The organism is Escherichia sp. KCJ4928, from assembly GCF_004352695.1.
GTDB lineage: Bacteria > Pseudomonadota > Gammaproteobacteria > Enterobacterales > Enterobacteriaceae > ECMA0423.
This window is the reverse complement of record NZ_SJWV01000013.1, coordinates 1-48,104: the sequence shown is the minus strand read 5'-3', so window position 1 is coordinate 48,104 and position 48,104 is coordinate 1. Positions and strand designations below refer to the sequence as shown.

Sequence of the window (48,104 nt, the reverse complement as noted above, 5' to 3'; positions counted from 1 at the left end):
GTATGTTATGTGGTGTCTGTTAATTATCCTAAAGGGGTATCTTAGGAATTTACTTTATTTTTCATCCCCATCACTCTTGATCGTTATCAATTCCCACGCTGTTTCAGAGCGTTACCTTGCCCTTAAACATTAGCAATGTCGATTTATCAGAGGGCCGACAGGCTCCCACAGGAGAAAACCGATGAGTAAATTCCTGGACCGGTTTCGCTACTTCAAACAGAAGGGTGAAACCTTTGCCGATGGGCATGGCCAGCTTCTCAATACCAACCGTGACTGGGAGGATGGATATCGCCAGCGTTGGCAGCATGACAAAATCGTCCGCTCTACCCACGGGGTAAACTGCACCGGCTCCTGCAGCTGGAAAATCTACGTCAAAAACGGTCTGGTCACCTGGGAAACCCAGCAGACTGACTATCCGCGTACCCGTCCGGATCTGCCAAACCATGAACCTCGCGGCTGCCCGCGCGGTGCCAGCTACTCCTGGTATCTTTACAGTGCCAACCGCCTGAAATACCCGATGATGCGCAAACGCCTGATGAAAATGTGGCGTGAAGCGAAGGCGCTGCATAGCGATCCGGTTGAGGCATGGGCTTCTATCATTGAAGACGCCGATAAAGCGAAAAGCTTTAAGCAGGCGCGTGGACGCGGTGGATTTGTTCGTTCTTCCTGGCAGGAGGTGAACGAACTGATCGCCGCATCTAACGTTTACACCATCAAAAACTACGGCCCGGACCGTGTTGCTGGTTTCTCGCCAATTCCGGCAATGTCGATGGTTTCTTACGCATCGGGTGCACGCTATCTCTCGCTGATTGGCGGTACTTGCTTAAGCTTCTACGACTGGTACTGCGACTTGCCTCCTGCGTCTCCGCAAACCTGGGGCGAGCAAACTGACGTACCGGAATCTGCTGACTGGTACAACTCCAGCTACATCATCGCCTGGGGGTCAAACGTGCCGCAGACGCGTACCCCGGATGCTCACTTCTTTACTGAAGTGCGTTACAAAGGGACCAAAACTGTTGCCGTCACACCAGACTACGCTGAAATCGCCAAACTGTGCGATCTGTGGCTGGCACCGAAACAGGGCACCGATGCGGCAATGGCGCTGGCGATGGGCCACGTAATGCTGCGTGAATTCCACCTCGACAACCCAAGCCAGTATTTCACCGACTATGTGCGTCGCTACACCGACATGCCGATGCTGGTGATGCTGGAAGAACGCGACGGTTACTACGCTGCAGGTCGTATGCTGCGCGCTGCTGATCTGGTTGATGCGCTGGGCCAGGAAAACAATCCGGAATGGAAAACTGTCGCCTTTAATACCAATGGCGAAATGGTTGCGCCGAACGGTTCTATTGGCTTCCGCTGGGGCGAGAAGGGCAAATGGAATCTTGAACAGCGCGACGGCAAAACTGGCGAAGAAACCGAGCTGCAACTGAGCCTGCTGGGTAGCCAGGATGAGATCGCTGAGGTAGGCTTCCCGTACTTTGGTGGCGACGGCACGGAACACTTCAACAAAGTGGAACTGGAAAACGTGCTGCTGCACAAACTGCCGGTGAAACGCCTGCAACTGGCTGATGGCAGCACCGCCCTGGTGACCACCGTTTATGATCTGACGCTGGCAAACTACGGTCTGGAACGTGGCCTGAACGACGTTAACTGTGCAACCAGCTATGACGATGTGAAAGCTTATACCCCGGCCTGGGCCGAGCAGATTACCGGCGTTTCTCGCAGCCAGATTATTCGCATCGCCCGTGAATTTGCCGATAACGCTGATAAAACGCACGGTCGTTCGATGATTATCGTCGGTGCGGGGCTGAACCACTGGTATCACCTCGATATGAACTATCGTGGTCTGATCAACATGCTGATTTTCTGCGGCTGTGTCGGTCAGAGCGGGGGCGGCTGGGCGCACTATGTAGGTCAGGAAAAACTGCGTCCGCAAACCGGCTGGCAGCCGCTGGCGTTTGCCCTTGACTGGCAGCGTCCGGCGCGTCACATGAACAGCACTTCTTATTTCTATAACCACTCCAGCCAGTGGCGTTATGAAACCGTCACGGCGGAAGAGTTGCTGTCACCGATGGCGGACAAATCCCGCTATACCGGACACTTGATCGACTTTAACGTCCGTGCGGAACGCATGGGCTGGCTGCCGTCTGCACCGCAGTTAGGCACTAACCCGCTGACTATCGCTGGCGAAGCGGAAAAAGCCGGGATGAATCCGGTGGACTATACGGTGAAATCCCTGAAAGAGGGTTCCATCCGTTTTGCGGCAGAACAACCAGAAAACGGTAAAAACCACCCGCGCAACCTGTTCATCTGGCGTTCTAACCTGCTCGGTTCTTCCGGTAAAGGTCATGAGTTTATGCTCAAGTACCTGCTGGGGACGGAGCACGGTATCCAGGGTAAAGATCTGGGGCAACAGGGCGGCGTGAAGCCGGAAGAAGTGGACTGGCAGGACAATGGTCTGGAAGGCAAGCTGGATCTGGTGGTTACGCTGGACTTCCGTCTGTCGAGCACCTGTCTCTATTCCGACATCATTTTGCCGACGGCGACCTGGTACGAAAAAGACGACATGAATACTTCGGATATGCATCCGTTTATTCACCCGCTGTCTGCGGCGGTCGATCCGGCCTGGGAAGCGAAAAGCGACTGGGAAATCTACAAAGCCATCGCGAAGAAATTCTCCGAAGTGTGCGTCGGCCATCTGGGTAAAGAAACCGACATCGTCACGCTGCCTATCCAGCACGACTCTGCCGCTGAACTGGCGCAGCCGCTGGATGTGAAAGACTGGAAAAAAGGCGAGTGCGACCTGATCCCTGGTAAAACCGCGCCACACATTATGGTCGTAGAGCGCGATTATCCGGCGACTTACGAACGCTTTACCTCTATCGGCCCGCTGATGGAGAAAATCGGTAATGGCGGTAAAGGGATTGCCTGGAACACCCAGAGCGAGATGGATCTGCTGCGTAAGCTCAACTACACCAAAGCGGAAGGTCCGGCGAAAGGCCAGCCGATGCTGAACACCGCAATTGATGCGGCAGAGATGATCCTGACGCTGGCACCGGAAACCAACGGTCAGGTAGCCGTGAAAGCCTGGGCTGCCCTGAGCGAGTTTACCGGTCGTGACCATACGCATCTGGCGCTGAATAAAGAAGACGAGAAGATTCGCTTCCGCGATATTCAGGCACAGCCGCGCAAAATCATCTCCAGCCCGACCTGGTCTGGCCTTGAAGATGAACACGTTTCTTACAACGCCGGTTACACCAACGTTCACGAGCTGATCCCGTGGCGTACGCTCTCTGGCCGTCAGCAGCTGTATCAGGATCACCAATGGATGCGTGATTTCGGTGAAAGCCTGCTGGTTTATCGTCCGCCGATCGACACCCGTTCGGTGAAAGAAGTGATGGGCCAGAAATCCAATGGCAACCCGGAAAAAGCGCTCAACTTCCTGACGCCGCACCAGAAGTGGGGTATCCACTCCACCTACAGCGACAACCTGCTGATGCTGACTTTAGGTCGCGGTGGTCCGGTGGTCTGGTTGAGTGAAGCCGATGCCAAAGATCTGGGTATCGCCGATAACGACTGGATTGAAGTCTTCAACAGCAACGGTACTCTGACTGCCCGTGCGGTTGTCAGCCAGCGTGTTCCGGCAGGGATGACCATGATGTACCACGCGCAGGAACGTATCGTTAACCTGCCTGGTTCGGAAATTACCCAACAGCGTGGTGGTATCCATAACTCGGTCACCCGTATCACGCCGAAACCGACGCATATGATCGGCGGCTATGCCCATCTGGCATACGGCTTTAACTACTACGGCACCGTAGGTTCTAACCGCGATGAGTTTGTTGTAGTGCGTAAGATGAAGAACATTGACTGGTTAGATGGCGAAGGCAATGACCAGGTACAGGAGAGCGTAAAATGAAAATTCGTTCACAAGTCGGCATGGTGCTGAATCTCGATAAGTGCATCGGCTGTCACACCTGTTCAGTTACCTGTAAAAACGTCTGGACCAGCCGTGAAGGCGTGGAATACGCGTGGTTCAACAACGTGGAAACCAAGCCGGGTCAGGGCTTCCCGACTGACTGGGAAAACCAGGAAAAATACAAAGGCGGCTGGATCCGTAAAATCAACGGCAAACTGCAGCCGCGCATGGGTAACCGTGCCATGTTGCTGGGTAAAATCTTCGCTAACCCGCATCTGCCGGGGATCGACGATTATTACGAGCCGTTCGATTTTGACTATCAGAACCTGCATACCGCGCCGGAAGGCAGCAAATCGCAGCCGATTGCCCGTCCGCGTTCGCTGATTAGCGGGGAACGGATGGCGAAAATCGAAAAAGGGCCGAACTGGGAAGATGACCTGGGTGGTGAGTTTGACAAACTGGCGAAAGACAAGAACTTCGACAACATCCAGAAGGCGATGTATAGCCAGTTCGAAAACACCTTTATGATGTATTTGCCGCGCCTGTGCGAACACTGCCTGAACCCGGCATGTGTGGCGACCTGCCCGAGCGGTGCGATTTACAAGCGTGAAGAAGATGGCATCGTCCTGATCGACCAGGATAAATGCCGTGGCTGGCGTATGTGCATCACCGGATGCCCGTACAAAAAAATCTACTTCAACTGGAAGAGCGGTAAGTCTGAGAAGTGCATCTTCTGCTATCCGCGTATTGAAGCGGGTCAGCCGACCGTGTGCTCAGAAACCTGTGTCGGTCGTATCCGTTATCTTGGCGTGCTGCTGTACGATGCCGACGCGATTGAACGTGCAGCCAGCACCGAGAACGAGAAAGATCTTTACCAGCGTCAGCTGGAGGTGTTCCTCGATCCGAACGATCCGAAAGTCATCGAGCAGGCGATTAAAGACGGTATTCCACTGAGCGTTATTGAAGCCGCACAGCAGTCGCCGGTTTATAAAATGGCAATGGAATGGAAACTGGCGCTGCCGCTGCATCCAGAATATCGCACACTGCCGATGGTCTGGTACGTGCCGCCTCTGTCTCCGATTCAGTCTGCAGCAGACGCGGGTGAGCTGGGTAGCAACGGCATTCTGCCAGACGTCGAAAGCTTGCGTATTCCGGTACAGTATCTGGCGAATCTGCTGACCGCCGGTGATACCAAACCGGTACTGCGCGCACTGAAACGTATGCTGGCGATGCGTCATTACAAACGTGCTGAAACCGTTGACGGTAAAGTTGATACCCGTGCGCTGGAAGAGGTCGGTCTGACCGAAGCCCAGGCACAGGAGATGTACCGTTATCTGGCGATTGCTAACTACGAAGATCGCTTTGTGGTGCCGAGTAGTCATCGTGAACTGGCACGGGAAGCCTTCCCGGAGAAAAATGGCTGCGGCTTTACCTTTGGTGATGGCTGCCACGGTTCAGATACCAAATTCAATCTGTTCAACAGCCGTCGTATCGATGCCATCGATGTGACCAGCAAAACGGAGCCGCATCCATGATCGAACTCGTGATTGTATCGCGTCTCCTTGAATATCCGGATGCTGCCTTATGGCAGCATCAACAAGAGATGTTTGAGGCGATTGCTGCGTCGAAAAATCTGTCGAAAGAAGATGCCCATGCGCTGGGCATTTTCCTGCGCGATTTAACGGCGATGGATCCGCTCGATGCCCAGGCCCAGTACAGCGAACTGTTCGACCGTGGCCGCGCCACGTCACTGTTGCTATTTGAACATGTTCACGGTGAATCCCGTGACCGCGGCCAGGCGATGGTGGACCTGCTGGCGCAGTACGAGCAGCACGGCTTGCAGTTAAACAGCCGCGAATTACCGGACCATCTGCCGCTGTATCTGGAGTACCTGTCGCAGCTGCCGCAAAGCGAAGCCGTGGAAGGTTTGAAAGATATCGCGCCGATTCTGGCATTGCTGAGCGCGCGTCTGCAACAGCGTGAAAGCCGTTATGCCGTGATGTTTGATCTGCTGCTGAAATTGGCCAATACCGCTATCGACAGCGACAAAGTGGCGGAAAAAATTGCCGACGAAGCGCGCGATGATACGCCGCAGGCGCTGGATGCTGTCTGGGAAGAAGAGCAGGTTAAATTCTTTGCTGACAAAGGCTGCGGTGATTCAGCAATCACTGCTCATCAGCGTCGCTTTGCCGGTGCCGTCGCGCCGCAATATCTGAATATCACCACCGGAGGACAGCACTAATGCAATTCCTGAATATGTTCTTCTTTGATATCTACCCGTACATAGCCGGGGCGGTCTTCCTGATTGGTAGCTGGCTGCGTTATGACTACGGGCAGTACACCTGGCGCGCGGCGTCCAGCCAGATGCTGGATCGCAAAGGGATGAACCTGGCGTCGAACCTGTTCCATATCGGTATTCTGGGGATTTTTGTTGGTCACTTCTTCGGTATGCTGACGCCGCACTGGATGTATGAAGCCTGGCTGCCGATTGAAGTGAAACAGAAAATGGCGATGTTTGCTGGTGGTGCCAGCGGCGTGCTGTGTCTGATTGGCGGCGTGCTGTTGCTGAAGCGTCGTCTGTTCAGCCCACGCGTGCGTGCAACCACTACCGGAGCGGATATCCTGATCCTGTCGCTGCTCGTTATCCAGTGCGCGCTGGGCCTGTTGACCATTCCGTTCTCCGCTCAGCATATGGACGGTAGCGAGATGATGAAACTGGTTGGCTGGGCGCAGTCGGTGGTGACCTTCCACGGTGGCGCTTCTCAACACCTCGATGGTGTGGCGTTTATCTTCCGTCTGCACCTGGTGCTGGGGATGACGTTATTCCTGCTGTTCCCGTTCTCGCGTCTGGTACACATCTGGAGCGTACCGGTGGAGTATCTGACACGTAAGTACCAGCTGGTGCGCGCTCGTCACTAAGCGAATTTTAGTTCACATAGACCCTGCTTCGGCGGGGTTTTTTTATGGGCACGGTGCGGGGTGAGTTGTCGGATGCGCTTCGCTTATCCGACCTACAGGGGAGGATATTGTAGGCCCGGTAAACGTGGTGCCATCGGGCAAAATTAGCTCGGAGTAACAGGTTTTGATTATTTAAGGAAGCGATGGTGGTGGGGGAAGGATTACTCAGCGCTGCGCGCTTCGCCCTTCGGGTCGTTGCCTGCGGCAACGCTCTCTCGCTGGCGCTCAAGTCGAACCTTGGTCGAAGCTTCTCATCCTTCCCCGCTTGGGCAGAATATTTAATTGCGGATTCGTTTGAGAGTTTACGGACTTTTGAAAAGTGATGGTGGTGGGGGAAGGATTACTCAACGCTGCGCGCTTCGCCCTTCGGGTCGTTGCCTGCGGCAACGCTCTCTCGCTGGCGCTCGAGTCGAACCTTGGTCGAGGCTTCTCATCCTTCCCCGCATGGGCAGAATATTTAATCGCGGATTCGTTTGAGAGTTCACGGACTTTTGAAAGTGATGGTGGTGGGGGAAGGATTCGAACCTTCGAAGTCGATGACGGCAGATTTACAGTCTGCTCCCTTTGGCCGCTCGGGAACCCCACCAGGGGTAATTCAAATTTTGAGGTAATACTTGAGATGGTGGTGGGGGAAGGATTCGAACCTTCGAAGTCGATGACGGCAGATTTACAGTCTGCTCCCTTTGGCCGCTCGGGAACCCCACCACGGGGTAATGCTTTTTACTGGCCTGCTCCCTTATCGGGAAGCGGGGCGCATCATATCAAATGACGCGCCGCTGTAAAGTGTTACGTTGAGAAAAATGAACTGGTTGCGTAATTTTCATCCGTAACGGATTAAAGGTAACCAGTTATTTTTGCTGGCGATTAAAGAATAATCGTCCGATTACCGTAAACAAAGACGCGCTGTGCCAGTACTTTGTATAGCGCACGACTTAAGACGTTTTTCTCGACGTCACGACCTGCGCGCATCATATCTTCAGCTGTGTAGGTATGATCGACATGAATAACGTCCTGCATGATGATTGGGCCTTCGTCCAGATTGTCATTCACATAGTGAGCGGTTGCGCCAATAATCTTCACACCACGTTCATAGGCCTGGTGATAAGGACGTGCGCCGATAAACGCAGGCAGGAATGAATGGTGAATATTGATGATTTTATTCGGGAAGCGTGCCACAAATTCCGGCGTTAATACCCGCATATACTTCGCCAGCACCACATAGTCAGGTTGATAAGCATCAATGGCGTCCGCCATCTTTTGATCGTGCTCGTTGCGGCTTAACCCTTCATGGCTTACCAGCTCAAACGGAATATCAAAACGCTCAACCAGAGAACGTAAAGTATCGTGGTTACCAATAACTGCCGCGATTTCGACATCCAGGCCGCCGTAATTGGCTTTCATCAACAAATCGCCAAGGCAATGCGCTTCTTTAGTGACCAGAATCACTATCCGGCGACGACCGGCAGGATTCAGCTCACGCACGGAGCCTTCTGGCAATGCGCTATCGAGATCCGCCAGCAGGGTGGAATCATTAAAAATCCCTTCCAGTTCCGTGCGCATAAAAAAGCGCCCGGTACGGTGATCAACAAATTCATTGTTCTGTACGATATTTAACTCGTGCTTGTAGCAAATATTGGTAATACGTGCGATCAGACCTTTTTGGTCCGGACAAATAGTACGCAGAACTTTACGTTGGAGTGAATGCATTGCTGGAAAAACCTTGTTGAGAGTGTTTGCTAAACCGTACCGTCAACCATTATTGGCCGCAGCACTTTTTAAATTTTTTACCTGAACCACAAGGGCAGGGATCGTTGCGACCAAACTGCGGACGTGTACCGTCAATATAGTACCATTGACCGTTTTCTTTCAAAAATCGCGAACGTTCAATTATTGCACCTGTTTTACCACCTTCGGTAAATCGAGCAACAAAACTGACAAATCCGATATTGTCGGCGTCCTGCCAACAATGTTCAAATACGGTCAATCCCAACCATTCAGTATGCGCAAATCCGGCCATCAATTCGGCACGTAACGCCGCTGCTCCACAAGAGGGATGCCAGGTCTTTATTAAATAATCTGCGTCTTGCATCACAAAAGCGCAGTAACGCGAACGCATGAGATGTTCTGGATCAGGTGCAACCTTTTCACCAGACACATAAGGGTGGCAACATAGGCTATACTCGACAGCACTACCACAGGGACAAAGCTGAGACACAAATAATCTCCCTGGAAACAATAACGGCGTATTAACCGCCTGAGTAGCACTATGTTAACCGAGCAGTAGCGATGTGGCTACGATTGCATTCCAGGGGAATCTTGCGGGAATAATGAGAAAGATAAAAATAGGGCTGGCGCTGGGATCTGGCGCGGCGAGAGGTTGGTCGCATATTGGCGTTATTAATGCGCTAAAAAAAGTGGGTATTGAAATTGATATCGTTGCAGGATGTTCAATTGGTTCGCTGGTGGGCGCGGCCTATGCATGCGATCGATTATCTGCGCTGGAAGATTGGGTAACCTCTTTCAGTTATTGGGACGTTTTACGCCTGATGGATCTCTCCTGGCAGCGCGGTGGGTTACTGCGCGGCGAGCGTGTCTTCAATCAATACCGCGAAATAATGCCGGAAACAGAGATCGAAAATTGTTCCCGTCGCTTTGCGGCTGTTGCCACCAATTTAAGTACGGGACGTGAATTATGGTTTACTGAAGGCGATCTCCATCTTGCTATTCGCGCATCATGCAGTATTCCAGGACTCATGGCACCTGTTGCACATAACGGCTACTGGCTGGTTGATGGAGCAGTCGTTAACCCAATTCCTATTTCCCTCACGCGTGCATTGGGGGCTGATATTGTGATAGCGGTTGACCTGCAGCACGATGCTCATTTGATGCAACAAGATTTGCTCTCCTTTAATGTCAGTGAAGAAAATAGCGAGAATGGTGATTCTCTGCCGTGGCATGCGCGTCTGAAAGAAAGGTTAGGCAGCATAACGACACGTCGGGCGGTGACAGCGCCAACGGCAACAGAGATTATGACCACTTCTATCCAGGTGCTGGAGAACCGCCTTAAAAGGAACCGCATGGCAGGTGATCCGCCCGATATTCTGATTCAACCTGTTTGCCCGCAAATATCTACGCTTGATTTCCATCGCGCGCACGCTGCCATTGCGGCCGGACAGCTGGCAGTGGAAAGGAAAATGGACGAACTTTTGCCGTTGGTACGCACCAACATTTGACCAGAATTTTTATCTACACTTAAGTTAATTCTGACAGGCGCAGGTGGCAATAGCATGCCACTATTGAGTAAAGCCAGTCAGGGGAGAGAACATGACGCAGCCATTGGTCGGAAAACAGATTCTCATTGTTGAAGATGAGCAGGTATTTCGCTCGCTTCTGGATTCATGGTTTTCCTCATTGGGAGCGACAACGGTACTGGCGGCTGATGGGGTGGATGCCCTTGAGTTGCTGGGAGGTTTCACTCCAGACCTGATGATATGTGATATCGCGATGCCACGAATGAACGGGCTTAAACTGCTGGAGCATATACGTAACAGAGGCGACCAGACCCCAGTTCTGGTGATATCTGCCACTGAAAATATGGCAGATATTGCCAAAGCGTTACGTCTGGGCGTTGAAGATGTTTTGCTGAAACCAGTTAAAGATCTGAATCGCTTGCGCGAGATGGTTTTTGCCTGTCTCTATCCCAGCATGTTTAATTCGCGCGTTGAGGAAGAGGAAAGGCTTTTTCGCGACTGGGATGCAATGGTTGATAACCCTGCCGCAGCGGCGAAATTATTACAGGAACTACAACCGCCGGTTCAGCAGGTGATTTCCCATTGCCGGGTTAATTATCGTCAATTGGTTGCCGCGGACAAACCCGGCCTGGTGCTTGATATTGCCGCACTTTCGGAAAACGATCTGGCATTTTATTGCCTTGATGTCACCCGAGCTGGACATAATGGCGTACTTGCTGCCTTGTTATTACGCGCATTGTTTAACGGATTATTACAGGAACAGCTTGCACACCAAAATCAACGGTTGCCAGAGTTGGGCGCGTTATTGAAGCAGGTAAACCATTTACTTCGTCAGGCCAACCTGCCGGGGCAGTTTCCGCTATTAGTTGGCTATTATCATCGCGAACTGAAAAATCTCATTCTGGTTTCTGCGGGTCTGAATGCGACGTTAAATACCGGCGAACACCAGGTGCAAATCAGTAATGGTGTTCCGTTAGGCACTTTAGGTAACGCTTATTTGAATCAATTGAGCCAGCGATGCGATGCCTGGCAATGCCAAATATGGGGAACCGGTGGTCGACTGCGCTTGATGTTGTCTGCAGAATGAGCAAACGATAACGCGGGCTAAATTTGCATTACCTGCTAATGTCGGCTGGTGGTACTATCGTCGCCATTCGTATAAGTAATTGTCTTAATTATGCTAACTCGCCTCCTTTTCAGAACTTAGCCCCTTCGGGGTGCTGATATACTGGGATGCGATACAGAAATATGAACACGTTCAAAACACGAACAGTCCAGGAGAATTTAAATGGCTGCCATTAATACGAAAGTCAAAAAAGCCGTTATCCCCGTTGCGGGATTAGGAACCAGGATGTTGCCGGCGACGAAAGCCATCCCGAAAGAGATGCTGCCACTTGTCGATAAGCCATTAATTCAATACGTCGTGAATGAATGTATTGCGGCTGGCATTACTGAAATTGTGCTGGTTACACACTCATCTAAAAACTCTATTGAAAACCACTTTGATACCAGTTTTGAACTGGAAGCAATGCTGGAAAAACGTGTAAAACGTCAACTGCTTGATGAAGTGCAGTCTATTTGTCCACCGCACGTGACTATTATGCAAGTTCGTCAGGGTCTGGCGAAAGGCCTGGGACACGCGGTATTGTGTGCTCACCCGGTAGTGGGTGATGAACCGGTAGCTGTTATTTTGCCTGATGTTATTCTGGATGAATATGAATCCGATTTGTCACAGGATAACCTGGCAGAGATGATCCGCCGCTTTGATGAAACGGGTCATAGCCAGATCATGGTTGAACCGGTTGCTGATGTGACCGCATATGGCGTTGTGGATTGCAAAGGCGTTGAATTAGCGCCTGGTGAAAGCGTACCGATGGTTGGTGTGGTAGAAAAACCGAAAGCGGATGTTGCGCCGTCTAATCTCGCTATTGTGGGTCGTTACGTACTTAGCGCGGATATTTGGCCGTTGCTGGCAAAAACCCCTCCGGGAGCTGGTGATGAAATTCAGCTCACCGACGCAATTGATATGCTGATCGAAAAAGAAACGGTGGAAGCCTATCATATGAAAGGGAAGAGCCATGACTGCGGTAATAAATTAGGTTACATGCAGGCCTTCGTTGAATACGGTATTCGTCATAACACCCTTGGCACGGAATTTAAAGCCTGGCTTGAAGAAGAGATGGGCATTAAGAAGTAACATCCGTATCGGTGTTATCCACGAAACGGCGTTGAGCAATCGACGCCGTTTTTTTATAGCTTATTCTTATTAAATTGTCTTAAACCGGACAATAAAAAATCCCGCCGCTGGCGGGATTTTAAGCAAGTGCAATCTACAAAAGATTATTGCTTGATCAGGAAATCGTCGAGGGATTTACCTTGCTCATCCATTGCTTTTTTGATTACAGCTGGAGTACGGCCTTGGCCAGTCCAGGTTTTAGTTTCGCCGTTTTCGTCAACGTAGCTATATTTTGCCGGACGCTGAGCACGTTTAGCTTTGGTGCCAGATTTAACGGCAGCAAGGCTATTCAGCAGTTCGTTCGGGTCAATACCGTCAGCGATCAGCATTTCGCGATATTGCTGCAGTTTACGAGTGCGCTCTTCAACTTCAGCAGCAGCCGCGCTTTCTTCTTCGCGACGTTCGTTAACAACAACTTCTAATTTTTCCAGCATTTCTTCCAGCGTTTCAAGTGTACATTCTCTTGCCTGCGCACGAAGAGTACGGATGTTGTTCAGAATTTTAAGTGCTTCGCTCATTGTAGTAATCTCAAACTTATATTGGGGTGGTTTGTTGAGGTAATAATAGAGCCTTAAATTCAGTTGTGCAATAGCCAGGAATGTAAGGAATTCAAAATTGTTCTTTATTTTGTGCCGCCAATAAATATCTTTTCATAAAATTAGCCAGAAAAGACGCGGCATATAGCCCTATTTACACCGATGATTTCGCAGCACGTGAGGTTAAAACTTCCTGATTCATGTCACATTTTATGGGGAGATTATCGTAGGCTGACGACCTTTCAGTCTTCTGTATTAGTTGTGTTTACGAGAATTCCCTATTAAGCGAATGATGAAAAGTAGAACAGTCGCAATAAGAGCATGGACTTAGTATTGCACTATCTCCTGGAGGTCAACAGAGGGCTATTACTTGCGCAACAGGTTAAAGATTGTGAATAGTTACCAGCAGTCATTTACCCGCTTATAACAAGCGAGGCAGTTGTAATGATAGCTCAGAAGGATTATGCAAGGCTTCGTAAGGGAGAACGCATATACCCACTTCTGTGCATACTGTTGAGCTGAAAAACTGACGAATTATGATAAACTCCAGCCAACTTTATTTCATATCATTGAGGGCCTGTGGCTGATGGCACAGCTATATTTCTACTATTCCGCAATGAATGCGGGTAAGTCTACAGCATTGTTGCAATCTTCATACAATTACCAGGAACGCGGCATGCGCACTGTCGTATATACGGCAGAAATTGATGATCGCTTTGGTGCCGGGAAAGTCAGTTCGCGTATAGGTTTGTCATCGCCTGCAAAATTATTTAACCAAAATTCATCATTATTTGATGAGATTCGTGCGGAACATGAACAGCAGGCAATTCATTGCGTACTGGTTGATGAATGCCAGTTTTTAACCAGACAACAAGTATATGAATTATCGGAGGTTGTCGATCAACTCGATATACCCGTACTTTGTTATGGTTTACGTACCGATTTTCGAGGTGAATTATTTATTGGCAGCCAATACTTACTGGCATGGTCCGACAAACTGGTTGAATTAAAAACCATCTGTTTTTGTGGCCGTAAAGCAAGCATGGTGCTGCGTCTTGATCAAGCAGGCAGACCTTATAACGAAGGTGAGCAGGTGGTAATTGGTGGTAATGAACGATACGTTTCTGTATGCCGTAAACACTATAAAGAGGCGTTACAAGTCGGCTCATTAACGGCTATTCAGGAAAGGCATCGCCACGATTAATAAGAATTTCTTTACTGACAGGGTGAGCAGGGCACTTTTATCCTGTCAGTTCGTTTTACGCACTTCTTCCGGGCTATATACCCTTCTCGGCAGTTTTTTAACGCCGCTATACGCCTCACAGGGCTCTTAAGCACCGACGTTGACTTGTGACCTGTAAAGTACAATATCCCTGTGTTTAGGCGTTATACATCGTCGCAAATATGATGAAGGCTAATGCTGTCGGTTTATGGAAAAGTTGCTTTGGGTAAACAAAAAAACGGCCCCAGAAGGGGCCGTTTATATTGCCAGACAGCGCTACTGATTAAGCGGATTTTTTCGCTTTTTTCTCAGCTTTAGCCGGAGCGGCTTCTTTTTTCGCTGCAGTTTCACCTTCTACATAATCACGACCGTAGTAGGTATCCAGCAGGATCTGTTTCAGCTCGGAGATCAGCGGGTAACGCGGGTTAGCGCCGGTGCACTGGTCATCGAACGCATCTTCAGACAGTTTATCCACGTTCGCCAGGAAGTCTGCTTCCTGAACGCCAGCTTCACGGATAGATTTCGGAATACCCAGTTCAGCTTTCAGCGTTTCCAGCCATGCCAGCAGTTTCTCGATCTTAGCAGCAGTACGGTCGCCCGGTGCGCTCAGACCCAGGTGGTCGGCAATTTCAGCATAACGACGGCGAGCCTGCGGACGGTCATACTGGCTGAATGCAGTCTGCTTGGTCGGGTTGTCGTTCGCATTGTAGCGAATAACGTTACAAATCAGCAGGGCGTTTGCCAGACCGTGCGGAATATGGAACTGGGAACCCAGTTTGTGCGCCATTGAGTGACATACACCCAGGAAGGCGTTCGCAAACGCGATACCCGCGATAGTCGCTGCACTGTGAACACGTTCACGCGCTACCGGATTTTTAGACCCTTCGTGGTAGGACGCTGGCAGATATTCTTTCAGCAGTTTCAGTGCCTGCAGAGCCTGACCATCAGAGAACTCAGATGCCAGTACAGAAACATAAGCTTCCATGGCGTGAGTTACTGCGTCCAGACCACCGAAAGCACACAGGGACTTCGGCATGTCCATAACCAGGTTGGCGTCGACAATCGCCATATCCGGAGTCAGCGCATAGTCTGCCAGCGGATATTTCTGACCAGTAGCGTCGTCAGTTACAACCGCAAACGGAGTGACTTCAGAACCTGTACCAGAAGTGGTGGTGACAGCGATCATTTTCGCTTTCACGCCCATTTTCGGGAACTTGTAGATACGTTTACGGATATCCATAAAGCGCAGCGCCAGCTCTTCGAAGTGAGTTTCCGGATGTTCGTACATAACCCACATGATCTTCGCGGCGTCCATCGGGGAACCACCACCCAGCGCGATAATCACGTCTGGTTTGAAGGAGTTTGCCAGTTCTGCACCTTTACGAACGATGCTCAGGGTCGGGTCCGCTTCTACTTCGAAGAAGACTTCAGTTTCAACGCCTGCTGCTTTCAGTACGGAAGTGATCTGATCAGCATAACCATTGTTGAACAGGAAGCGGTCAGTCACGATGAGCGCACGTTTGTGGCCATCAGTAATCACTTCATCCAGCGCGATTGGCAGGGAGCCACGGCGGAAGTAGATAGATTTCGGAAGTTTGTGCCACAACATGTTTTCAGCTCGCTTAGCAACGGTTTTCTTGTTGATCAGGTGTTTCGGACCAACGTTTTCAGAGATGGAGTTACCACCCCAAGAACCACAACCCAGAGTCAGGGAAGGTGCGAGTTTGAAGTTATACAGGTCACCGATACCACCCTGAGACGCTGGGGTGTTAATCAGGATACGAGCCGTTTTCATTTTCTGACCGAAGTAAGAAACGCGAGCCGGTTGGTTATCCTGGTCAGTGTACAGGCAAGAGGTATGACCGATACCGCCCATAGCAACCAGTTTCTCTGCTTTTTCTACCGCGTCTTCGAAATCTTTAGCGCGGTACATTGCCAGAGTCGGGGACAGTTTTTCATGTGCGAACGGTTCGCTTTCATCAACAACGGTCACTTCACCGATCAGAATCTTGGTGTTTTCTGGTACAGAGAAGCCTGCCAGTTCAGCAATTTTATAGGCTGGCTGACCAACGATAGCCGCGTTCAGCGCACCGTTTTTCAGGATAACATCCTGAACAGCTTTCAGCTCTTTACCCTGCAACAGATAGCCGCCGTGGGTTGCAAAACGTTCACGTACAGCGTCATAAACAGAGTCAACAACAACAACAGACTGTTCAGAAGCACAGATTACGCCGTTGTCGAAGGTTTTGGACATCAGTACAGATGCAACTGCACGTTTAATATCAGCAGTTTCATCGATAACAACTGGAGTGTTGCCCGCGCCTACACCGATAGCTGGTTTACCGGAGCTGTATGCGGCTTTAACCATGCCCGGACCACCAGTCGCGAGGATCAGGTTGATGTCTGGGTGGTGCATCAGTGCGTTAGACAGTTCAACAGAAGGTTGATCGATCCAGCCGATCAGATCTTTCGGAGCACCGGCAGCGATAGCAGCCTGCAGAACGATATCAGCCGCTTTGTTGGTGGCATCTTTTGCACGCGGGTGCGGGGAGAAGATAATGGCGTTACGGGTCTTCAGACTGATCAGCGATTTGAAGATAGCAGTTGAAGTCGGGTTAGTGGTCGGAACGATACCGCAAATAATACCGATTGGTTCAGCGATAGTGATGGTACCAAAAGTGTCGTCTTCAGACAGAACACCACAGGTTTTTTCATCTTTATAGGCGTTGTAGATATATTCAGAAGCAAAGTGGTTTTTGATCACTTTATCTTCGACGATACCCATGCCGGATTCGGCAACGGCCATTTTCGCGAGTGGGATTCGAGCATCTGCAGCAGCCAGAGCGGCGGCGCGGAAGATTTTGTCTACTTGCTCTTGAGTGAAACTGGCATATTCACGCTGGGCTTTTTTTACACGCTCTACGAGTGCGTTAAGTTCAGCGACATTAGTAACAGCCATAATGCTCTCCTGATAATGTTAAACTTTTTTAGTAAATCATCTGCTCGAATACGAGAGTATAGTCAGTGCGGTGATGATTTGCTTAACCTATGAAAATCAAAAGCTTACTCGCGCTCACACTCACTGTGATTTACTAAAAGAGTTTAAACATTAGAGTTATTATCTCTAATGCGTCACTTCCAGGTGGCGTAAGCAAGATTACTCACTTCTGGGTACTGATTACGTGATCCAAATCAAATTTTTGCAAAGCTGACACCTTTCAGCATCGCTTTTCGCCATTATAGCTAACAGTTAATAAATTGTAGTATGATTTGGTGGCTACATTAGCATGTTTTGCACAACTAGATAACAATAACGAATGATAGCAATTTTAAGTAGTTAGGAGGTGAAAAATGCTGTCAAAAGGCGTATTGTCAGCGCGTCTTTTCAACCTTATTTATGGCTAACATTATCCGGCTTTTGCTTCGGAGCTAACCGTGATTCAGACCTTTTTTGATTTTCCCGTTTACTTCAAATTTTTCATCGGGTTATTTGCGCTGGTCAACCCGGTAGGGATTATTCCCGTCTTTATCAGCATGACCAGTTATCAGACAGCGGCAGCGCGAAACAAAACTAACCTTACAGCCAACCTGTCTGTGGCCATTATCTTGTGGATCTCGCTTTTTCTCGGCGACACGATTCTGCAACTTTTTGGTATATCAATTGATTCGTTCCGTATCGCCGGGGGCATCCTGGTGGTGACGATAGCGATGTCGATGATCAGCGGCAAGCTTGGCGAGGATAAACAGAACAAGCAAGAAAAATCAGAAACCGCGGTACGTGAAAGCATTGGTGTGGTGCCATTGGCGTTGCCGTTGATGGCGGGGCCAGGGGCGATCAGTTCTACCATCGTCTGGGGTACGCGTTATCACAGCATTAGCTATCTGTTTGGTTTCTTTGTGGCTATTGCATTGTTCGCTTTATGTTGCTGGGGATTGTTCCGCATGGCACCGTGGCTGGTACGGGTTTTACGCCAGACCGGCATCAACGTGATTACGCGTATTATGGGGCTATTGCTGATGGCATTGGGGATTGAATTTATCGTTACTGGTATTAAGGGGATTTTCCCCGGCCTGCTTAATTAATTCCTTTCAAATGAAACGGAGCTGCCATGCTCCGTTTACTTCGTCATTATTTTTACTTTGTTCCCGCGCAGTTATCAAAAGCAAAAGGAATAGGTAAAATATTCTTCTCAAATTACAGTTAGTTATAAGGATTTCCTTAACTGCTTCTCCTCACCATCATGTTATTTTCGCCACATCATAATCCTGGGCTTGCTGAAGAATAATTGAAATGATATTAGTAATTCCACTGCCTTTGGTAGAGGAAAGTGCTAAATAATAATCAATTGTTAAATTATTGTGCATTTCACTACTGGAACTGTAATCAGAAAAGATAGACATGCTTAGCCAATCTCTATTTGATTGAATTGAAATATGTTTGTTAAGGCATGGATGCAAGCTATAGATTCTGATACGGTCAATAAAAGAGAATTGCTTAACAATTTTGCAAAATGTATTGGCGAGTAAGAACCGCATTTGGTACTTTCCGGGCAACCGCCAGACGATTCTTTATTGGTAATGAGAATAATTAACAATTAAAGAGCGTCGCGAAAGAATAATGTGTCTCGACAGGGGAGACACAGTACGAATCGACATAAGGTGATCGTCTGAATCACCAGAATAAATAAAGTCGGTGATAGTAATACGTAACGATAAAGTAACCTGACAGCAGAAAGTCTCCGAGCCTGTGCAGGGTCCCAATCCGGGATTACACATGCTGGTTAATACCAGTAATTATAATGAGGGAGTCCAAAAAACAATGACCAACATCACCAAGAGAAGTTTAGTAGCAGCTGGCGTTCTGGCTGCGCTAATGGCAGGGAATGTCGCGCTGGCAGCTGATGTACCCGCAGGCGTCACACTGGCGGAAAAACAAACACTGGTACGTAACAATGGTTCAGAAGTTCAGTCATTAGATCCGCACAAAATTGAAGGTGTTCCGGAGTCTAATATCAGCCGAGACCTGTTTGAAGGCTTACTGGTCAGCGATCTTGACGGTCATCCAGCACCTGGCGTCGCTGAATCCTGGGATAATAAAGACGCGAAAGTCTGGACCTTCCATTTGCGTAAAGATGCGAAATGGTCTGATGGCACGCCAGTCACAGCACAAGACTTTGTGTATAGCTGGCAACGTTCTGTTGATCCGAACACTGCTTCTCCGTATGCCAGTTATCTGCAATATGGGCATATCGCCGGTATTGATGAAATTCTTGAAGGGAAAAAACCGATTACCGATCTCGGCGTGAAAGCTATTGATGATCACACATTAGAAGTCACCTTAAGTGAACCCGTTCCGTACTTCTATAAATTACTTGTTCACCCATCAACTTCACCGGTGCCAAAAGCCGCTATCGAGAAATTCGGCGAAAAATGGACCCAGCCTGGTAATATCGTCACCAACGGTGCCTATACCTTAAAAGATTGGGTCGTAAACGAACGAATCGTTCTTGAACGCAGCCCGACCTACTGGAACAACGCGAAAACCGTTATTAACCAGGTAACCTATTTGCCTATTGCTTCTGAAGTTACCGATGTCAACCGTTACCGTAGTGGTGAAATCGACATGACTTATAACAACATGCCGATCGAATTGTTCCAGAAGCTGAAAAAAGAGATCCCGGACGAAGTTCACGTTGATCCATACCTGTGCACTTACTATTACGAAATTAACAACCAGAAACCGCCATTCAACGATGTGCGTGTGCGTACCGCACTGAAACTAGGTATGGACCGCGATATCATTGTTAATAAAGTGAAAGCGCAGGGCGACATGCCCGCCTATGGTTACACTCCACCGTATACTGATGGCGCAAAATTGACTCAGCCGGAATGGTTTGGCTGGAGCCAGGAAAAACGTAACGAAGAAGCGAAAAAACTGCTGGCTGAAGCGGGTTATACCGCAGACAAACCGTTGACCATCAACCTGTTGTATAACACCTCCGATCTGCATAAAAAGCTGGCGATTGCTGCCTCTTCATTGTGGAAGAAAAACATTGGTGTAAACGTCAAACTGGTTAACCAGGAGTGGAAAACGTTCCTCGACACCCGTCACCAGGGTACTTTTGATGTGGCCCGTGCAGGCTGGTGTGCTGACTACAACGAACCAACTTCCTTCCTGAACACCATGCTTTCGAACAGCTCGATGAATACCGCGCATTATAAGAGCCCGGCCTTTGACAGCATTATGGCGGAAACGCTGAAAGTGACTGATGAGGCGCAGCGCACAGCTCTGTACACTAAAGCAGAACAACAGCTGGATAAGGATTCGGCCATTGTTCCTGTTTATTACTACGTGAATGCGCGTCTGGTGAAACCGTGGGTTGGTGGCTATACCGGCAAAGATCCGCTGGATAATACCTACACCCGGAATATGTACATTGTGAAGCACTAATGGCAATACGTGGGGCAGGAGTGTCCTGCTCCACGGTGTCTGATTTTTATCGCATTACAGAAGGCACAGGCCAGAAGGTAGGGCAATGTTAAAATTTATTCTACGTCGCTGTCTGGAAGCGATTCCGACGCTATTTATTCTTATTACTATTTCGTTCTTTATGATGCGCCTCGCGCCGGGAAGCCCTTTTACCGGCGAACGTACTTTACCGCCTGAAGTGATGGCCAATATCGAAGCGAAATATCATCTTAATGATCCGATCATGACACAGTATTTCAGCTACCTGAAACAACTGGCGCACGGTGATTTCGGTCCATCGTTTAAATATAAAGATTATTCGGTCAATGACCTGGTTGCATCCAGTTTTCCCGTTTCTGCCAAACTGGGAGCCGCAGCATTTTTCCTTGCGGTAATACTGGGTGTTAGTGCTGGCGTTATTGCCGCATTAAAACAAAACACCAAATGGGACTATACCGTGATGGGGCTGGCAATGACCGGGGTTGTTATCCCCAGTTTTGTGGTTGCGCCATTATTAGTCATGATATTTGCGATCATTTTGCATTGGCTGCCGGGCGGTGGCTGGAATGGTGGGGCTCTTAAATTCATGATATTGCCGATGGTGGCGTTGTCACTCGCTTATATCGCCAGTATTGCGCGTATTACCCGTGGCTCTATGATTGAAGTATTACACTCCAACTTTATTCGTACTGCCCGGGCGAAAGGGTTACCTATGCGGCGGATCATTTTACGCCACGCATTAAAACCTGCTCTGTTACCCGTGCTCTCCTATATGGGCCCCGCATTTGTCGGCATTATTACCGGTTCTATGGTCATCGAAACCATTTATGGTTTGCCGGGGATTGGGCAACTGTTCGTTAATGGCGCATTGAACCGTGACTATTCCTTAGTGTTAAGCCTGACCATCCTGGTTGGTGCTTTAACCATTTTGTTTAATGCCATTGTCGATGTGCTATATGCGGTTATCGACCCGAAAATCCGTTACTGATACTGGAGCTCGCGATGATGTTAAGTAAGAAAAACAGCGAGACGCTGGAAAATTTCAGTGAAAAGCTGGAGGTCGAAGGGCGCAGCTTGTGGCAGGACGCACGTCGACGTTTTATTCATAACCGTGCGGCGGTTGCCAGTCTGATAGTGCTGGTGCTGATCGCGTTATTTGTAATCCTGGCACCGATGCTTTCCCAGTTTGCCTATGACGATACTGACTGGGCGATGATGTCCAGCGCCCCGGATATGGAGTCCGGTCACTACTTTGGTACTGACTCATCCGGTCGCGACCTGCTTGTGCGCGTTGCGATTGGCGGGCGTATCTCACTCATGGTCGGTGTTGCTGCGGCACTGGTGGCTGTGGTCGTCGGGACACTTTATGGTTCGCTTTCCGGTTATCTGGGCGGTAAAGTGGATTCGGTAATGATGCGTCTGCTGGAAATCCTCAACTCCTTCCCATTCATGTTCTTCGTCATTTTGCTGGTGACCTTTTTCGGTCAAAACATCCTGCTGATTTTCGTGGCGATAGGCATGGTTTCCTGGCTGGATATGGCTCGTATTGTGCGTGGGCAAACCCTGAGTCTGAAGCGCAAAGAGTTTATTGAGGCGGCACAAGTTGGCGGTGTATCGACATCGGGCATTGTTATTCGCCACATTGTGCCGAATGTACTCGGTGTGGTGGTGGTCTACGCATCACTTCTGGTGCCCAGCATGATCCTCTTTGAATCTTTCCTTAGCTTCCTGGGGTTGGGTACGCAAGAGCCGTTAAGCAGCTGGGGTGCATTGCTGAGTGATGGCGCGAACTCGATGGAAGTCTCTCCATGGTTATTGTTGTTCCCAGCGGGATTCCTCGTGGTGACGCTGTTTTGTTTCAACTTTATCGGCGATGGCTTGCGTGATGCCCTCGACCCGAAAGATCGTTAAGGAGTGCAGCCATGAGCGTAATTGAAACTGCAACTGTGCCGCTCGCACAACAACAGGCTGACGCACTGCTGAACGTGAAAGATTTGCGTGTCACCTTTAGTACCCCGGACGGCGACGTCACGGCGGTCAATGATTTGAATTTTTCCCTACGTGCCGGAGAAACGCTGGGTATTGTAGGTGAGTCTGGTTCGGGTAAATCGCAAACTGCATTTGCGTTGATGGGCCTGTTGGCTGCCAACGGACGTATTGGCGGATCGGCAACCTTCAATGGGCGTGAAATCCTCAATTTGCCAGAGCATGAACTCAATAAACTGCGCGCTGAACAAATCTCAATGATTTTTCAGGACCCAATGACTTCGTTGAATCCCTATATGCGCGTCGGTGAGCAGTTAATGGAAGTGCTGATGCTGCATAAGAACATGAGCAAAGCTGAGGCGTTTGAAGAGTCGGTGCGGATGCTCGATGCGGTAAAAATGCCGGAAGCGCGTAAACGCATGAAAATGTACCCGCACGAATTTTCTGGCGGCATGCGTCAGCGAGTCATGATTGCGATGGCATTGCTATGTCGACCTAAGCTACTGATTGCGGATGAACCCACTACTGCGCTGGACGTCACCGTACAGGCGCAGATCATGACGCTATTAAATGAACTGAAGCGGGAATTTAATACCGCCATCATTATGATCACCCACGATCTTGGCGTGGTGGCGGGGATCTGTGACAAAGTGCTGGTAATGTACGCCGGGCGCACGATGGAATATGGTAATGCGCGCGATGTCTTTTATCAACCCGTTCATCCTTATTCTATCGGTTTGCTCAACGCGGTGCCGCGTCTTGATGCGGAAGGTGAAACAATGTTGACCATCCCGGGTAATCCGCCAAACTTGCTGCGATTACCGAAAGGTTGCCCGTTCCAGCCACGTTGTCCACATGCGATGGAAATTTGTAGTAGCGCACCGCCGCTGGAAGAGTTTACGCCTGGCCGTCTGCGTGCTTGCTTTAAACCGGTGGAGGAACTGTTATGAATGCTGTAACTGAAGGAAGAAAAGTCCTCCTTGAAATCGCCGATCTTAAAGTGCACTTTGAAATCAAAGATGGCAAACAGTGGTTCTGGCAACCGCCGAAAACGCTCAAAGCCGTCGATGGTGTCACTCTTCGCCTGTATGAAGGGGAAACATTAGGTGTGGTAGGGGAATCGGGATGCGGTAAGTCCACCTTTGCTCGCGCCATCATCGGTTTGGTCAAGGCGACCGACGGTCATGTTGCCTGGTTAGGTAAAGAGTTGCTGGGCATGAAGCCCGATGAATGGCGTGCCGTTCGCAGTGATATTCAGATGATTTTCCAGGATCCGTTGGCATCGCTAAACCCGCGTATGACCATCGGCGAGATCATCGCTGAACCACTGCGTACTTATCATCCGAAAATGTCACGCCAGGAAGTTCGCGAGCGCGTGAAGGCGATGATGCTGAAAGTCGGGTTATTGCCTAACCTGATTAACCGCTATCCGCATGAGTTCTCCGGTGGGCAGTGCCAGCGTATCGGGATTGCTCGTGCTCTTATTCTTGAACCGAAGCTGATTATCTGCGATGAGCCGGTTTCGGCGCTGGACGTGTCAATTCAGGCGCAGGTGGTCAACCTGCTCCAGCAGCTGCAACGTGAGATGGGATTGTCATTAATTTTTATCGCTCATGACCTGGCCGTGGTAAAACACATTTCCGATCGTGTGTTGGTGATGTATCTCGGCCATGCGGTAGAACTGGGGACCTATGATGAGGTCTACCACAATCCACTACATCCTTACACCAGGGCATTGATGTCGGCAGTCCCCATACCTGATCCGGATCTGGAGAAGAACAAAACCATCCAGTTACTGGAAGGGGAATTACCGTCGCCGATCAACCCGCCTTCCGGTTGTGTTTTCCGTACCCGTTGCCCGATTGCCGGTCCGGAGTGCGCCAAAACACGTCCTGTTCTGGAGGGGAGTTTCAGACACGCCGTTTCTTGCCTGAAAGTCGATCCGCTTTAAACACAATAAGGGCTGACAGTTGTCAGCCCTTTTTCACGCCGAAAGCGATTATTTATTCCCGCCAGATGATATGGCAAAGTTTGTGATCTTTTTCGCGGCATAACAGAATGCGGGCGAAAACATCGTTGATTTCACCATCTTCACTGTCCGCCAGACCAATCACCACTTCGGCAAAAAAGTCTGGGTTCAAATCGAAATCAACATGTTCCTGCCAGTCTTCCGCCGGATCGAATAACTCCGCGCCGCCGCGCTCTTCAAACTGAAGATTGAACAGCAGAACATCAGCTGGATCGAGATTGTCGGCAGCCAGTTCGAGAAAAATATCGTAGGCCTGCTCAAGCGTTTCATCTTCAGTCAGGCGATTGTTTAGATCCATATCCATAGTCACTACCTGTTTAACCTCTGTTGGCGACGTTTTACAGCAACGGACTGAAGAAGTAAAACAGTCGCTCGGCGACACGTTGCCATAATGGACGTTTTAGCCATAAACGGGCATCGAGCAGACGTGAACGCGAAATATAATCGTCCTGAACGGCGGCAAGGTCTGCACCAAAACCTTTATCGTCGATTGCCAGGGTAATCTCGAAATTCAGCCACAGACTACGCATATCAAGGTTAACGGTGCCAACCAGACTTAGTTCGCCATCGACCAGCACGCTCTTGGTATGCAGTAACCCGCCTTCAAACTGATAAATTTTAACCCCAGCAGCAAGAAGTTCCGTAAAGAATGCGCGACTGGCCCAGCCGACCAGCATCGAGTCATTTTTTCGCGGAAGGATAATACTGACATCCACCCCGCGCTGCGCCGCCGTGCAAATCGCATGAAGTAAATCATCGCTTGGCACAAAGTAGGGCGTGGTCATGATCAAATATTCACGCGCCGAATAAGCCGCAGTCAATAATGCCTGGTGAATGAGATCTTCCGGAAAGCCGGGGCCAGAAGCAATTGTGTGAATGGTGTGACCGCTGGCCTGTTCAAACGGCATAATATTGACATCTGGTGGTGGCGGCAGAATACGTTTTCCGGTTTCAATCTCCCAGTCGCAGGAATAAATAATCCCCATCGCGGTGGCGATGGGGCCTTCCATACGCGCCATCAGATCAATCCATTGCCCTACGCCCGCATCTTGTTTGAAGTAGCGAGGATCGACCATATTCATGCTGCCGGTGTACGCGATGTAATTATCGATCATGATCATCTTGCGATGTTGGCGCAGGTCCATACGGCGTAAAAACACACGCATCAGATTGACCTTTAAGGCTTCGACCACTTCAATACCGGCATTACGCATTAGCTCGGGCCACGGGCTGCGGAAAAAAGCCACACTCCCGGCGGAGTCGAGCATCAATCGGCAATGAATGCCGCGTCGCGCAGCGGCCATTAATGATTCAGCCACCTGGTCCGCCATGCCGCCGGGCTGCCAGATATAAAACACCATCTCAATATTATGGCGCGCGAGCTGGATGTCGCGGATTAACGCCTGCATCACATCATCTGACTCGGTCATCAGTTGTAGCTGATTCCCTTTGACCCCAGCGATCCCCTGACGACGCTCGCAAAGCTTGAATAATGGCGCAGCGACACTGCTATTTTCTTCGGCGAAGATATGCTTACAGGCTTTAAGGTCGTTAAGCCATTTTGCGGTGGAAGGCCACATCGCTCTGGCGCGCTCAGCGCGGCGTTTGCCTAAATGGAGCTCGCCAACGGCAAGATAGGCAATAATTCCGACTAACGGCAGAATGTAAATAATCAACAGCCAGGCCATCGCGGAGGGAACTGCGCGTCGTTTCATTAGAATGCGTAAAGTTACGCCTGCAATGAGCAACCAGTATCCCAGAATGGCCAACCAACTCACCAACGTATAAACGGTTGTCATAGATTAGAAATCCTTTTGAAAGCGCATTGTTATGAGTTTACGCATATGGATTCATCTGGCAAATAAAAACGCGGGAAAAGCACTGGTCAGCGTCGGGGGTGGGGGTATAATGACCATTCTGTTATTGCATAGAGTAGTTAACATGAAGCGGAGTAGAACGGAAGTGGGGCGCTGGCGCATGCAGCGTCAGGCTAGCCGACGTAAATCGCGTTGGCTTGAGGGGCAATCGCGCCGAAATATGCGTATCCACAGCATCAGGAAGTGCATTCTAAACAAACAGCGTAACTCGTTATTGTTTGCGATCTACAATATCTAAATGTACTGGGCACCATTGCGGTGCCCAATAAGTTTACTCTTCCGTCTTTAAACTCTATTTTTGCGCCGATTCTTTACTGTCAGCTTTCGTTTCTTGTTCATCGTTATCGCTGAAAATACCATGACCTGAGTTCAACAACATTGAAACGAGCATATCATTATTAATCTCTTCACCATTTAAAACTCGCGCCAGAATTTCGCTGCCAAACAGTTGCGGTGAGAGAATGATATCCGGATGTACCATCTTAATCTTATTCAGGTTTTTGCTATCACTGACGGCGAGAACTGTTTTGACATCACTGCTCATATCTTTTGCCGAGAGTACAACAAACGCGTTATCTGCATCGTTATCACTCAGCGCCAGAATGGCCCGACAACGATCGATTCCCGCTTTCTTTAATACTGAACTGTCATTACTGTCACCGGGGATAACATCAGCGTTATCGCCTAAGCGTTGCTCAAGTTGCTTGATATCATCTTCAGGCAAGTTGCTGATAACCGTTACGTTTTGTCCGCGTTGATTCAGTTGCAGGATCGTATTGATGGCGAGAATCGAATGTCCGCAAACAATAAAATGATCTTTACGATGCATTGTATGATTGTTTCCTTTTACAAGTTTGTTGAATCCCCCGCGGATAAGCGGACCAAAAATTGAGGTCATAGATGTGGCAAAAACGGTAATGCCGGAAATAATGACCGAAATAGTGAACAATCGTGCTGATTCAGAAACAGGGACAATATCGCCATAGCCGACGGTTGACATGGTTTCTATCGAAAAATAGAACGCGGTCATCAAACTTTCTATTCGCGGATTAAAACCTTCGCTTAAATAAAGCGCACCGTAGGTTGAGTAAAACAGTAATGTCGTGAAACTAATAAATGCAAAAATTGTCCCGGCTGCGGCGCTACTGTGGGAGAAGTCTTTGCGCAGTATCAGCAAAAACACCAGCGTAAAAATGCAAAATCCAATACTAAATTTCAGCCAGGGATAAAAATGCAGGGTGTAAATTAGCGCTATCAACAACAAAATGATACTGATTGCCCATGCGAGCTTTGCCCGGAACAGTAAGCCAATGGAGTTCAGGACAAGAAAGACGCCGAGCATAAATAGTGGGGCGTTTGCCAGCAAGGAGAGATCCAACTCTGAAAATGCTTTGATATGGAAAATATCAAGCAAATTGACCGACATACCATAGATTGTTTTAAAAATAAGCAATCCATTTAAAAAGACGGCCAGCGCGAGAATGTCGTGCCGTAGGGTCACCCATAAATTTGTTGCTGTTTGTTTGAATGTAGCCCAGTGACTCACTGATACCTCTGTAACCACAATTTTGTTTAATAATCTTAGCGTGCACATTTTCTGAACATACATGCAGCGCGTGAATGTGTTAAACAATAGTAGATGACTTTATCGGCAGTAATCAAAGGTTTTGAGCGAGCAACTCTGCGTCAGGAAAGGGCATTTTCCTGAATATGTTCACATCATATAAAGAAATACAGATAAAGTTATTATCTGCTTGTGGTGGTGAATGCACTGACCGGCTATAAGGAAAGGCCAAACAAGAACACGGTTGCAAAAACCGTGTCCTTAAATATTGAATCTCTATTCAGAACACTTTCTTAAATGGTTTCACTGAAACGTGTTCATAGACTCCTGCCGCTACGTACGGGTCAGCATCGGCCCAGGCCTGAGCTGCTTCCAGCGATTCAAATTCAGCAATAACGGTTGAGCCAGTAAATCCCGCAGCCCCTGGATCGTTACTGTCTACCGCTGGCATTGGACCAGCTGTCAACAAACGACCTTCATCATGCAGTAACTGTAAACGTGCTAAATGTGCCGGACGAACGGAAAGGCGTTTTTCGAGGCTATCAGCTTTGTCTTGAGCGTAAATAACATACAACACGGGCACAACTCCTTGTTCGGGAAAGTTGTAAAGTACGTTATTTGAAAGGGCGAAGATCTGCAACGGAAAGATGATGTCTTTGTTAAGACCATGCATAAATTAAGGTCAATTACGCCAAAAATGACATTTTCACTGATCCTGATCGTCTTGCCTTATTGAATATGATTGCTATTTGCATTTAAAATCGAGACCTGGTTTTTCTACTGAAATGATTATGACTTCAATGACCCTTGATTTACCTCGCCGCTTCCCCTGGCCGACGTTACTTTCGGTCTGCATTCATGGTGCTGTTGTGGCGGGTCTGCTCTATACCTCGGTACATCAGGTTATTGAACTACCTGCGCCTGCGCAGCCAATTTCTGTCACGATGGTTGCGCCTGCTGATCTCGAACCGCCACAAGCCGTTCAGCCGCCACCGGAGCCGGTGGTAGAGCCAGAACCGGAACCTGAGCCGATCCCCGAACCACCAAAAGAAGCACCGGCGGTCATTGAAAAGCCGAAGCCGAAACCTAAGCCAAAACCGAAGCCGGTGAAAAAGGTACAGGAGCAGCCAAAACGCGATGTCAAACCCGTAGAGTCGCGTCCGGCATCACCGTTTGAAAATACGGCACCCGCACGCCTGACATCAAGTACGGCAACGGCTGCAACCAGCAAGCCGGTTACCAGTGTGGCTTCAGGACCACGCGCATTAAGCCGTAATCAGCCGCAGTATCCGGCACGAGCACAGGCATTGCGCATTGAAGGGCAGGTTAAAGTTAAATTTGACGTCACGCCGGATGGTCGCGTGGATAACGTACAAATCCTCTCAGCCAAGCCTGCGAACATGTTTGAGCGTGAGGTGAAAAATGCGATGCGCAGATGGCGTTATGAGCCGGGTAAGCCAGGCAGTGGGATTGTGGTGAATATCCTGTTTAAAATTAACGGCACCACCGAAATTCAGTAAGCAGAAAGTCAAAAGCCTCCGACCGGAGGCTTTTGACTATTACTCAACAGGTAAGGCGCGAGGTTTTCCTTCAGGATCAACCGCGACATACTTAAATAATGCTTCTGTCGCTTTATAGCGTTGCCCGATTGGTTCAGACGCTACTTTTTTCACCCACACTTCAATATTAATGCTGACCGATGTCGTCCCTTTCTGGACACAGCGTGCATAGCAGCACACCACATCGCCGACCGCAACCGGCCGTAAGAAAGTCATTCCTTCAACCCGCACAGTCACTACGCGACCGTGGGCAATTTCTTTTGCCAGAATAGCGCCGCCAATATCCATTTGTGACATTAACCAACCACCAAAGATGTCACCATTGGCATTGGTATCGGCGGGCATGGCTAAAGTACGTAAAACAAGATCGCCCTGAGGGACGTTATGTGTTGTAGACATGGTAAAACCGACTTAAAAGGAAAATCACAGGCGCGATGCTACTATGATTTTCCTGAGGAGAACAGAGGAGATACAGCGCCAGCCCCGAAGGACTGGCAGTCTGGTTAGGATTTATCTTCCTGCGGCATGTGGCGGTAGATATAGATACCGCTTAACAATGTGAAGATTAAGGTAAGGGCGGTCAGGCCAAAGACTTTAAAGTTGACCCAAATATTTTGCGGCAGCCAGAATGCGATGTAGATGTTTGCCAGACCGCAAAGGATAAAGAAAACAGCCCAGGCCAGATTTAGCTTCGACCATACCGGTTGCGGCAGCGTGAGTTCTTTACCCAGCATCCGCTGAATTAGCGGCTTTTTCATCACCCATTGGCTGACTAACAGGGCTCCCGCAAACAGAGCATAAATGACTGTAACCTTCCATTTAATAAACTCATCATTGTGGAAGAACAGCGTCAAGCCACCGAAGACGACCACCAGAACAAAAGTGATCAGGGCCATCTTCTCAACCTTACGAAAGCGAATCCAGCTATAGATAAGCACAATCGCCGTGGCGACGATCAGCGCCGCAGTAGCCGCATAGATGTCATAAATCTTGTAAAACGCGAAAAAGACAACCAGCGGTAAAAAATCAAGAAACTGCTTCATTTTACGATTCCGTAATCAAATGCTTAAGGTTATTGGCGAATCAACATATACAGGCGGAACAGATAGATGAGCAATATGGCAGAAATCAGGTTGCTCAAGGTGTTCGCCAGTACGGCACCAATTTCCGGGGTTAATGCGGCAAAAGAAGAGGCAAAAAGCAGCAACAGTGTTTTTGCCAGCAACCAGCTCAGTACTGCGGGTGCCACCAGACGCATATTCGCCCAAGTCAGCCGCATACTGCTACGCATCGAGGCAAAAATGCCCATTTTGTCCTGTACCAGCATCACCGGTGCCAGGGCCAGTAAAATGGCCATGATAATTCCCGGAACGACCACCAGCATGATGCCAATCTGTACTAAAAGGGTAGTCAGAAAAATCAGAATAAATAACTTGGGCAATATCGGCGCACTGGCACCAATAGCTCGCAGCGCACTGACTCTCTGACCCGCAGACACCAGCTGGATAATTAATATTACGCCTCCGGCGAGAATGGCGTTACCGATTAATCCTGAAAAAGTGGACGCCGCTGAAGCCTGCAGCAAAATTTGTTGCTGTTCCGGTGACATATTCTGAACCAGGTCGAACAACCCACTACTGCCGCTAACGGGCACGCCGTCATTGAGCTGCGCAAGCTGTGCATCACTGGGTGAGAAAACATGCCCTAACACCACTGTGATAAACGCACATAGCAACGATACCAACAGAATGGTCATAAATTGATTACGGAAGAAATTTCCGGTGTCACGGTATACGGACTGCGCCGTGATAGACATGCACTCTCCTTGAGTTTTATGCAGGTGTTAATTAGCGGGCAATTGTACCCTGGTTAAGCCTCGGGTGGCAGCATCAGGTCTTGTATGGAAAAGCATATCTTTGTAAAGCGGAGGTAATTGCTGGCCTTCAGGCGTGGGCAAACCGCGGCAAGTGGCGATCGAGTTAATATTTGCGTAGAGAAAATATTTAAAAATTGATTTAAATCACATTAACCAGGATTCTCAATGCAACTTCTAAATTAATCCAGATCAATAAATGGTGAATTATCATATGTAATGTGATCTATGTAGGATCATTTGTTACTCCAATGTAGGTATATTCGTCACGTTTTTATAACCATAACGACGGAGCGGATATGAAAAAGTTAACAGTGGCGGCTTTGGCAGTAACAACTCTTCTTTCTGGCAGTGCCTTTGCGCATGAAGCAGGCGAATTTTTTATGCGTGCAGGTTCTGCAACCGTACGTCCAACAGAAGGTGCTGGTGGTACGTTAGGAAGTCTGGGTGGATTCAGCGTGACCAATAACACTCAACTGGGCTTGACGTTTACTTATATGGCGACCGACAACATTGGTGTGGAATTACTGGCAGCGACGCCGTTCCGCCATAAAATCGGCACCCGGGCGACCGGCGATATTGCAACCGTTCACCATCTGCCGCCAACACTGATGGCGCAGTGGTATTTTGGTGATGCCAGCAGCAAATTCCGTCCTTACGTTGGGGCCGGTATTAACTACACCACCTTCTTTGATAATGGATTTAACGATCATGGCAAAGAGGCGGGGCTTTCCGATCTCAGTCTGAAAGATTCCTGGGGAGCTGCCGGGCAGGTGGGGGTTGATTATCTGATTAACCGTGACTGGTTGGTTAACATGTCAGTGTGGTACATGGATATCGATACCACGGCTAAGTATAAATCTGGTGTTACTACCGTGAAAGACTCGGTACGACTGGATCCGTGGGTGTTTATGTTCTCTGCCGGATATCGCTTTTAATTTTCTCTGCAAAATCTCTGCAAAACTCCTCTGCAAAACTGGTCATCAAATGACCAGTTTTTTCCACTCTTTACCGCGTACATCGTTGTAAATATCGGTCATTTTTTGATTCGAATGACCCAGCAAAATTTGGGTATCAATTCCCTGCTCCCTGAACAATCGCTCTGATAAAGATCTCTGCTCATGGAAAGAGGGTGGAGTGCCATTAGCGCGCCAGTTGTAATCCACAGAATCCCGGGCTTTTTTAAATGCAACTGTCAACGTTGCTGGCTTAACCATCCCGCCGCGCTTAGCTGTCCCTTTAGCATGATGGTGGTGCAATAACCACGGACTAAGAACGCAATCGCGACAGGATGACACTACATCATCCAGGGTGAGATTTAATTTATCGCAACGCAGAGCCAGAGGGATGGCAATCCGGGTTCCTGTTTTTTGCTGTTCGACATGAAGATAACCATCCCTGATATCCGAAAATTTCATTTTGCAAATATCTGAAAGGCGCTGGCCTGTCATCAGCGCCAGCAGCATACCACGTTGTAAAAAGTAACCATCCTTTTCCGCTGCATTATAAATCATCATCCACTCATCAAAGGTCAGTCGTTGCCGTGATATCCGTACCTGTGGTTTTTTTGCCGATTCTGCAGGGTTAAAGCCTGGCGAGACATCGCCCGTTTGCTGGGCCTCCCGGAAAACATCAATCAGTACTTTCCTGAAAATTTGTCCCATTCTGTTATGTCCTTTTGCCTTGTAATCTTCCAGCACCGATACCACATCTTTTACGGTTATGGCATCTAAAGGTCTGGTACCAAAACGTTCATCAAATACCCTGAGAGGGGATGCTTTCTGTTTCAGTGTGTTGAGTTTGATCTCTCCGTTTTCATATCTTTCCTGTTGAATTTTTCGGTAACTATTCAGAAAAACAGAAACGGTTGATGAACCACCGGTATCACGAATAATTTTCTCCTGCAGAGTGAGCATTTGTTCCATTTGTTGCCTGGCAAGACGGCTGTTCGCTTCTGCTGCAATAGCTTCTGCCTGTTTCTGGTCAATACTGCCGAGCCCGTGATTTTTTCCTGTTATGGGATGCCTGTAACGCCAGTAAACTTTGTTATTTCTTTTGTCAAAATACGGAGATAATCCCGGAACTTCAGTTTTATATTTTCGTGGGCGCGCCATCTTCCAGTATCCTCTTCAAAGCAGGGTGATCTGTGGCGATCACTTCCGGCTTGTTTACCATTCCGACAAAGCGAGCTCGAGGATCCACTCGCCAGTGTCTTCCAACTTTTTTGGGGAGAGGAAATATCATTCCGGCTTTAGCGTATTTACTTAACGTGCCCGGAGTCGGGACCGGGTCACTGAATTCCTCTTTTGCCCACTCAGTGAGAAGAATAAGTCTTGCCATGAGAGTTGTTCGCTAATCATGGTCGCCGCCACTATAGCTTGCGGGCGACGACCGGGGTTGAACATTAAAAATCAGCCTGACTCGGGATCAGTTTTTGCCAGATGGCTGAAACGTATTTTGCCTGGTAACGCGCATCGTGCAGCGCGTTATGGCGTTCACCTTCGAATGGAATAGTCGTTCTTGCGTCGAAATCCATCACCAGTCCCAGAGCAACCATCGTTCTTACATCGCGATCATTGGTGTAACGCCACGGGCAGGGGATCCCCTGCCGTTCATATGAACGGCGTAAAATCACGTTGTCGAAAGTTGCACCGTTACCCCAGACCTGAACAAAAAATTCACCGGAGTTTTCGTCGATAAATTCCCGGAATTGCAGCAGTGCATCATCCAACGGGATTTCATCGGTCAGAATGGCGGATTGTGCTTCGCGTGACTGTTTCAGCCACCACTTAATGGTGCCCCGATCGATGACCCCGCCTGCGGTTTCCAGATCGATAGTTTTGCTGAATTCTGGCCCCATCTTTCCGGTTGCCGGATCAAAAAAATTACCGGCTATAGCGTTTATTGGCGCATCAGGATTTTTTCCCATTGTTTCAAGGTCAATCATCAGATGGTGCCACAACCTGCTGGTGGATGTGATTTTATGATGACCGTTCACTTTAATTAAGGGATTTGCTGTCTCGCCAGTTTTATTATCGCTGGCGTGATACTGATCGCTGACAGTGTTCTCCTTGTGCAGATGTTCAGTGCCTTCCATTTCCTCCGGATCATTTTCCTGAGCTTCAGCCTGATTCTCTTCATCGAATGTTTCCTGGTAGGTTGCGTTCCCCATCACCGCACCACAGTCAGGACAGTTGCCGCCACCGGTCTGACCGCATGCGGTGCAAACTTTTTCCGGTTCTTGTTGCACTTCTGGTTCAGGCAGTTTCGTTTCTGGCTCGTTTTGTAACGCATTTGGACTGTTTTGTTCCGCTTTCTGGTCGTTTTGTTCCGATTCGGGCTGGTTCTGGTTCACAGAATCGCGGGTTTCAATCCCCTTAACCCATTTCGGATCATTCGGGTCGCTAATCCCTTCAACAAATTCACCACGTGATGCAGCAAGCAATTTATCGGTGTCAGGCTGGCTGATATTGGCTGCCTGCATAATTTTGTTTACTTCGTCAGCGGTAACTTTTACCGGCTCTGGTTGTTCTGAATCTTCTGCGGTATCTGTATTTTGCTGTAAGCCCGTATATGTGCCATTTTTTCGGGCAAAATATTCTTCTTTTGAGATTTCGGTACCACCGGCAGCCAGCGCCTTGTCCAGGCCAGAAAGTTTGTTTGCCCTGCCGTATTTTTCCCCGTCCTTATCGGTAAAGACGAAATAAAACGGTCCTTCACGCTCTACAGATGGTTCAGCTTCCACCAGGATTTCATTTTTTTGAGAATTGGATTCCGCCGTCTCCACTGGATCAGTTTGTGCTGCTGACGACAGGATAGCATCAGCAGAGCTCTGGTCTGTTTCTTCATGTTCAAACACGCCCTTTGTCGTCAGGTATTCGCTGATGTATTTGTTCAGTGCAACGGGATCTTTGTGAATGTCGATCGGGCGCTCACGAACAAGGCCAAAAATAGTCTGACGGTCATAGCGAAGCGCATCAGTCTGTTTGCGCATTGATGCAGAGATACGCTTCCAGTCTTCGCGATCCTTGTCGATAACCTCATTTTTAGCCCAGCGATGGATGGTACCGTCAATGTTTCCGGCATCAATATCACCAGGCCAGAGAGCGTAAGCCAGCTCTTCATCCAGGGTTTTCCATGTCTGCTTGTATTCGCGACGAATGGCAGTAGTGACAGGGTTGATTTTTGCTGCTGAGTTTTCAGTGTGCTGTTGGTTGACTCTGGCGCGGGCCAGCTCAACAACAGAAGTATGTTTCCCGGTTTCTTTTCGTTCTGCTTCGCGACGTTTTTTCCAGGTGCGCATCTCTGCCTGAATTTCTGGCCATTTGGCACCAGGCTTACATTTATGCTTAACCCACCCGATGGCATACAGCTTAAGCTCCGGATACATGGCGTTAACTTCTGGCATTTTCATCAAAGCTTCCACGATATGTCCGTCGAAGGTTGCCATGTCTTCCTGCAACAATTCCTGTGCGCTAATCACCATATCAACGGTGATGTTTTCACATGTATCGAACTTAACCATGACAGCGTTCTGTACTTCAGGGGCCAGCTTGTCAAAAGTGACGTTCATCGGATCTGATTCAGGTTCGACCGGGACAAAGGAAGCAGACGCCTCATCCCAGCGGTTTTCCAGCATATATTCAGCATCCCAGGAGTCGAGGGCTGGGCGGGGTGTACCGGGTTTATCCTCACAGACAAGAAATTTATAAGCGCAGTCCTGAGCAGCCGGATAATGTTCAAGGAATTGCCAGTGAAATTTTGCGCGGGCGCGACGTTCATCACCGGCTTCAATGGCTGTGGCCACAGCAACAGCGCCCTCGTTTTTTATTGCCTGTTCGTCAGGAATGGCGGCGCAAATAAATATTTTACTCATTGTGTTTAAACCTCATTACAGATTTCAGGGTGAACGAATCCCTGCCATTGCTGGCATTTTTAATCCGTTGGTATGGCGTTAATATGGCTGGCGGGTTATCCAGCCGGTATTTCGTTATTCAGGTACAGCGATACTTTGTTTAACGGGAGACATTCACCGGAAATTTTTTGCTCGTCTCTTGCCTGATGGCAGGATTCTTTACTGGCATAAATTCCGGTAATCACTTTCTGTGGCTCACCTGTTATCAGAAAAACCGTCATCATCAGTGTAAACGCTGAACTCACTGCTGCCCTCCGAAAATGCCAAGTTCAAGAAGGGCAATTCTGGAGAGTATGGAATTATCATTGAGAAGATAAGGCTCATATTTTCTCATCCTGATGGCGTCCTCAGTAAACTCCCGGTTACTGAGCAGAATACCAATATTAAAACACCCTTCAGACGTATTAACTTTTGGTAGTGACGTTTCCATTATCGCGTCCTCAACAATGAATTTTGTGATGTGGTGCCTGGTGCCTCCAGGTGACGTTAACCAGTTAACAATTAACGCCGGATTGTTAGTTGATGTCTGTTACGCCAGTAAAAGACCGCTTGTTTTAACTGTTCCGCGTGCGCTTAGCCGCATTCACCGCATCACAAAATACACTTTAAAAATGGCGGATATCCATTTCCGCCGAATCACCAGAAAAGTGATAACAGAGGTTGTTGTGGCGGTGTTGTCACTCAGGCGTATGGTCAACCTGACAACCCGGTGCATTTTCTGGAGTAATGGAGGAAGCCCCAGCCATACTTACCGCCGCGCCATTTCGCGGATTGCCACAACCGGAAGCGCACGATCGAATTAAATTTAACGACGACCTGTACAGAGAGACTAACTTCGCCGTGCGCTTTCGTGTTATGACCTGACTTTTCAGGGATATGTTCTTTCAGTAAACTGTCAGTGCCGGATTCTTATCCGTGTCCGGCGCACGACCACACGTGACAGCGTGTTGGTCTCCATTTTTAACCCAGAACCTCTATGGAGGATAAAATGCACTCTAAATCAAATCGATATTATGTTCATGTGCAGTTATTTGAAGCAACAATGGAACAGGAGAAAAAGTTCGAGACTCTGATGCCAAATTTTAAATACTCCAGGATGATTAATGAAGGTGACGTTGAATATAAATTGTTGCCAGGGGCATACGTTATTCAGTCAACGCTCAATTCGAATCAAATACTTGAACAAACCTTTTCTGTTGCTAATTCAGTTGGTGTTAATGCTCACATTTTTGTTTGCCCTTATGATGAAAGTGCAACCCTTTTGCCTAGTGCTGATTTTGGCACTTACTAACTAAATTTAATTTATGTTCAAGTTCGGCTATTTGCATACGTAGTGCTTTAACCATTGTTTCATGATAAATCTCACTCACTCCACCTGGGTGTGGGGTGAATTTAGGTGAATAATCTTTGTTTTCAGAACTCAGCTTCTCTTCGTACAGCTTGATAAAGGCATTACGCACATTATGGGATATATTGTCGATGGTTTCTTTTTCTACGGTACTCAGGTCAAGAGTCGCCAGTTGAGAACGAACTATATTCGCTGCCATATCCTGGAATGGTACTGGTAAATCTTTAAATTCCATCGTCAACCTCATCAGTCAGTGTTTCTGGCTAACCAGCGATGCGCGCCAGCTTCAGTTTTAAACGTTTTGCTTCTGGTATACGTCATCGCGGTAAACGTGCCGTCCTGGTTAGGGAACACACCGCATACCAGAGATTCGTTGTTGCCAAGATTGAGTGTATCCATGTTGACCTCATTTGCCCTTAACGCCGGGTAGCGGAACTGTTTGCTGAGAACACCGTGCGGTGTCTTGATGGATTGTAACTTAGTTTTCTCATGGCGCTTGGTCAAGTGTTTTTGATGAGAAAACTCAATATTTAATGCAAAACAAAGCCAATACATTGAAATGTAAGGCTTTAAATTTTGTGAAGGGGGTTATTGATGTTTGTTACGTTTGCGAGCTTCTAGTAGCTCGGTGAATAGGCGATTAAAATTCTCAACGCGGGCACGGAGTTCGCTGATCTGTGCTTGCTGCTCTGATTTTGGAAGTGCGCGATACAATCGCAACATCTCCGACTCATCTTCCGATAAGTCTAAGGCGCTGTTGAGTGCAACTGGTGGATCTGGTGTTTTATCCTCGTCACCAAACAGTATCCAAGTTGGTGAACATTGCAATACCTCAGCCAGGCGATGCAAATTTTGCCCGCGCGGGGCTGTATGGTCGCTTTCCCATAGTGAAATTGATGAGCCAGATACACCAGCAGCTTTGCTTAAATCGTTTTGACTTAAACCAACCTGTTTGCGTCTTTCTCTAATTCGTTGACCTAAAGTTTTCTCGTTCATATTTAGATATCTTAATAACCCTTGACTTGAGATTCCTTGAGTGGTTACTATTGAGAAAACTCAAGCCTGGAGGGGTGATGTTTAAATCAGACGTAATTAATTTTTATGGGACGAAAGCCAAAGTAGCGAAAGCTGCTGGTGTTGATCCATCTGCTGTTTCTCAATGGGGGAAACTGGTCCCTGAAGGTCGCGCGATGCGCCTGCAAGAGGCATCCGGCGGGGAGCTTCAGTATGACCCCAAAGTTTATGACGAATATCGTAAGACGAAGCGGGCGGGGCGGTTGAACAATGAAAATCACCCTTGAGCAGGCACGCGATGCCCTGGATGCCTGGATAAGCCGACCAGGAATGACGCAGGAGCAGGCGACGATATTAATTACTGAAGCCTTCTGGGCTCTACAGGAACGCCCGAACATCGATGTTCAGCGTGTCACGCTTGATGATGGCGGGGTTGATCAGCGTGCGCTTGGCGTTAACCGGGTGAAGATATTCGAACGCTGGAAGGCTATCGACACCAGGGATAAGCGTGAAAAATTCACGGCGCTGATTCCGGCAATTATGGAGGCTATCCGGATTAGTGATTTCAGGTTGTACCGCGAAATTACTGACGGAAAAAGCATTACGTACATGATTGCCGGGTTAAACAAAGAATATGGCGATGTGGTGGAGTCCGGGCTGCTTTTTGCAGATCCAGCTGTTGTGGAACGTGAGACAGACGAGCTTATAGAAAAAGCAATCGCTTTCAAGCGTGCCTATCGTCACCAGTACCAACAAAAAGCCGGATGGAATTATGAGCCTTCTTTTTGCTGAACGCCCGCTGGTTATAAACACACAGCTGGCGATGAAGATTGGTTTAAACGAAGCCATTGTGTTGCAGCAACTGCATTACTGGTTGAGGGATACCAGTTCCGGCATGGAATGTGATGGCGTTCGCTGGATTTACAACACAACGGAACAATGGCTGGAACAGTTTCCGTTCTGGTCAGAGTCAACGTTAAAGCGTGCGTTTGCAAGTCTGAAAGCGCTGGGGCTTTTGCGTAGCGAAAAGCTCAATAAATCGAAGCGTGATATGACTAATTTTTACACAATTAACTACGATAGCGCGCTTTTAGATGATGGCAAAGTGAACGAATCCATCGGGTCAAAATGCGCCACTCCATCAGGTCAAAATGACACGATGGAAGAGGTCAAAATGAAACGTTCCATTGGTTCAAAACGGCCCAATGTCATCAGGTCAAAATGGCCCGATGATCCTACAGAGAATACAACAGAGAATACAACAGAGAATAAAAAACTCTCTTGTCCGGACGCTTCGCAACCGGACGAGTTGACGGCTGAACAGGCGTTTTTAACCCGCCATCCTGATGCAGTTGTGTTCAGCGTGAAAAAACGCCAGTGGGGAACCCGGGAGGATTTGACATGTGCGCAGTGGATCTGGGGGCGGGTTGTAAACCTGTACGAACAGGCTGCCAGTGACGATGGTGAGATCACGCGACCGAAAGAGCCCAACTGGACGGCGTGGGCCAATGACGTGCGCACAATGCGGATGCTGGATGGAAGAAGTCACAGACAAATTTGCGAAATGTTCAGCCGGGCACAACGGGATCCGTTCTGGATAAAAAACATCAAGAGCCCGGAAAAACTCCGTGAGAAATGGGATGAACTGGTTATTCGACTGTGGCGTGGTCCCGCGCAGCGTTGCGTGAATCATATTTCTGAACCGGATACCGAAATTCCGCCGGGTTTCAGGGGGTAGCGCATCATGAAAAACATTACGTCAGGTGGTGTTCTGGCAAGAGTCAGCAGATTTGTGCCGCAGGATGCAATCCCTCCGTACCGTACGGTGACGGAGTGGCGGGAATGGCAGCTTGCTGAAGGGTGTAAGCGAAGCGAGGAGGTTAATCGTCTGAATCATCAGACGCGGGTTGAAAAAATCATTAACCGCTCCGGTATCCAGCCGCTTCACCGGAAGTGTACGTTCGGTAACTACCGGGTGCAGAACGATGGTCAGCGCCATGCCCTGAGTCAGGCGAAATCCATTGCGGCAGAGCTGGAAGGCGGCTGTACGAATTTTGTTTTCAGTGGCAGGCCTGGCACAGGAAAAAACCACCTGGCGGCGGCTATTGGCAACCACCTTCTGGCGAAAGGTCGCAGTGTGATTGTGATAACAGTGGCGGATGTGATGCTGGCGTTACATGGCAGCTACGACAACAAAAACTCGGGCGAAAAATTTTTGCAGGGATTGTGTGGCGTTGACCTGCTGGTACTGGATGAAATTGGCATGCAACGGGATACGCGTAATGAGCAGGTCACGCTGAATCAGATTGTTGACCGCAGAACGGCATCGTTACTCAGTGTGGGGATGCTGACAAATCTTAACCATGCAGCGATGAATACACTTCTCGGCGAGCGGGTGATGGACCGCATGTCCATGAACGGTGGTCGCTGGGTGACGTTTAACTGGGAGAGCTGGCGTCCGAACGTCAGCCAGCACAGGAACTGAGAAGTAATTTTTATCCGGAGGAAGTTTTAATGGAAACCGTATTGCATGCACTGAAAACGATGGGTAAAGCCAATTCTGTTGAACTGGCGGCGCGGCTTGATATCAGCCGTGAAGAAGTTCTCAACGAACTGTGGGAACTCAAAAAAAATGGCGTTGTTGATAAAACGGGTCACACCTGGTTTCTGGCTGGTGAAGGTGAATCCGGGGTAACCGAAGAACAGCCAGCACAGTCTGAAGTACCGGATGTGCTGACCGGGGAGGTCGAACAAAAAGTTACCGCGGACATGATGATTGAGTTTATCTGTCAGGATGGGGCTAAAACGTGTGAGGAACTGGCGGATAAGTTCGGTGTTAGCATTCGCAAGGTTGCTTCCACGTTGGCGGTCGTAACAGCAACGGGGCGCCTGGCACGCGTAAATCAGAACGGTAAATTTCGTTACTGCATACCGGGCGCTGATTTACCGGCAGAGCCGGAAGCTGCATCCGTAGCGGAAACCGATGGTAAAGCCTTTCCTCAGCCAGCATGTGTTGCGTTACCAGTCCGGGAAGCGGAAACACAGGAAGAAATAAAAACGGAAAGTGTGGCGGTCACAGTGCAGTCACAGCCGTCGTTCACCAGAAAGCATCCGGATGGGCTGATTTTACCATCGCTGCATGTGGCTAACCGCGAGCTGCGCCGGGCAAAAGGTCAGGTTCAGAAGTGGGAGCGAGTCTGCGCCGCGCTGCGGGAGCTGAACAAGTGCCGGGATATTCTCCGGGATATTACCGCCACCAGAGAACAGCAGCGGTGAGTGGGTGGAAGACGTGGTGCCGGGCTGAAATTCTGATACTCCGGCAGTGCGCGGGAACGATGACTGTCGAAAGTATCGGCAGTCTGATTGGTCGTAGCGAGGCAGCGGTCAGAGCGAAAGCCCGGGATAAGGGAATAAGCCTGATGCTGCAGGGTGATTTTCGCCTGTCAGCCAAATTACCGTATAAAGCGATGGACTGCCTGAAGCGAAACGGACTGATTGGCGCTGAGGATAGTTTACGATGACCTGGCCTGAGGCATTCGTAACGGCAGGAGTTGCAATGGCGGTAGCGCTGGTGGTTTATTCGATTTGCCGCTGGGGTTGACGTAATTACTAATCCGGGGCTATATTCACCGCACGGTCGAGTTGACCGTCGGGATTGAGACCCCGGATATTCAACCGCGACAGACACACGCCGCGGGCGTGTTTTTTATTGTCGTATGCGCACGCACATCTGAATTATGGTGAGGCGTATGGGGCAGCCGAAAGGCTGGCCGGTTGGTTGATCCGGTAGTCTCAACCCTGTACGTCTCGCCACCTGATGATTGAGACCTGAAGGTGGTGATAGTTAAATTCATCAACCAGAGGGCGTTATCATGACGACTCAAGTTACTGTCAAAAACCTTTCCCCTGTCACTTATAACCAGATTCCTGTAATCACAACTGAGTTACTCGCCCGCCTTTACGGAGCAGAAGCAATCCGTATACAGCAGAATCACCATGAAAATAAATCTCGATTTATTGAGGGAAAACACTTCTTTAAAGCTGTTGGTGATGAGCTCAAAAATTTGCGACTAGTTTTAAACGAGTCGCAAAATGAGGTGAAAATTTCTCCCAAAACCCGCACTCTCATCCTCTGGACAGAACGCGGAGCAGCCCGTCATGCAAAAATGCTCGAAACCGATCAGGCGTGGGAAGTATTCGAAAAACTCGAAGACAGTTACTTCAACCAGTACGAGAAAGAGCGGGCTATGGGAAAAATGAATATCGATTTTCACCTGGCGATCCGTGACGATAAAACCGCCTTCATCCGAAGTTATGCGCCTGGCCAGCTGGTGACGGTTGAAGAAGCCCTGGCTTTGCTTAAATCGCGCGGATGGCTGGTAATGCCACGAGATGAACTGGCCGGAAAATTAATGGAGCTTTAACCGATTGAGTTAACCTTGATATGGGAATTCCCATATCGGGAGAACATTACCATCGGGGATAAAATGATTTGCGGGGAAAGAAGAGTTAAGTAGAATTGCTGCGGGTGCTTGAGGCTGTCTGCCTCGGGCATGCCGCCGTAAGGCAGACAGAGAAAAGCCCCAGTTAACATTACGCGTCTTGCAGGACGCTTAACATTAATCTGAGGCCAATTTCATGCTTTGCACATGTAGGTTAGCCTCTTACGTGCCGAAAGGCAAGGAGAAGCAGGCTATGAAGCAGCAAAAGGCGATGTTAATCGCCCTGATTGTCATCTGTTTAACCGTCATAGTGACGGCACTGGTAACGAGGAAAGACCTCTGCGAGGTACGAATCCGAACCGGCCAGACGGAGGTCGCTGTCTTCACAGCTTACGAACCTGAGGAGTAAGAGACCTGGCGAGGGAGAAATCCCTCGCCACCTCTGATGTGTCAGGCATCCTCAACGCACCCGCACTTAACCTGCTTCGGCGGGTTTTGTTGTATTAGAATATCAGGATATTACCTGGATCCCGTTTTTCTCGACAACTGAAAGAAGCCGAAGAGCTGCACCTCCCGGGCGTTTCACTCCTCGTTCCCAGTCTGATATCAGGTTTTTACTGACGTTGAGGTATCTGGCAAAAACAGGTTGAGACAGATGCTCTCGTTCTCGCAGTGCACGGATCCTTTCTGGAGACATTACCGGCGCAGGCTGAAGACAAGTTTCATCGAATTCGCGCATAGTTTGATTTGTGATTGCACCGATATCATGGAGTGACTCCATCATTTCATGTACAGATGCAAGTGCATCACTGCGGTAATTTTTACTCATTGGGTACCTCCGTGAACTGGCCTTGTTGAATCAATTGTGCCAGCTGTTCATCAGTAAGATTGAGGACATGGGGAGCGGCTTTTCGAAAAGCATTTTCCTCTATAGCAGTGATATTCTCTCGTTCATTCTTTGCGTATGCGTAGATGAAAAAGGCTTTTTCTGCAACGCGGTAAAAAATTATTGTCCGGTAACCGCCTGATTTTCCGCCACCACTTCGGGCTAATCTTTGTTTAATGACACCACTACCCAAATTTGCGGATATGATCCCCCTTATCGGCCTGCTCCACGATTTTGCGCAGCGATTTATCGGAAATCCGATGTTTTCGGGCGAAACGTTCAAACCAGGCGTTTTTGAAAATTCGCATACCTGCCTCTGCATTTGATATAACACATAGTGTTACACCATGTGGACTATGGAGGCAATCTTTATTTGAGAATGCTTGCTGATTTATCGGTGTTCAAAAAACAGACGTAATTCAGATTGTATAAACGGCAGACAGAAAAAGTCATTGTTCTTGCGCATAAAATCCTCAGATTTACTGAGTGAAATGCGTCTCTTTTCATGGTTATAGTCCGAGAGAAGCGATAATGCATTTCATTTCCTTTACGTCAGGAGGTGTTGTGAAAATCCCAGCCAGTTTGATCCCGGGGTTTTATGAGAGCACGCGCCCGGTTGTTGTTTACAGAAACAGTGATGGTTCTTTTCAATGTGGTTTTGTTATGCGAAGTAATGAGGTTGTTGTAAGCCTTTCTCTTCTTTCTGAGGTAAGAGAGTTGGCAGGATTACCTGTTGATGATATTCAGAAGCAGCTATAAAATCAGGCTGACTTGAACCGTCGCTGAGAAACACCGTGCCACCGGAGATCCCGATGGCGCACGATAGCAGATTGCACAATTCTGCCGCCCTTGCCAGTAGGCAAGGGCGGTGTTCGCACGTATTTAAAACCGACTGGTTCCAGCATCCCCCATGCACTGAAGAACAGGCCGAATGGCTGATCCTGTGTTACCGCAGGCGCGGATATGAGTTTGAGAAAGCCCTCCGCTTCGATCGTCGTCACTGGATAATCTCCGTCAGGCTCCCTTATTCCGAATGCCCACCGCGTCCGTCCCGCACATTCCAGCAGCGCATCTGGAGGTAACGTGCGGGTATTACTTCGACCTGTTCTGGTACCGGAACTCGGTCTGGTTATCGTTAAGCCAGGCCGTGAATCAATGTCAGTATTCCATAACGGCAGAATATTGGTGGAGCCGGAACCGAAAAACATGCGCGGTCTGCCGTCCGGAGTCGTTCCTGCCGTTCGCCAGCCGCTGGCAGAGGATAAAACATTACTGCCATTTTTCAGCGATGAGCGGGTTATTCGTGCAGCAGGTGGTGCAGGTGCACTGTCTGACTGGTTATTACGTCACGTGAAATCCTGCCAGTGGCCACACGGCGATTATCATCACAGCGAAACCGTCATTCACCGTTATGGTACCGGCGCGATGGTGTTGTGCTGGCACTGTGACAACCAGCTGCGCGACCAGACATCAGAATCACTCGATCAACTTGCTCAGCAGAATCTGGTTGCCTGGATGATTGATGTCATCCGTCACGCAATAAGCGGTACGCAGGAGAGGGAGTTATCGCTGGCCGAATTATCCTGGTGGGCGGCCTGCAATCAGGTGGTGGATGCACTACCTGAGGCAGTAGCGCGTCGTTCGCTGGGATTACCAGCGGAAAAAATCCGCTCCGTATACCGTGAGAGTGACATCGTACCGGGAGAACAGACAGCCATCAGCATACTGAAGCAGCGCACAAAAAATATTGCGCTGCCACTTCACGTCCACCAGCAACAAAATCCACCACAGAAAAAAACGGTTGTCAGTATCGCCGTTGATCCGGAGTCTCCTGAATTGTTCATGAGGCGGCCTAAACGTCGCCGTTGGGTTAATGAGAAATACACGCGCTGGGTAAAGACACAGCCGTGTGCGTGTTGTGGTAAGCCAGCTGACGATCCGCATCACCTGATTGGTCATGGTCAGGGGGGAATGGGGACAAAGGCCCACGATATTTTCACGCTACCGTTGTGCCGGGAGCACCACAACGAACTTCATGCAGACCCGCTGAAGTTTGAGAAAAAGTACGGCTCTCAGATTGAGTTAATTTTTCGTTTTCTTGATCACGCCTTTGCGACTGGCGTGCTCGGGTAAAAGAGGTGACTGATGCTCATAGATTTGGTTTTACCTTACCCGCCGACGGTGAACACTTACTGGCGACGCCGTGGCAGCACATATTTTGTATCAAAAGCCGGGGAGCGTTATCGCCGGGCAGTGGCGCTTATTGTTCGCCAGCAGCGACTGAAATTAAGCCTGTCCGGACGGCTGGCAATAAAAATTATTGCAGAGCCACCGGATAAGCGCCGCCGTGACCTGGACAATATTCTGAAAGCACCGCTGGATGCGCTGACGCACGCGGGGTTGTTAATGGACGATGAGCAGTTTGATGAAATCAATATTGTACGTGGCAAGCCAGTATCTGGTGGACGGCTGGAGATAAGAATTACAGAGGTGGGTGTGCATGAATAACCAGTATTTACAGTTTGTTCGTGAGCAACTCATGATTGCCACTGCGGATCTTAGTGGGTCGACAAAAGGCCAGCTGGAAGCCTGGCAGGAAAATGCCCTGTTCGATACAGGGCGTTACAGACGCAAAAAAATTCGTTACCGCGATGAGGTAACCGGAAAAATGATCACGCGGGATAATCCCCCGATCCCGGGTAAACAATCACTGGCGAAAGGCTCATCAATTGCCCTGGTCAGTCCGGTTGAGTTTTCGACATCATCATGGCGACGCGCCGTTCTGTCTCTTGAAGAACATCATAAAGCCTGGCTGCTGTGGTGTTACAGCGGTAGCATTTGCTGGGAGCATCAGATCGCGATAACGCAGTGGGCGTGGACTGAATTTAATGCTCAATCCGGTACCAGAAAAATTGCAGGAAAAACTCTGGTGCGCCTGAAGACGTTGATCTGGTTGGCGGCGCAGGCGGTAAAAGCTGAGCTTTTTGGTGGGGAAGGTTACGAATACCAGGAACTGGCGTTACTGGTGGGAGTAACAACCAAAAACTGGTCCAAGACATTTACTGGTCACTGGGTTGCAATGAAACACATTTTTCATCGGCTGGATAGTGAAGCTTTATTGTTGGTGGAGGGAACACGTTCAAAACAAAAGGCGGCATTTTCATAGCAAAGTATTGCAAAAGTAGATAAAAAGGCATATGTTTCGTGTAAATCTGATATTTTGCCGTTATTATACGTGATGACAAAGCCACTAAAACCCGTGACCGAGCGGGTTTTTTACCCCCCAAAAAATGGCATAGACATTAAACGTGATGACGATTGTGCCAATACTTTCTCCATCAATGACGCCCCTTGACTGCATGGAATCCAATTTGTTATGTAATGTGTGTTGATATTTTTGAGTTGTTAATGGTGTTACTATGGATGACAGTGCTCTGCTCAGAAACTCTTCACTTTTTGTTGCTTATATGGGCTGTCTCGGATGGGGGAGCGCTTATTTCTATGGATGGGGTACTTCATTTTACTATGGCTTTCCATGGTGGGTTGTCGGGGCTGGTGTCGATGATGTAGCACGAAGTTTGTTTTATGCTGTGACAGTTATCGTTATATTCCTTATTGGATGGGGAGTTGGTATTGTTTTCTTTTTGGGCATAAAACAAAAGCGCAATATACAAAATTTGAGTTTTATCCGGCTTTTTCTCGCGATATTGCTGCTTTTTATTCCACCTGTTCTGGAGTTTTCTGTAATTCATCAGCATGTTGAGCCAGATGTACTGATTTTCTGCGTTCTTGCTGCCTTTGCAATCACGCTTTTTGTCAGGTCTGGAAGAAGACTTGTTTCAGTCAAATGTTTTTCGGAAATGTCTGTTATTCGCCATCACCGAATTGAGTTCATGATGGCTGGGTTTATGATTTATTTCTGGGCATTCTCTCTTATTGCCGGTTGGTACAAACCACAGTTTAAGAGGGAATATCAGGCGGTCCACTATGAGAATGTATGGTATTACATTATTG

The 48,104-nt window shown here is 48.8% G+C and carries 56 protein-coding genes, 2 tRNA genes, 2 other RNA genes and 2 pseudogenes; 34 read left to right on the top strand and 28 right to left on the bottom strand.

Annotation, left to right across the window (positions count from 1 at the left end; translation table 11 throughout):
• Positions 1 to 181: 181 nt before the first annotated feature.
• From E0D98_RS03955 to narI, 4 genes are read left to right on the top strand one after another with little or no spacing between them, the layout of a single operon-like run.
• Positions 182 to 3,925 (top strand): nitrate reductase subunit alpha, encoded by a 3,744-nt coding sequence (locus E0D98_RS03955; RefSeq protein WP_096855842.1) that lies wholly within the window; start codon positions 182 to 184, stop codon positions 3,923 to 3,925.
• Positions 3,922 to 5,460 carry a nitrate reductase subunit beta gene (narH, locus tag E0D98_RS03950; protein ID WP_000702645.1) on the top strand — a complete coding sequence of 513 codons (1,539 nt, stop codon included), beginning with the start codon at positions 3,922 to 3,924 and terminating at the stop codon, positions 5,458 to 5,460. Before E0D98_RS03955 ends, narH begins: the two co-directional genes overlap by 4 nt.
• Entirely contained in the window at positions 5,457 to 6,167 is a 711-nt protein-coding gene (gene narJ / locus E0D98_RS03945; protein WP_000571699.1) for a nitrate reductase molybdenum cofactor assembly chaperone, read from the top strand. Before narH ends, narJ begins: the two co-directional genes overlap by 4 nt.
• Complete coding sequence (gene narI, locus E0D98_RS03940) at positions 6,167 to 6,844, top strand: respiratory nitrate reductase subunit gamma (protein ID WP_001160110.1); 678 nt, start codon at positions 6,167 to 6,169, stop codon at positions 6,842 to 6,844. The genes narJ and narI overlap by 1 nt, the downstream gene beginning before the upstream one ends.
• A 183-nt stretch (positions 6,845 to 7,027) precedes the next feature.
• Here narI and E0D98_RS03935 read toward each other — a convergent pair.
• From E0D98_RS03935 to E0D98_RS03910, 6 genes are all read right to left on the bottom strand, one after another.
• Positions 7,028 to 7,159, bottom strand: a non-coding RNA gene (locus E0D98_RS03935) — RtT sRNA.
• Positions 7,160 to 7,206: 47 nt separating this feature from the next.
• Positions 7,207 to 7,338, bottom strand: a non-coding RNA gene (locus E0D98_RS03930) — RtT sRNA.
• A 46-nt stretch (positions 7,339 to 7,384) separates the two neighbouring features.
• Positions 7,385 to 7,469, bottom strand: a tRNA-Tyr gene (locus E0D98_RS03925).
• A gap of 34 nt (positions 7,470 to 7,503) precedes the next feature.
• Positions 7,504 to 7,588 (bottom strand) — tRNA-Tyr (locus E0D98_RS03920).
• Positions 7,589 to 7,747: 159 nt separating this feature from the next.
• Positions 7,748 to 8,590 (bottom strand): formyltetrahydrofolate deformylase, encoded by an 843-nt coding sequence (gene purU, locus E0D98_RS03915; RefSeq protein WP_000555849.1) that lies wholly within the window; start codon positions 8,588 to 8,590, stop codon positions 7,748 to 7,750.
• Positions 8,591 to 8,639: 49 nt separating this feature from the next.
• The gene (locus tag E0D98_RS03910; RefSeq protein WP_001307143.1) at positions 8,640 to 9,098 is read right to left on the bottom strand and encodes a YchJ family protein; all 459 of its coding nucleotides are present in this window, start codon (positions 9,096 to 9,098) and stop codon (positions 8,640 to 8,642) included.
• Positions 9,099 to 9,210: 112 nt separating this feature from the next.
• On the opposite strand from E0D98_RS03910, the gene rssA reads away from it, so the two are divergent.
• The 3 genes from rssA (at position 9,211) to galU (ending at position 12,331) form a co-directional block, all read left to right on the top strand.
• Positions 9,211 to 10,116, top strand: coding sequence for a patatin-like phospholipase RssA (gene rssA / locus E0D98_RS03905; RefSeq protein WP_001295622.1), 906 nt, complete (start codon positions 9,211 to 9,213; stop codon positions 10,114 to 10,116).
• A gap of 91 nt (positions 10,117 to 10,207) precedes the next feature.
• Positions 10,208 to 11,221, top strand: coding sequence for a two-component system response regulator RssB (gene rssB, locus E0D98_RS03900; protein WP_000193447.1), 1,014 nt, complete (start codon positions 10,208 to 10,210; stop codon positions 11,219 to 11,221).
• 201 nt (positions 11,222 to 11,422) lie between these two features.
• Complete coding sequence (gene galU / locus E0D98_RS03895; RefSeq protein WP_000718995.1) at positions 11,423 to 12,331, top strand: UTP--glucose-1-phosphate uridylyltransferase GalU; 909 nt, start codon at positions 11,423 to 11,425, stop codon at positions 12,329 to 12,331.
• Positions 12,332 to 12,474: 143 nt separating this feature from the next.
• On the opposite strand, the gene hns is transcribed toward galU, so the two are convergent.
• Positions 12,475 to 12,888, bottom strand: a complete 414-nt coding sequence (gene hns / locus E0D98_RS03890; protein ID WP_001287378.1) for a histone-like nucleoid-structuring protein H-NS — start codon at positions 12,886 to 12,888, stop codon at positions 12,475 to 12,477.
• Between the two features lie 604 nt (positions 12,889 to 13,492).
• On the opposite strand from hns, the gene tdk reads away from it, so the two are divergent.
• Complete coding sequence (gene tdk / locus E0D98_RS03885; protein ID WP_000068079.1) at positions 13,493 to 14,110, top strand: thymidine kinase; 618 nt, start codon at positions 13,493 to 13,495, stop codon at positions 14,108 to 14,110.
• 301 nt (positions 14,111 to 14,411) lie between these two features.
• Here tdk and adhE read toward each other — a convergent pair whose 3' ends face one another.
• Positions 14,412 to 17,087: a bifunctional acetaldehyde-CoA/alcohol dehydrogenase gene (adhE, locus tag E0D98_RS03880; protein WP_000301651.1), complete on the bottom strand. Its 2,676-nt coding sequence runs from the start codon at positions 17,085 to 17,087 to the stop codon at positions 14,412 to 14,414.
• 392 nt (positions 17,088 to 17,479) lie between these two features.
• Between adhE and ychE (E0D98_RS27805) the strand changes: the two genes are divergently transcribed.
• Entirely contained in the window at positions 17,480 to 17,533 is a 54-nt protein-coding gene (gene ychE / locus E0D98_RS27805) for a protein YchT (protein WP_211180492.1), read from the top strand.
• A gap of 30 nt (positions 17,534 to 17,563) precedes the next feature.
• Complete coding sequence (ychE, locus tag E0D98_RS03875; protein ID WP_000616554.1) at positions 17,564 to 18,211, top strand: NAAT family transporter YchE; 648 nt, start codon at positions 17,564 to 17,566, stop codon at positions 18,209 to 18,211.
• Positions 18,212 to 18,367: 156 nt separating this feature from the next.
• Here the strand turns inward: ychE (E0D98_RS03875) and E0D98_RS27365 are convergent, their stop codons facing one another.
• Entirely contained in the window at positions 18,368 to 18,664 is a 297-nt protein-coding gene (locus tag E0D98_RS27365; RefSeq protein ID WP_001211510.1) for a hypothetical protein, read from the bottom strand.
• Between the two features lie 283 nt (positions 18,665 to 18,947).
• On the opposite strand from E0D98_RS27365, the gene oppA reads away from it, so the two are divergent.
• The 5 genes from oppA (at position 18,948) to oppF (ending at position 24,534) form a co-directional block, all read left to right on the top strand.
• Complete coding sequence (gene oppA / locus E0D98_RS03870; RefSeq protein ID WP_001297114.1) at positions 18,948 to 20,579, top strand: oligopeptide ABC transporter substrate-binding protein OppA; 1,632 nt, start codon at positions 18,948 to 18,950, stop codon at positions 20,577 to 20,579.
• A gap of 85 nt (positions 20,580 to 20,664) precedes the next feature.
• Entirely contained in the window at positions 20,665 to 21,585 is a 921-nt protein-coding gene (gene oppB / locus E0D98_RS03865) for an oligopeptide ABC transporter permease OppB (protein ID WP_000911112.1), read from the top strand.
• A gap of 14 nt (positions 21,586 to 21,599) precedes the next feature.
• A complete protein-coding gene (gene oppC, locus E0D98_RS03860; RefSeq protein WP_000979648.1) occupies positions 21,600 to 22,508 on the top strand; it encodes an oligopeptide ABC transporter permease OppC in 909 nt (302 codons plus the stop codon).
• Positions 22,509 to 22,519: 11 nt separating this feature from the next.
• Positions 22,520 to 23,533: a murein tripeptide/oligopeptide ABC transporter ATP-binding protein OppD gene (gene oppD / locus E0D98_RS03855; RefSeq protein WP_000110945.1), complete on the top strand. Its 1,014-nt coding sequence runs from the start codon at positions 22,520 to 22,522 to the stop codon at positions 23,531 to 23,533.
• Positions 23,530 to 24,534, top strand: a complete 1,005-nt coding sequence (oppF, locus tag E0D98_RS03850) for a murein tripeptide/oligopeptide ABC transporter ATP-binding protein OppF (RefSeq protein ID WP_000994905.1) — start codon at positions 23,530 to 23,532, stop codon at positions 24,532 to 24,534. The genes oppD and oppF overlap by 4 nt, the downstream gene beginning before the upstream one ends.
• 52 nt (positions 24,535 to 24,586) lie before the next feature.
• On the opposite strand, the gene E0D98_RS03845 is transcribed toward oppF, so the two are convergent.
• Entirely contained in the window at positions 24,587 to 24,916 is a 330-nt protein-coding gene (locus E0D98_RS03845) for an HI1450 family dsDNA-mimic protein (RefSeq protein WP_000366959.1), read from the bottom strand.
• Positions 24,917 to 24,950: 34 nt separating this feature from the next.
• Positions 24,951 to 26,411: a cardiolipin synthase gene (cls, locus tag E0D98_RS03840; protein ID WP_000214516.1), complete on the bottom strand. Its 1,461-nt coding sequence runs from the start codon at positions 26,409 to 26,411 to the stop codon at positions 24,951 to 24,953.
• Positions 26,412 to 26,553: 142 nt separating this feature from the next.
• On the opposite strand from cls, the gene E0D98_RS03835 reads away from it, so the two are divergent.
• Positions 26,554 to 26,727, top strand: coding sequence for a YciY family protein (locus E0D98_RS03835; RefSeq protein WP_001309467.1), 174 nt, complete (start codon positions 26,554 to 26,556; stop codon positions 26,725 to 26,727).
• Positions 26,728 to 26,781: 54 nt separating this feature from the next.
• On the opposite strand, the gene kch is transcribed toward E0D98_RS03835, so the two are convergent.
• The gene (gene kch, locus E0D98_RS03830) at positions 26,782 to 28,035 is read right to left on the bottom strand and encodes a voltage-gated potassium channel protein (RefSeq protein ID WP_000020078.1); all 1,254 of its coding nucleotides are present in this window, start codon (positions 28,033 to 28,035) and stop codon (positions 26,782 to 26,784) included.
• 298 nt (positions 28,036 to 28,333) lie between these two features.
• Positions 28,334 to 28,630 (bottom strand): YciI family protein, encoded by a 297-nt coding sequence (locus tag E0D98_RS03825; protein ID WP_000967595.1) that lies wholly within the window; start codon positions 28,628 to 28,630, stop codon positions 28,334 to 28,336.
• 223 nt (positions 28,631 to 28,853) lie between these two features.
• Between E0D98_RS03825 and tonB the strand changes: the two genes are divergently transcribed.
• The gene (gene tonB, locus E0D98_RS03820) at positions 28,854 to 29,573 is read left to right on the top strand and encodes a TonB system transport protein TonB (RefSeq protein ID WP_000171273.1); all 720 of its coding nucleotides are present in this window, start codon (positions 28,854 to 28,856) and stop codon (positions 29,571 to 29,573) included.
• Between the two features lie 39 nt (positions 29,574 to 29,612).
• On the opposite strand, the gene yciA is transcribed toward tonB, so the two are convergent.
• The 4 genes and pseudogenes from yciA to E0D98_RS03800 all read right to left on the bottom strand — a co-directional run.
• Positions 29,613 to 30,011, bottom strand: coding sequence for an acyl-CoA thioester hydrolase YciA (gene yciA / locus E0D98_RS03815; protein WP_000108160.1), 399 nt, complete (start codon positions 30,009 to 30,011; stop codon positions 29,613 to 29,615).
• A 104-nt stretch (positions 30,012 to 30,115) separates the two neighbouring features.
• Positions 30,116 to 30,655, bottom strand: coding sequence for a septation protein A (locus E0D98_RS03810; protein ID WP_000808655.1), 540 nt, complete (start codon positions 30,653 to 30,655; stop codon positions 30,116 to 30,118).
• Positions 30,656 to 30,684: 29 nt separating this feature from the next.
• Positions 30,685 to 31,428, bottom strand: a complete 744-nt coding sequence (locus E0D98_RS03805; protein ID WP_000028540.1) for a YciC family protein — start codon at positions 31,426 to 31,428, stop codon at positions 30,685 to 30,687.
• 27 nt (positions 31,429 to 31,455) lie between these two features.
• A pseudogene (locus tag E0D98_RS03800) lies at positions 31,456 to 31,545 on the bottom strand (YkgJ family cysteine cluster protein); the annotation flags it as partial.
• 239 nt (positions 31,546 to 31,784) lie between these two features.
• On the opposite strand from E0D98_RS03800, the gene ompW reads away from it, so the two are divergent.
• On the top strand, positions 31,785 to 32,423 hold the full coding sequence (gene ompW / locus E0D98_RS03795) for an outer membrane protein OmpW (protein WP_000737224.1): 639 nt from the start codon (positions 31,785 to 31,787) through the stop codon (positions 32,421 to 32,423).
• A 45-nt stretch (positions 32,424 to 32,468) separates the two neighbouring features.
• On the opposite strand, the gene E0D98_RS03790 is transcribed toward ompW, so the two are convergent.
• The 5 genes from E0D98_RS03790 to dicB all read right to left on the bottom strand — a co-directional run bounded on the left by E0D98_RS03790 (position 32,469) and on the right by dicB (position 36,830).
• Positions 32,469 to 33,599 (bottom strand): phage integrase Arm DNA-binding domain-containing protein, encoded by a 1,131-nt coding sequence (locus E0D98_RS03790; RefSeq protein WP_000113694.1) that lies wholly within the window; start codon positions 33,597 to 33,599, stop codon positions 32,469 to 32,471.
• Positions 33,577 to 33,825, bottom strand: coding sequence for an excisionase (locus E0D98_RS03785; RefSeq protein WP_000113183.1), 249 nt, complete (start codon positions 33,823 to 33,825; stop codon positions 33,577 to 33,579). The genes E0D98_RS03790 and E0D98_RS03785 overlap by 23 nt, the downstream gene beginning before the upstream one ends.
• Before the next feature lie 64 nt (positions 33,826 to 33,889).
• A complete protein-coding gene (locus E0D98_RS03780) occupies positions 33,890 to 36,361 on the bottom strand; it encodes an exonuclease (protein ID WP_050877200.1) in 2,472 nt (823 codons plus the stop codon).
• Positions 36,362 to 36,456: 95 nt separating this feature from the next.
• Positions 36,457 to 36,645, bottom strand: a complete 189-nt coding sequence (locus E0D98_RS03775; RefSeq protein WP_000092839.1) for a DUF1482 family protein — start codon at positions 36,643 to 36,645, stop codon at positions 36,457 to 36,459.
• A complete protein-coding gene (gene dicB, locus E0D98_RS03770) occupies positions 36,642 to 36,830 on the bottom strand; it encodes a cell division inhibition protein DicB (RefSeq protein ID WP_131890513.1) in 189 nt (62 codons plus the stop codon). The genes E0D98_RS03775 and dicB overlap by 4 nt, the downstream gene beginning before the upstream one ends.
• A 296-nt stretch (positions 36,831 to 37,126) precedes the next feature.
• On the opposite strand from dicB, the gene E0D98_RS27510 reads away from it, so the two are divergent.
• Both E0D98_RS27510 and E0D98_RS03760 read left to right on the top strand, forming a co-directional pair.
• Positions 37,127 to 37,264, top strand: coding sequence for a hypothetical protein (locus tag E0D98_RS27510; protein WP_169195797.1), 138 nt, complete (start codon positions 37,127 to 37,129; stop codon positions 37,262 to 37,264).
• A gap of 124 nt (positions 37,265 to 37,388) precedes the next feature.
• The gene (locus E0D98_RS03760; RefSeq protein WP_131890510.1) at positions 37,389 to 37,691 is read left to right on the top strand and encodes a hypothetical protein; all 303 of its coding nucleotides are present in this window, start codon (positions 37,389 to 37,391) and stop codon (positions 37,689 to 37,691) included.
• On the opposite strand, the gene E0D98_RS03755 is transcribed toward E0D98_RS03760, so the two are convergent.
• From E0D98_RS03755 to E0D98_RS03745, 3 genes are all read right to left on the bottom strand, one after another.
• A complete protein-coding gene (locus tag E0D98_RS03755) occupies positions 37,666 to 37,983 on the bottom strand; it encodes a hypothetical protein (RefSeq protein ID WP_131890507.1) in 318 nt (105 codons plus the stop codon). The two genes, E0D98_RS03760 and E0D98_RS03755, sit on opposite strands and share 26 nt — an antisense overlap.
• Positions 37,984 to 37,994: 11 nt before the next feature.
• The gene (locus tag E0D98_RS03750; protein ID WP_000380317.1) at positions 37,995 to 38,147 is read right to left on the bottom strand and encodes a DUF1391 family protein; all 153 of its coding nucleotides are present in this window, start codon (positions 38,145 to 38,147) and stop codon (positions 37,995 to 37,997) included.
• A gap of 189 nt (positions 38,148 to 38,336) precedes the next feature.
• Entirely contained in the window at positions 38,337 to 38,744 is a 408-nt protein-coding gene (locus E0D98_RS03745) for a helix-turn-helix domain-containing protein (protein ID WP_001003380.1), read from the bottom strand.
• 77 nt (positions 38,745 to 38,821) lie between these two features.
• On the opposite strand from E0D98_RS03745, the gene E0D98_RS03740 reads away from it, so the two are divergent.
• The 8 genes and pseudogenes from E0D98_RS03740 to hokD all read left to right on the top strand — a co-directional run bounded on the left by E0D98_RS03740 (position 38,822) and on the right by hokD (position 43,613).
• The gene (locus E0D98_RS03740; protein WP_000476991.1) at positions 38,822 to 39,049 is read left to right on the top strand and encodes a Cro/CI family transcriptional regulator; all 228 of its coding nucleotides are present in this window, start codon (positions 38,822 to 38,824) and stop codon (positions 39,047 to 39,049) included.
• Positions 39,033 to 39,554: a toxin YdaT family protein gene (locus tag E0D98_RS03735; protein ID WP_000705131.1), complete on the top strand. Its 522-nt coding sequence runs from the start codon at positions 39,033 to 39,035 to the stop codon at positions 39,552 to 39,554. Before E0D98_RS03740 ends, E0D98_RS03735 begins: the two co-directional genes overlap by 17 nt.
• A complete protein-coding gene (locus E0D98_RS03730) occupies positions 39,535 to 40,500 on the top strand; it encodes a hypothetical protein (protein WP_000054520.1) in 966 nt (321 codons plus the stop codon). The genes E0D98_RS03735 and E0D98_RS03730 overlap by 20 nt, the downstream gene beginning before the upstream one ends.
• A 6-nt stretch (positions 40,501 to 40,506) precedes the next feature.
• Positions 40,507 to 41,247, top strand: a complete 741-nt coding sequence (locus E0D98_RS03725; protein WP_050877166.1) for an ATP-binding protein — start codon at positions 40,507 to 40,509, stop codon at positions 41,245 to 41,247.
• 29 nt (positions 41,248 to 41,276) lie between these two features.
• Positions 41,277 to 42,038, top strand: a complete 762-nt coding sequence (locus E0D98_RS03720) for a DUF1627 domain-containing protein (protein ID WP_000450895.1) — start codon at positions 41,277 to 41,279, stop codon at positions 42,036 to 42,038.
• Positions 42,035 to 42,214: pseudogene (locus E0D98_RS27800) on the top strand (DNA-binding protein); the annotation flags it as partial. The gene E0D98_RS03720 and the pseudogene E0D98_RS27800, both read left to right, overlap by 4 nt.
• Positions 42,215 to 42,634: 420 nt before the next feature.
• A complete protein-coding gene (locus tag E0D98_RS03705; protein ID WP_050868072.1) occupies positions 42,635 to 43,186 on the top strand; it encodes an ORF6N domain-containing protein in 552 nt (183 codons plus the stop codon).
• Between the two features lie 271 nt (positions 43,187 to 43,457).
• On the top strand, positions 43,458 to 43,613 hold the full coding sequence (gene hokD, locus E0D98_RS03700) for a type I toxin-antitoxin system toxin HokD (protein ID WP_000813254.1): 156 nt from the start codon (positions 43,458 to 43,460) through the stop codon (positions 43,611 to 43,613).
• A gap of 102 nt (positions 43,614 to 43,715) precedes the next feature.
• Here hokD and E0D98_RS03695 read toward each other — a convergent pair whose 3' ends face one another.
• From E0D98_RS03695 to E0D98_RS28395, 3 genes are read right to left on the bottom strand one after another with little or no spacing between them, the layout of a single operon-like run.
• Entirely contained in the window at positions 43,716 to 44,033 is a 318-nt protein-coding gene (locus tag E0D98_RS03695) for a DNA-binding transcriptional regulator (RefSeq protein WP_050868074.1), read from the bottom strand.
• Positions 44,026 to 44,283 carry a type II toxin-antitoxin system RelE/ParE family toxin gene (locus E0D98_RS03690; protein WP_024173694.1) on the bottom strand — a complete coding sequence of 86 codons (258 nt, stop codon included), beginning with the start codon at positions 44,281 to 44,283 and terminating at the stop codon, positions 44,026 to 44,028. Before E0D98_RS03690 ends, E0D98_RS03695 begins: the two co-directional genes overlap by 8 nt.
• Entirely contained in the window at positions 44,276 to 44,398 is a 123-nt protein-coding gene (locus E0D98_RS28395; RefSeq protein ID WP_001365959.1) for a type II toxin-antitoxin system RelE/ParE family toxin, read from the bottom strand. Before E0D98_RS28395 ends, E0D98_RS03690 begins: the two co-directional genes overlap by 8 nt.
• A gap of 256 nt (positions 44,399 to 44,654) precedes the next feature.
• On the opposite strand from E0D98_RS28395, the gene E0D98_RS03685 reads away from it, so the two are divergent.
• From E0D98_RS03685 to E0D98_RS03660, 6 genes are all read left to right on the top strand, one after another.
• The gene (locus E0D98_RS03685) at positions 44,655 to 44,849 is read left to right on the top strand and encodes a hypothetical protein (protein WP_000701093.1); all 195 of its coding nucleotides are present in this window, start codon (positions 44,655 to 44,657) and stop codon (positions 44,847 to 44,849) included.
• Between the two features lie 53 nt (positions 44,850 to 44,902).
• Entirely contained in the window at positions 44,903 to 45,172 is a 270-nt protein-coding gene (locus E0D98_RS03680; RefSeq protein WP_064758325.1) for a hypothetical protein, read from the top strand.
• Between the two features lies 1 nt (position 45,173).
• Positions 45,174 to 46,223, top strand: a complete 1,050-nt coding sequence (locus E0D98_RS03675; protein ID WP_131890504.1) for a DUF968 domain-containing protein — start codon at positions 45,174 to 45,176, stop codon at positions 46,221 to 46,223.
• A gap of 12 nt (positions 46,224 to 46,235) precedes the next feature.
• Complete coding sequence (locus tag E0D98_RS03670) at positions 46,236 to 46,598, top strand: RusA family crossover junction endodeoxyribonuclease (RefSeq protein WP_000904136.1); 363 nt, start codon at positions 46,236 to 46,238, stop codon at positions 46,596 to 46,598.
• Entirely contained in the window at positions 46,591 to 47,256 is a 666-nt protein-coding gene (locus E0D98_RS03665; protein ID WP_050868118.1) for a bacteriophage antitermination protein Q, read from the top strand. Before E0D98_RS03670 ends, E0D98_RS03665 begins: the two co-directional genes overlap by 8 nt.
• Positions 47,257 to 47,509: 253 nt before the next feature.
• Positions 47,510 to 48,104: hypothetical protein (locus tag E0D98_RS03660; protein WP_131890501.1), on the top strand; the 595-nt coding region annotated here is incomplete at its 3' end.

What these genes read in the sequence shown, in the direction of transcription:
- E0D98_RS27365 (WP_001211510.1), bottom strand. Translation starts at nt 18,664, where the DNA reads ATGCGGTTCTTACTCGCCAATACATTTTGCAAAATTGTTAAGCAATTC.
- tdk (WP_000068079.1), top strand. Translation starts at nt 13,493, where the DNA reads ATGGCACAGCTATATTTCTACTATTCCGCAATGAATGCGGGTAAGTCT.
- narH (WP_000702645.1), top strand. Translation starts at nt 3,922, where the DNA reads ATGAAAATTCGTTCACAAGTCGGCATGGTGCTGAATCTCGATAAGTGC.
- rssA (WP_001295622.1), top strand. Translation starts at nt 9,211, where the DNA reads ATGAGAAAGATAAAAATAGGGCTGGCGCTGGGATCTGGCGCGGCGAGA.
- E0D98_RS03670 (WP_000904136.1), top strand. Translation starts at nt 46,236, where the DNA reads ATGCTCATAGATTTGGTTTTACCTTACCCGCCGACGGTGAACACTTAC.
- adhE (WP_000301651.1), bottom strand. Translation starts at nt 17,087, where the DNA reads ATGGCTGTTACTAATGTCGCTGAACTTAACGCACTCGTAGAGCGTGTA.
- oppF (WP_000994905.1), top strand. Translation starts at nt 23,530, where the DNA reads ATGAATGCTGTAACTGAAGGAAGAAAAGTCCTCCTTGAAATCGCCGAT.
- yciA (WP_000108160.1), bottom strand. Translation starts at nt 30,011, where the DNA reads ATGTCTACAACACATAACGTCCCTCAGGGCGATCTTGTTTTACGTACT.
- rssB (WP_000193447.1), top strand. Translation starts at nt 10,208, where the DNA reads ATGACGCAGCCATTGGTCGGAAAACAGATTCTCATTGTTGAAGATGAG.
- E0D98_RS03695 (WP_050868074.1), bottom strand. Translation starts at nt 44,033, where the DNA reads ATGAGTAAAAATTACCGCAGTGATGCACTTGCATCTGTACATGAAATG.
- E0D98_RS03725 (WP_050877166.1), top strand. Translation starts at nt 40,507, where the DNA reads ATGAAAAACATTACGTCAGGTGGTGTTCTGGCAAGAGTCAGCAGATTT.
- E0D98_RS03720 (WP_000450895.1), top strand. Translation starts at nt 41,277, where the DNA reads ATGGAAACCGTATTGCATGCACTGAAAACGATGGGTAAAGCCAATTCT.
- E0D98_RS27510 (WP_169195797.1), top strand. Translation starts at nt 37,127, where the DNA reads ATGGAGGAAGCCCCAGCCATACTTACCGCCGCGCCATTTCGCGGATTG.
- galU (WP_000718995.1), top strand. Translation starts at nt 11,423, where the DNA reads ATGGCTGCCATTAATACGAAAGTCAAAAAAGCCGTTATCCCCGTTGCG.
- E0D98_RS03810 (WP_000808655.1), bottom strand. Translation starts at nt 30,655, where the DNA reads ATGAAGCAGTTTCTTGATTTTTTACCGCTGGTTGTCTTTTTCGCGTTT.
- hns (WP_001287378.1), bottom strand. Translation starts at nt 12,888, where the DNA reads ATGAGCGAAGCACTTAAAATTCTGAACAACATCCGTACTCTTCGTGCG.
- tonB (WP_000171273.1), top strand. Translation starts at nt 28,854, where the DNA reads ATGACCCTTGATTTACCTCGCCGCTTCCCCTGGCCGACGTTACTTTCG.
- E0D98_RS03730 (WP_000054520.1), top strand. Translation starts at nt 39,535, where the DNA reads ATGAGCCTTCTTTTTGCTGAACGCCCGCTGGTTATAAACACACAGCTG.
- purU (WP_000555849.1), bottom strand. Translation starts at nt 8,590, where the DNA reads ATGCATTCACTCCAACGTAAAGTTCTGCGTACTATTTGTCCGGACCAA.
- E0D98_RS03845 (WP_000366959.1), bottom strand. Translation starts at nt 24,916, where the DNA reads ATGGATATGGATCTAAACAATCGCCTGACTGAAGATGAAACGCTTGAG.
- E0D98_RS03750 (WP_000380317.1), bottom strand. Translation starts at nt 38,147, where the DNA reads ATGGATACACTCAATCTTGGCAACAACGAATCTCTGGTATGCGGTGTG.
- E0D98_RS03955 (WP_096855842.1), top strand. Translation starts at nt 182, where the DNA reads ATGAGTAAATTCCTGGACCGGTTTCGCTACTTCAAACAGAAGGGTGAA.
- E0D98_RS03835 (WP_001309467.1), top strand. Translation starts at nt 26,554, where the DNA reads ATGAAGCGGAGTAGAACGGAAGTGGGGCGCTGGCGCATGCAGCGTCAG.
- E0D98_RS03805 (WP_000028540.1), bottom strand. Translation starts at nt 31,428, where the DNA reads ATGTCTATCACGGCGCAGTCCGTATACCGTGACACCGGAAATTTCTTC.
- narJ (WP_000571699.1), top strand. Translation starts at nt 5,457, where the DNA reads ATGATCGAACTCGTGATTGTATCGCGTCTCCTTGAATATCCGGATGCT.
- narI (WP_001160110.1), top strand. Translation starts at nt 6,167, where the DNA reads ATGCAATTCCTGAATATGTTCTTCTTTGATATCTACCCGTACATAGCC.
- oppD (WP_000110945.1), top strand. Translation starts at nt 22,520, where the DNA reads ATGAGCGTAATTGAAACTGCAACTGTGCCGCTCGCACAACAACAGGCT.
- E0D98_RS03705 (WP_050868072.1), top strand. Translation starts at nt 42,635, where the DNA reads ATGACGACTCAAGTTACTGTCAAAAACCTTTCCCCTGTCACTTATAAC.
- ompW (WP_000737224.1), top strand. Translation starts at nt 31,785, where the DNA reads ATGAAAAAGTTAACAGTGGCGGCTTTGGCAGTAACAACTCTTCTTTCT.
- oppB (WP_000911112.1), top strand. Translation starts at nt 20,665, where the DNA reads ATGTTAAAATTTATTCTACGTCGCTGTCTGGAAGCGATTCCGACGCTA.
- E0D98_RS03745 (WP_001003380.1), bottom strand. Translation starts at nt 38,744, where the DNA reads ATGAACGAGAAAACTTTAGGTCAACGAATTAGAGAAAGACGCAAACAG.
- oppA (WP_001297114.1), top strand. Translation starts at nt 18,948, where the DNA reads ATGACCAACATCACCAAGAGAAGTTTAGTAGCAGCTGGCGTTCTGGCT.
- E0D98_RS03760 (WP_131890510.1), top strand. Translation starts at nt 37,389, where the DNA reads ATGCACTCTAAATCAAATCGATATTATGTTCATGTGCAGTTATTTGAA.
- cls (WP_000214516.1), bottom strand. Translation starts at nt 26,411, where the DNA reads ATGACAACCGTTTATACGTTGGTGAGTTGGTTGGCCATTCTGGGATAC.
- oppC (WP_000979648.1), top strand. Translation starts at nt 21,600, where the DNA reads ATGATGTTAAGTAAGAAAAACAGCGAGACGCTGGAAAATTTCAGTGAA.
- E0D98_RS03680 (WP_064758325.1), top strand. Translation starts at nt 44,903, where the DNA reads ATGGCGCACGATAGCAGATTGCACAATTCTGCCGCCCTTGCCAGTAGG.
- E0D98_RS03780 (WP_050877200.1), bottom strand. Translation starts at nt 36,361, where the DNA reads ATGAGTAAAATATTTATTTGCGCCGCCATTCCTGACGAACAGGCAATA.
- E0D98_RS03735 (WP_000705131.1), top strand. Translation starts at nt 39,033, where the DNA reads ATGAAAATCACCCTTGAGCAGGCACGCGATGCCCTGGATGCCTGGATA.
- E0D98_RS03740 (WP_000476991.1), top strand. Translation starts at nt 38,822, where the DNA reads ATGTTTAAATCAGACGTAATTAATTTTTATGGGACGAAAGCCAAAGTA.
- E0D98_RS03785 (WP_000113183.1), bottom strand. Translation starts at nt 33,825, where the DNA reads ATGGCAAGACTTATTCTTCTCACTGAGTGGGCAAAAGAGGAATTCAGT.
- E0D98_RS03755 (WP_131890507.1), bottom strand. Translation starts at nt 37,983, where the DNA reads ATGGAATTTAAAGATTTACCAGTACCATTCCAGGATATGGCAGCGAAT.
- dicB (WP_131890513.1), bottom strand. Translation starts at nt 36,830, where the DNA reads ATGGAAACGTCACTACCAAAAGTTAATACGTCTGAAGGGTGTTTTAAT.
- E0D98_RS03665 (WP_050868118.1), top strand. Translation starts at nt 46,591, where the DNA reads ATGAATAACCAGTATTTACAGTTTGTTCGTGAGCAACTCATGATTGCC.
- hokD (WP_000813254.1), top strand. Translation starts at nt 43,458, where the DNA reads ATGAAGCAGCAAAAGGCGATGTTAATCGCCCTGATTGTCATCTGTTTA.
- E0D98_RS28395 (WP_001365959.1), bottom strand. Translation starts at nt 44,398, where the DNA reads ATGCGAATTTTCAAAAACGCCTGGTTTGAACGTTTCGCCCGAAAACAT.
- E0D98_RS03790 (WP_000113694.1), bottom strand. Translation starts at nt 33,599, where the DNA reads ATGGCGCGCCCACGAAAATATAAAACTGAAGTTCCGGGATTATCTCCG.